The following is a 41,174-nucleotide window of genomic DNA, read 5'->3' on the forward strand; positions in this document are numbered from 1 at the left end:
GGCGGGGACGGGGACCGATGCGGGGTCGGGCATCCGGGGAGAGTAACCGACATATGCCCGTGATCGCCGTAATCTGCGCCGCACGACGCCTCGTGACCCCCGCACGCCCGAGGGCCTGTCCGGCGGATCATGCCGGGCTCGCGTGCCCTGGCACGCTCACTGATCCGGCCTGATCCACAAGAAACCCCATGCGGAAAACCATTCGACGCGGCCCGCCACGTGCAGCGATCATCGAGTCATGTTCCGGTACGCCTTCCTCGAAGCGCCGTCCGCAGTCGCGGACGCGCCGAAGGCTGCCGTCCTCGCCACGGCTCCTTTCGACGGCGCCCGAAGCTGACCCTTCCCGGAATGTCCGGCGGACCCCGCAGGGGGAGGGTCGGTAGGGCCCAGGGGTCCCCCTCCGCGAGGAGATCACTTTTCGAGTTCCGGGAAGGAACCCGTCAGCCATGCCCAAGACGGCATACGTGCGCACCAAGCCGCACCTCAACATCGGCACCATGGGCCACGTCGACCACGGCAAGACCACTCTGACCGCCGCCATCACCAAGGTCCTCAGCGAGCGCGGCACCGGCACGTTCGTTCCGTTCGACCGGATCGACCGGGCCCCCGAGGAGGCCGCCCGCGGGATCACCATCAACATCGCGCACGTCGAGTACGAGACCGGCACCCGCCACTACGCGCACGTCGACATGCCCGGCCACGCCGACTACGTCAAGAACATGGTCACTGGAGCGGCGCAACTCGACGGGGCGATCCTCGTCGTCTCCGCGCTCGACGGGATCATGCCGCAGACCGCCGAGCACGTCCTGCTCGCCCGTCAGGTCGGCGTCGACCACATCGTCGTCGCGCTCAACAAGGCCGACGCGGGCGACCCCGAGCTCACCGACCTGGTCGAGCTGGAGGTACGGGAACTGCTCACGGCGCACGGGTACGGCGGCGACTCCGTCCCCGTCGTACGGGTCTCCGGGCTCAAGGCCCTGGAGGGCGACCCGCGCTGGACAGCGGCCATCGAGGCGCTGCTCGACGCGGTCGACACGTATGTACCGATGCCGGTCCGCTACACGGACGCGCCGTTCCTGCTCCCGGTGGAGAACGTCCTCACCATCACCGGGCGCGGGACGGTCGTCACGGGCGCCGTCGAGCGCGGCACCGTACGCGTCGGCGACCAGGTGGAGGTCCTCGGTGCCGGCGTCTCGACCGTCGTCACCGGCCTGGAGACCTTCGGCAAGCCCATGGAGTCCGCCGAGGCCGGTGACAACGTCGCGCTGCTGCTGCGCGGCGTACCGCGCGACGCCGTCCGCCGCGGGCACGTCGCCGCCGCGCCGGGGAGCGTCGCGCCGAGCCGCCGTTTCACGGCGCAGGTGTACGTGCTCTCGGGCCGTGAGGGCGGCCGTACGACCCCGATCGGCACCGGATACCGGCCGCAGTTCTACATCCGCACCGCGGACGTGGTCGGGGACGTCGACCTGGGCGAGGCGGGGGTGGCGCGGCCCGGCGACACGGTCACCATGACCGTCGAGCTGGGGCGCGACGTGCCGCTGGAGCCCGGTCTCGGCTTCGCGATCCGTGAGGGGGGCCGTACGGTCGGCGCGGGCACGGTGACCGAACTGGTATGAGCCGAGGGTCCGCCTCCCGCTGCTCGCGGGGGGCGGACCCGTCCCGTACACGTCACACTGCTGCCATGGCGAACAAGAACCGGACAGCACTCGTACTCGGCGGTGGCGGGCTCGCCGGCATCGGCTGGGAGATCGGCATGCTGTACGGACTCGCCCGGGCGGGCGCCGACCCGACCGGCGCCGATCTGATCGTCGGCACCTCGGCCGGGTCGGTCGTGGGCGCCCAGCTCACGGCGGGCCCGCTCACCCTGCCGGAGCTGTACGGCCGTCAGCTCGCCGACCCGGACGGCGAGGTGCCCGCGGGCATGGGCGCGACCGTCCTCGCCCGCTACCTCTGGGGCGTACTGCGCTCGCGCGACGCGGAGGCGTACGGCGCGCGCATGGGCCGCCTCGCGCTGTCCACCCCCACCGAGCCGGAGGAGGTCCGGCGCGCCGTCTTCGCCGAGCGGCTGCTCGCGGACGACTGGCCGCGGGCGCGGCGCCTCGTGGTCACCGCGGTGGACGCGCTGACCGGCGAGTTCCGGGCGTTCGACCGGGAGAGCGGGGTCCCGCTGCTGGACGCCGTCGGGGCCAGCTGCGCCGTGCCCGGGGTGTGGCCGCCCGTCACCATCGGCGGCCGGCGTTTCATCGACGGCGGCGTCCGCTCGTCGACCAACGCCGACCTCGCGCTCGGCTACGACACCGTCGTCATCGTTGCCCCCATCGCCGTCGGCGGCGGCCCGGTCGCGTCGGCCCGCGCCCTGGCGCAGCGCCTCACCGCGTCCGGTGCCCGCGTCGCCCTGATCACCCCCGACCGCGCGGCCCGCAGGGCCTTCGGCCGCAACGTCCTCGACCCGTCCCGCCGCGCCCCCTCGGCCCGTGCAGGCCTGGCCCAGGCGACAGCCTGCGCGGACGCGGTGCGGGCGGTGTGGCCGGCCTGAGGTCTTTTTTGGGGCGGTCCCGGGGTCCCGGGGTCAGCCGGCATCGGCGTGACCGTTGCCGGCGGGTGTTCTTTCCGGTCGGCGGCCTACGTCTCATCCGCGCTCGCGGAGGTAGGCCTCCAGCTCGGCGGCCCCGGCCAGCATCGCCCGCCCACGGGCGGACAGCCGACCGTGCCAGTCGCACAGCGCGGCCTCCAGCGGCTCCAGCCCGCCGGCCGCCCGCACCTGGGCGATCAGCGGCGCGATCTGCTCCAGCAGGTAGCCGCCCCGCCTGAGCTGGTGGGCCAGCCGGGCGTCCCGTACGTCGGCCTCGTCGTAGACGCGGTACCCGGTCCGTGGGTCGCGCTGCGGGCGCACCAGCCCGGCGCGCTCCCATTTGCGCAGTGTCGCGGGCCGGATGCCGAGGTTCCCCGCCAGCGGCCCGATGAACGTGCCGCCGGGCCCGGACAGCGCCGCGTCGGGACCGGCCGCCGCCACGGGAGCCAGGTCACGCAGGGCCCCCTCCACGGCCCGCAGTGTCCGCCGGTCGTCGAGCAGCTGGGCGTGGCTCTCGTCGATGAGGTGGAACGCCTCGTCGACCGCGCCCAGGTTCACGGCCCGCATGATCGACGTCGCCGTCCGGTGGCCGTGGCCGGGCACCAGCGCCAGGAACGTGCCCAGCGCCCGCGCGTGCAACGCCGTATAGGTCCGGTAGCCGTGCGGTGTGCGGTCGGCGGCCGGAAGGACGCCGGCCTCCTCGTAGTTCCTGACGGCCTGCGTGGACAGACCGTGCCCGCGCGCCAGGTCGATCGGCCTGAGCCGATCACCCCTTTGAAGGTTTCGTCCCATCCTGCTGCCCATATCACGAAAAAGTTTCAACCGAAGGTTCAACGATACCGTTGAAGGCATGGCGACTGACATCAAGGACACCGCCCATGCCGTCGACGCTGCCGCCGTCATGAGGCTGCTCCCGGTCCGGCCCCGGCTGCTCGCCCTGGGCGAGCCCACCCACGGCGAGGACGCTCTGCTCGACCTGCGCAACGAGCTCTTCCGGCAGCTCGTCGAACAGGAGGGCTACCGGACGATCGCGATCGAGAGCGACTGCATGAGGGGCCTGGTCGTGGACGATTACGTCACCTCGGGGACGGGCACCCTCGACGAGGCCATGGAGCACGGATTCAGCCACGGCTGGGGCACCTCCGCGGCCAACCGCGAGCTCGTGCGCTGGATGCGCGCCCACAACGTCCGCGCCGACAACGAAGGCCGGCCCGCGTCCGAGCGGCTCCGCTTCGCCGGTTTCGACGGCCCGCTGGAGATCACCGACGCCGCGAGCCCCCGGCAGGCCCTCACCGCACTCCACGGCTACCTCGCGGCCCGGGTGGACGCGGACCCGCTCCCCTGCACCGCGCGGACACTCGACCGCCTGCTCGGCACCGACGACCGGTGGACCGATCCCGCCGCGATGACGGACCCGGCCCGGTCCGTGGGGCGGTCGGCCGAGGCCGGCCGGCTGCGGTTGCTCGCCGACGACCTGGTGGCGCTGCTCGACGAGCAGACGCCGCACCTGATCACGGCGACCTCGTGGGACGACTGGGACCGGGCATGCCTGTACGGGCGCACCGCGACCGGCCTGCTGCGCTACCACCACTGGATGGCCGACACCTCACCGGCCCGCATGACCCGGCTGGTGGGCGCCCGGGACCGGATGATGGCCCACAACCTCCTCGCCGTCGCCGCCAGGGGCCCGGCACTCGTGCATGCCAACAACTCCCATCTGCAGCGGGCGAAGAGCACGATGCGGATGTGGGAGGGGCCGGTGGAGTGGTGGAGCGCCGGTGCGCTGGTGAGTGCTCGGCTCGGAGCGGAGTACGCCTTCGTGGCCACGGCCCTCGGCACGATCCGGCACCAGGGAGTGAACACGCCGCCGCCGGACACCCTCGAAGGACTCCTGTACGCGCTGCCGGAGGACCGCTGCGTCATCGACGTCCCAGGACTGGCCACCGCCCTCGGCAACCCGCGGCCCGCGCCCCGCGTGTCCCCCTGGTTCGGCTACGCCCCGCTCGACCCGGCGCACCTGGCAGGCATCGACGGCATCGTATTCGTCAAGGACGTCCCGCGGAGCTAGGGCCTGTCCGGTGGATCAGGCTGGGCTCGCCTGATCCACCGGACAGGCCCTAGTGCCACCAGCCTGCCGGGGCGCCTCGGATGCGCGGGAGGCCTCCCGGCCCCCACCCTCGCCGCCCGCCCCCGCACAATGGTCGCGTGAACGACCCCATCCCCGTCACCCGCCGCGTCGACCACGGCACCGCCAAGCTCCTCCCCGACATCGACCGCGCACACGCCTGGCTGCTCACCGTGGACGGCGCGCCCCAGTCGTACGTCGATCTGGACGAGCCCACGCACCTCGAGTTCGAGTACGCGCGCCGGCTCGCCCACGCCGTCGACTGCGCGGCCGACGAGGGCGAGCCGCTCGACGTGCTGCATCTCGGTGGTGGCGCCCTGACCCTGCCGCGCTATGTCGCCGCGACCAGGCCGGGTTCACGGCAGGACGTCGTCGAGGCGGACCTCGGGCTGCTGGAGCTGGTCGCCGAGCGGCTTCCCGTACCGCCCGGCGCGGGGATCGCGGTGCACGGCGCGGACGCCCGCCGCTGGCTGGAGCAGGCACCGGAGGACTCGGCGGACATGGTGATCGCCGACGTGTTCGGCGGCTCGCGGGTGCCGGCGCACCTCACCTCACGGGAGTACGCCCGCGCCGCGCGGCGTGTCCTGCGTCCCGGCGGGATCTACGCGGCGAACCTCGCCGACGGCGCGCCCTTCGCCTTCCTCCGCTCCCAGCTGGCCACGTTCGCCGCGGAGTTCGAGGAGTTGGCGCTGATCGCCGAACCCGCCGTGCTGCGCGGCCGCCGCTTCGGCAACGCCGTGCTGCTCGCCTCGCACGAGGAGATCGACACGGCGGCGCTCGCCCGCCGCACCGCCTCCGACGCCTTCCCGGCGCGGGTCGAGCACGGCAAGGCCCTGCGGCGTCTCATCGGGGACGCGCGGCCGGTGCGGGACGAGGACGCCGTCGCATCACCCGAGCCGCCCGACGGGGCCTTCAGCATCGGCTGAGCTCGCGGCGACGGGCCCGCCCGCCACACCGTCCGTGCCTCCTGGGCCCGTCGAGCTGCCCGCGCCCGACGAACCGCCCGCGCCCGACGAACCGCCCGCGCCCGACGAACCGCCCGCGCCCGACGAACCGCCCGCGCCCGACGAACCGCCCGTGCCCGACGAACCGCCCGCGACCCCCGCGCCTCCCGTGCCCGCCGCGACCTCCCTCGTACGCCGCGTCAGATTCCGTACGTCCGGCACCAGCAGCACCAGTGCCGTCACCAGCACGATCAGTGCCGCGCCGCCCCACAGCGCCCCCTGCCGCCCGAACAGGCCCTCCGCGGGCCCCGCGAGCGCCGTGGACAGCGGCAGCATGGCTGTGGAGCCGAACCAGTCGTACGCCGAGACCCGGGACAGCTTCTCCTCCGGTATCTCCTGGTGCAGCGTGGTCATCCAGGCGACACCGAACACCTCGATCGCGACACCGCTGAGGAACATCACCACGGCCAGCGGACCGATCTCCAGCGGCACGGCGAGTGCCGCGGAAGGCAGCGCCAGCGGGAACACGCACAGGGTGCCCACGAGCAGCATCCGCCGCGGCTTCCACCGCATCATCAGCATCGCTCCACCGAGCGTGCCCACACCGAACGCAGCCAGGGCGAACCCCCACGGCCGCGCGCCGCCCAGCGACTCCTCGGCGACCAGCGGTCCGTACACCGAGTCCGCCGCCCCGATGACCGCGACGACGACCGAGAACTGCGCGACGATCGACCACAGCCAGGGATGGCCGATGAACTCCTTCCAGCCCTCGCGCAGATCGGCGAGCAGCCCGCCCCCGACCGCCCGCTCCGGTATGTGGCTGACGTCGAGGAACGCGCGCAACGCGCCCGCCACCGCGAACGCGGCCGCGTCGATGGCGAGAACCCAGCCGGGCCCCACCGCGGCGATCAGCGCGCCGCCGAGCGCGGCGCCGCCGATACCGGCCCCGTGCATCGCCATCCGGAACACCGCGAACGCCCGGCTCGCCTGTTCGCCGCTGACGCTGGACATCAGCATGCCCTCGGCGGCCGGGTTGAAGAACGCCTGACCGGTGCCGCAGAGCGCGGTCAGCAGCATCATCTGCCACAGCCGCGGCTCTCCCACGAGCACCAGCGCGGCGAAGGCCGCCTGGGAGGCGAAGTTGAGGGCATTGGCGGCGACCATCACCCGGTGCCGTGGCAGCCGGTCCGCGATCGCCCCGCCGATGAGGAGGAACAGCACCAGCGGCAGGAAACGCGCCGCCGCGACGAGCCCCACGTCGCCGCCGTCGCCGCCGGCCTCCAGCACCGCGAACGCCGCCGCGATCAGCGCACCATGGGTTCCCAGGTTGGTGACGATCGCGGCGGCGGTCAGCAGCGAGTAGTTGCGGCTGGCCCATTCGGGGCGGCGCGTCCGGCGGCGGGACGGATCGGCGGGCGCGGCGGCGGGATCGTTCACCTGCGAACTATCGCCGCGGCCCGCCCGTCGTGCCAAACCGATTTTCGGACCGGACCGGTTTTCGGACCGGACCGGTTTTCGGACCGGACCGGTTTTAGGGCCGGACCGGTTTTCGGACCCGTCAGGCCGCGGGCACGTCCGCCAGCCGTACGGTGGACAGGATCTGCTGGATGGTCGCCTCCGGGATCTCTTCCTTGACGCCCTTGTTGGCGTAGAGGACCCAGGTGGCGAAGTCACCCTTGGTGTTCTTGAAGGAGAAGGCGATCGACTTGCCGTCTGTGTCGCACGTGGACTTCTTCGTCACACCGACCGCGGTGGCCGTCGCGACGTGCCCGCTCAGACCGGACTTCGTGGTGTACGGCTTCGCCTTGGTGATCTTGACCAGGTCCTTCTTGTCCTGGGAGTAGGCAGCCCACACCCAGGTGCCCGCCTCCTGGTACGCCGCGTCCGCGGTGTCCTTGGCACCCTGGCCGCCCTTGGTGCCGGTGCCGCCCAGGCCGGAGTCCTCCATCCGGCCGTCCTTGTCGGAGTCGACGGAGCACCACTTGCTCTTGTAGAACGCGGGCGCGCTCATGGTGACCAGGGGAGAGCCGTCGCCCTTGGCGGCGTCCGCGAACCCGCTGCTCACGCCGGGCCCCTCGACCTCCCAGGTCGCCGGGACGTCGAACTGCGTTCCGCGCTGGGGGTTGGTGACGACCTTCCAGCCCGGGATGGTCGGCTTGGCGCCGTTGGATCCGTCGCGCGGATTCTCGACGGGGGAGGGCGGCGCTTCGGTCGGACTCGCGGACGCGGCGGGCTTCTTGCCGTTGGCCTTGGCCGGGTCCTCCTCGCCGTCGTCCTTCAGCACCACGACACCGGTGATCACGGAGGCGGCCACCACCGCGGTGGCCGCGACGATCGCGATGACGGTGGTCTTCTTCCTGTCCTCGTCCGGACCGGGCCCGGTGGGCTGCGGCGGGCCGGGAACGCTGTACTGCGGCACGGTCGGCTGCTGGTACTGCTGGTGCTGCGGGTAGCCGGGCTGCTGCTGTCCTGGCTGCGGCTGGTATCCCGGCTGGGCCGGCTGCATCGGTTGCGTCGGCTGTGTGTAGGGATTCGGCTGCTGGTACCCCGGCTGCGTGTACGGGTTCTGGTCCTGCGGGTTCTGCTCGCCACCGGGCGGCTGCTGTCCTGGCCACATGGCGAGTAACCATAGAGGTGCCCGGTGGCCGCTGGCACGTCCGCCCCTGTGGAGGGATGGCCAAGAAGTCTACCCGTGGGTAACATCCCGCTCCATGAGCGCAGATCAGATGTCCGTCGGCGAGATGCTCGCCGCCACGGTTCCGATGGCCAGGACCCTCAACCTGGAGTTCCTGGAGACCACCGCCGAGCGTGCGGTGGTCCGTATGCCGGACCAGCCCGATTACCACAACCACGTCGGCGGACCCCACGCCGGAGCGATGTTCACGCTCGCCGAGTCCGCCAGCGGCGCGATCGTGCTCGCCGCCTTCGGCGACCAGCTGTCGCGCGCCGTGCCGCTCGCCGTCAAGGCCGAGATCGGCTACAAGAAGCTCGCGATGGGCGTCGTCACGGCGACCGCCACGCTCGGCCGCCCCGCGACGGAGGTCGTCGCACAGCTCGACGCGGGGGAGCGCCCCGAGTTCCCGGTCCACATCGCGATCACGCGCGAGGACGGTGCCGTGACCGGTGAGATGACCGTCGTCTGGACCCTGCGTCCCAACGGCTGATCCGGGCGGACATGGGGGCCGTCGGCCGGCTCGGCGGCGCTGCGGCCACGCGGGTCGTCCCACGTCACCAGGTAGGCTGCCCGGCGTGCGCCACAGGGGGCGCCCGCCGGGCAGCCAGGCCCGACGACAACGGGAGGAACCGCGTTGCACGTCCAGGAGTGGCTCGAGACCGTCCCCGCGGTCAGCATTTACATCCTGGTGGGGGTGGTCATCGGACTCGAGAGCCTCGGCATTCCTCTGCCGGGCGAGATCGTCCTCGTCAGTTCGGCCCTCCTCGCTTCGCAACATGGGGACATCGACCCCTGGGTGCTCGGCACCTGTGCCACCGCCGGCGCGATCATCGGTGACTCCATCGGCTACGCCATCGGCCGCAAGGGCGGCCGCCCCCTGCTGGCCTGGTGCGGCGGGAAATTCCCGAAGCACTTCAGCGAGGCCAACATCGCGATGGCCGAGCGGTCCTTCGAGAAGTGGGGCATGTGGGCCGTCTTCTTCGGCCGTTTCGTGGCCCTGCTGCGGATCTTCGCCGGTCCGCTCGCCGGGGTCCTGCGCATGCCGTACTGGAAGTTCCTCATCGCCAACGTCTTCGGCGGAATCCTCTGGGCGGGCGGCACGACCGCCGTCATCTACTCGGTCGGTGTGGTCGCCGAGGCATGGCTCAAGCGCTTCTCCTGGCTGGGCCTGGTCCTCGCCGTGCTGATCGGGCTCACCTCGATGCTCGTCCTCAAGAACCGCGCCAAGAAGGCGGCGGAGCGTGCCGAGCTCGCGGCCGGCGCGGCCGCGACCGCCGACCCCGCGGGCGGGACGGCCGAGGCGTCACCTACGGTGCAGGTGGGCGCTGCACAGAAGTGATGATGAGGAGAAGGCGATGGCAGAGCGTGAGCGGGCACTGATCTCGGGCGTGGGCGGCAAGGAGCCGCGAATAGCTCCGGATGCCTTCACCGCCCCGACGTCCGTCGTGGTCGGCGACGTCACCATGGAGGCCGGCGCGAGCGTCTGGTACCACGCCGTGCTGCGCGCCGACTGCGGCCCGATCGTCCTCGGCGCCGACAGCAACATCCAGGACAACTGCACCGTCCACGTCGACCCCGGCTTCCCGGTGACCGTCGGTGAGCGCGTCTCGGTCGGCCACAACGCGGTGCTGCACGGCTGCACCGTCGAGGACGACGTCCTCGTCGGCATGGGGGCCACCGTCCTCAACGGCGCCCACATCGGCGCCGGTTCGCTCATCGCCGCGCAGGCGCTCGTCCCGCAGGGCATGCGGGTGCCGCCGGGCTCGCTGGTCGCGGGCGTCCCCGCCAAGGTCAAGCGCGAACTGACGGAGGAGGAGCGCGAGGGCATCAAGCTGAACGCCGCCATGTACCTGGGGCTGGTCAAGGACCACCGGGCCGCGCTCGACGGCTGAGTCAGGGCCCGGGTTCCGGCTTGCGTCCTCCGAAGGGCGCACGTCCTTTTGTCACCGTTTGCGGACGCTGAGTGATCGGCGCAATGTGGATACGCCAGTCCACCCCCCGCAGTGAAAGGACGAGCGACATGGCGAAGGCCAAGGCGAAGGCGAAGCAGGCCAAGGGCAAGATGAAGGAAACCGCCGGCAGGATGATGGACGACAAGTCCATGCAGGCGGAGGGCCGCGGCGAGCAGATGGCCGGAAAGGCCCAGGAGGCCGCGAGCAACGCCGCCGAACGGATCAAGAAGTCCGGCCGCTGAGCCGCCCGGCCAGCCGCACCACCCGAGACGGCCGCGCTCCGTGCCCAGCACGGTGCGGCCGTCTCGGCGCGTCCCTGGCGGGTCGGGATGGTGCGGCCCTCTCGGCGCGTCCGGGTCAGGTTGCGCGTCCCGGGCGGGTCGGGACGTAGCCGCGGAGTCCTCCGCCGATGACCGGGTTACTCCCCGGTCCGGCCGTCAGGCCGCCCCCGCGCCCCCGCGCCGGAAACTGCCCCGGACCCGTCGCTTCAGGTGGGACAGCCACTCCGAGCCGCGCCCCCGTGCCCGCGCGTGCCGGTCGAGTTCCTCCACCAGCCGTTCGCTCCGCTTCTCGACGTCGAGCTCGTCCAGGATCCGGTCCGCCTCCGCCAGCAGCGCCCCGTGGAGCTGCCACTGGGCAGGGTCGTCGTGTACGCCGTCGAGCAGCAGCCGGGCGACCCGGTCGCGGCACTCCCGGCCGGCGGCCAGCTGTTCGGCGAGACGCGACTCCGCCTCCTCGGCGTTGGCGCTGGCCTGCGTCGTGATCAGTACGGCGAAGCTGCCGATCGCCCCCGAGAGATGCCCGAACAGCTCCTGGAGCGCCGCAGCCACTGGCGGCGTGAACATCGGCCCGTCCGTGCGCGCCTTCGCGAGGTCGGTCAGCGTACGGCAGGAGACCCGCAGCACCACCGCGCTGATCTCCAGGGCGTCCAGCCCCGTCCGCAGGACCAGCCGGGAGAGCAGCCCCTCCTTGACCCGGGGGTTGAGTCGCAGACTGTCCTCCGCCTGCCGCAGGGCCGCGTCGACCTGGACGATGTCGTGGTCGAGCCGACGGGCTTCGTGGAGCCTGGCCGCCGCCCGCTCCACGGGAGTGTGCTCGCCCAGCTCCTCGGCGATGTGCGCGAGCAGCTTCCGCATCCTCGCGGCCAGGTCGGTGATCGCCGCACTCGCCGAGTCCACCCATACGGGCGGCACCAGCACCACGTTGAACAGGAGCCCCACCACGGCTCCGATCAGCGTCTCCAGCACCCGGTCCCACGCCGCCCCGGTCACCTGCGTCACGCCCAGCACGAGCATCGCGCTGATCGCCACCTCGGGCACGTACTCGCCGACCTTGACGAACCGGCCGATCACCAACGAGGCCAGGATCACCAGACCGAGGCTCCACCAGCTCAGCCCCACCAGGGCGCTGAAGCCGACGGCGATCAATACGCCCGCGACGACCGAGTTCACCCGGCGGATCCCGTTGGTGAGCGTCGAGTAGAGCGTGACCTGCACGACCAGCAGCGCGGTGAGCGGCGCCGTCAGCGGCAGGGGCTCGCTGCTCAGCTGAAGGGCGACGACGTACGAGACGACGGCGGCCGCGGTGGAGCGCACCGTCTGGACGACGGCCGGTTCGCGGTGGCGCCGTACGAGATCACGCAGTGGTTCGGTGGCTTCGGTCACCCTCTCCCCTTCGGACGCGGCGGCGAAGACCCTCACCCCCAGACTGCCGTGTACGCCGCCGACCGCAATTCCCGGCGAGGGGCGTCGGCGTGACGCGAAGGAGCGGGGTGACGGCGTGGGGTTCGGGCGTGGGGCGAACATCACAGCTCACTGCGCTGACCTGCCACGGCGTGGCCCACTACCGTGTGCGCGTGCCCAACAACAGAAACACGTTCTCGTCTCTGACCGCCTGGCGGCGCCGCGTCCTCTCGCGCGCGGTGCACCGCGGCTGGCGCTGGGTGCAGGAAGCGGGCGCGGTCACCGCGGAGGCCCCCGGGCCGCTGCGGTTCCGGACGCTGGGGGCCGGGACCCGGCTCGCGTTCCCGCAGGGGACCGTGTTCGGTGAGGCGTGGATCGAGCTGGGCGAGCACTGCATCATCGGCGAGCAGGTGACGCTGACCGCGGGCATGATGCCGGACCTGGACCTCGGGCCCGACCCGGTGCTGATCCTCGGCAACGGCGTGGTGCTCGGGCGCGGCAGTCATGTCATCGCCGACACGAAGGTGACCATCGGCTCGGACACGTTCTGCGGTCCGTACGTCTACATCACCTCGACCAACCACAGTTACGACGACCCGCACGAGCCGGTGGGCAGGCAGTGGCCCCGCGCCGAGCCGGTCGAGATCGGCCCCGGCTGCTGGCTCGGCACCGGCGCCGTGATCCTTCCCGGCGCGCGGCTCGGCCGCAATGTGGTGGTCGCGGCGGGCGCTGTCGTACGTGGCGAGGTGCCCGACCACGCGGTGGTGGCGGGGGCGCCCGCCAAGGTCGTACGCCGCTGGGACCCGCAGACCGGCTGGCAGCCGCCGCTGCGGACGCCCGCGCCGAAGCCGATTCCGGACGGCGTCACCCCCGAACAGCTGGCGGCTCTCGCGGAGCTCGACCTCGACCGCGGCTGATCGACTCGTAGTTGATCGGCCCGGAGCTGATCAGCCCGTCGCCAGCAGCACCGTGCCGACCAGCGCGAGCCCGGCCCCGGCCGCCTGGACGATGCGCAGCCGCTCCCTGAGCACGAGGAGCGCGGCGAGGACGGTCACCACGGGGTACAGGTTCGCGAGTACGGCCGCGATGGTGACGGGGCCCAGCTGCGCGGCGATGGAGTAGGTGCCGTTGGCGGCGACGTCGGCCAGGCCGACGAAGGCGAGAGCCGGGAGCGAGGCCCACAGGACGCGCAGCCCGCCGCCGTCCTGGGGCAGGGCACGCGCTCCGCGCTTCACGGAGGCGTACAGGGCCGCACCGCCGACCGCGACGTTGGTGACGCGCTGCACGAACAGCGCCAGGAACAGGCCGGTGAGCGTGGTCGACGCCTCGGCGATCAGAGCCAGCACCGCGCCGAAACCGAAGGCGGCGACGAGCGTCATCAGGATCGCCTGACGCTGCACGGGCGCGCCGCGCAGTTCGGGACCGCCCGCGAGGAGGATTCCCACCACGGCCACCGCGATGCCCGCGTACTGCAGCAGGCCGGGGCGCTCGCCGAGGAGCAGCCCGACGGCGATGGGCACGGCGACACCCAGTGAGCCGAGCGGGGAGACGACGCCCATCGGGCCGAGGGCGAGGGCCCGGTAGAAGCAGAGCATCGCGACCGGGCCGACCGCGCCCGCCGCGACCGCATACCAGAGCTGTGGTCCGGCCTCGCTCCAGCCGCCGGTCGCGATCACGATCGCACCGAGCACGACCACCGCGATCACCTGCGAGGCCACGACCACGGTCAGCGCGGGTATGCGCCGGGTGAGCAGTCCGCCGCCGAAGTCGGCCAGCCCGTAGAGCAGGGCCGTGGCCAGGGCGAACAGCGCAGTCATGGGGATCCTCGCAGTACAGTTCGGTGGACGGTCGGGTACACCCCACCGTAGTGCAGCCTATTGAACTTTAGCATCCAAAATATTGGACGGAATGTGTCGGACCTCGACCAGCTCACGCAGTCGCTCGCCCGGAACCTCAAGCGCTGGCGCGGCGAGCGGGGTTTCACGCTCGACGCCCTGGCGGCTCGTTCCGGGGTCAGCCGCGGCATGATCATCCAGATCGAGCAGGCCCGTACCAACCCGAGCGTGGGTACGACGGTGAAGCTCGCCGACGCGCTCGGCGTCAGCATCGCGACGCTCCTCGACTACGAGCAGGGCCCGCAGGTCCGCCTCGTACCGCCGGATCAGGCCGTACGCATGTGGTCCACGCCGGCCGGCAGCTCCACCACCCTGCTGGTCGGCACCGACGCCCGCGGCCCCCTCGAACTGTGGGCCTGGACGCTGCTGCCCGGCGAGGAGAGCGTCTCCGACCCGCACCCCGACGACACGGTCGAGCTCCTCCATGTCTCCGCGGGCGAGCTCACGCTGGTGGTCGACGGCAAGCCGCACGCCGTACCGGCCGGCACCTCGGCCACGTTCGAGGCCAATGTCCCGCACACCTATCGCAACGACGGCGCCGAAACGGTGGAGATGACCATGGCCGTCTCCGTCCCGCCCGCGCGCTGAGACGCCCGATCGGGGTCCGTACGACGGCTGTTAGCGTGAGACGCATGCGCGCACCCATCGGAAACTTCGACGACGCCCGGCCCGCCATCGACTGCCTCGACGAGCTCACCGAACCCGTCGCCGCCGCGGTGCGCGCCTGGAACGGTGACGGTGTCGCCGTGGAGCACTTGCTCTACGTCGACACCGACCCGGCGGTCGCCGACACCGCCGTCTTCGTCGAGCACTATGGCGCCGACCTCCTCGACACCTCCGCCAACTGCGTCGTGGTGGCGGGCAAGCGCGGCGGCGAGTCCACCCTCGCCGCCTGCGTCGTCCTGTCCCACTCCCGCGTCGACGTGAACGGTGTCGTACGCACGCAACTCGGCGCCCGCAAGGCCTCCTTCGCGGCCATGGACACCGCGACGGGTGAGACCGGCATGGAGTACGGCGGCATCACGCCCATCGGACTGCCGGCCGACTGGCCGCTGCTCGTCGACGCCGTCGTGGTCGACACGGAGTGGGTGCTGATCGGCAGCGGACGCCGCCGCGGCAAGCTGATCGTCCCCGGCAAGGCCTTCGCCGGTCTGCCCGGCGCCGTGGTGCTGGACGGTCTCGGCACCGGCATCGGCTGACAACCCACGGCCTCGTCGGCGAGAGCGGAGGGTGCCGTCAGCCGAGCCGCGGGATCTCGATGGCGGGGCAGCGGTCCATGACCATCTCCAGGCCCGCGGCGCGGGTGCGCTCGTACGCGGCCTCGTCGACGACGCCGAGCTGGAACCACACGGCCTTGGCGCCCGCGGTCACGGCCTCCTCGGCGACCGCGCCGGCCAGCTCGCTGTTCACGAAGACGTCGACGACATCGACGTCGAACGGGATGGCGTCGAGGGACGGATAGCCCTGTTCCCCGTGCACGGTCTCGGCCTTCGGGTGCACGGGCACGATCCGCTTGCCGTAGCGCTGCAGGACCTCCGCCACCCCATAGGCGGCGCGCCGCTCGTTCGAGGAGAGCCCGACGATCGCCCATGTGTCGCCGAGCTCGTTGAGGATCTTGCGGACGGTCTCCGACTCGCTGTGCACGCTGTGCCTCCCATGGCCTGCCTGGATGTCCGCCTGGGGAACGATCGTCGGCCGCGGGCCATTCCCGGTTGCGCATAGGGTGGCGGAATGCAGGAGCAGTACCGGACGATCGCCCGCGAGGGCGTGCACGAGACCGAGATCAACCGATCGCGCTTCATCTGCGCGCTCGCCCCCGCCGCGACCGAGCAGGAGGCGCAGGACTTCGTCGCACGCATCCGCAAGGAGCACCCCACCGCCAGCCACAACTGCTTCGCGTACGTCATCGGCGCCGACGCGGCCGTACAGAAGGCGAGCGACGACGGCGAGCCCGGCGGCACGGCGGGAGTGCCGATGCTCCAGATGCTGACGCGCCGCGAGGTCCGCTACGTGGTGGCCGTCGTCACCCGCTACTACGGCGGGGTCAAGCTCGGCGCGGGCGGACTCATCCGCGCCTACGGCGGTGCCGTCGGCGAGGCCCTCGACGCGCTGGGGACCGTCACCCGGCAGCGCTTCCGGCTGGCCACCGTCACCGTCGACCACCAGCGGGCGGGCAAGCTGGAGAACGATCTGCGCGCGACCGGGCGGGACGTGCGGGAGGTGCGGTACGGCGAGGCCGTCACGATCGGGATCGGGCTGCCGGACGCGGACGTCGAGGCGTTCCGGGCATGGCTCGCCGATACGACGGCGGGGACGGCGGAGCTCGAGCTCGGGGGAGAGGCGTACGGCTAGGGGGTGCCGTTCGGAGCAGGCCGGCAAGATCCGAAGGACAGGCCCCAGGTGTGAGGTCCGTGCCGGATCAGCTGCCGCCCGGCGTTAACGTGGTGGGTGTTGCTTGCGGGGGCGGAGAAGAGGAACACATGCAGGTCGGAACCGTGCGGGCCCGAGCAGTTTCAGGGCCCGGGGCCTTGTCATGGGCCGGGCCCCTGTCATGGGTCGAGGCCGCCTCATGAGACTCCTGCACACGTCGGACTGGCACCTGGGGCGGTCCTTCCACCGGGCGAGCCTGCTCGAAGCCCAGGCCGCGTTCCTCGACCATCTGATCGCGACCGTCCGCGAGCACGACGTGGACGCGGTGCTCGTCGCGGGAGACGTGTACGACCGGGCCGTGCCGCCGCTCGCCGCCGTCGAGCTCTTCGACGACGCGCTGCACCGGCTCGCCGACGCCGGGGTGCCGACGGTGATGATCTCCGGGAACCACGACTCGGCCCGCCGCCTCGGCGTGGGCGCCGGACTGATCGAGCGTGCCGGGATCCATCTCCGGACCGACCCGGCGGGCTGCGCCACCCCCGTCGTGCTCACCGACCCCCACGGCGACGTCGCGTTCTACGGACTGCCGTATCTGGAACCCGCCCTGGTGCGCGGCGAGTTCGGGGCGGCGAGAGCCAGCCACGAGGCCGTGCTCGGCGCCGCCATGGAGCGCGTACGGGCCGACCTGGCCGAGCGCGCCCCCGGCACCCGCTCCGTCGTCCTCGCCCACGCGTTCGTCACCGGCGGTGAGCCCAGCGACAGCGAGCGGGACATCACGGTCGGCGGGGTCGCCGCCGTCCCCGCCGGGATCTTCGACGGCGTCGACTACGCCGCCCTCGGGCACCTTCACGGCTGCCAGACCATCACCGAGCGGGTGCGCTACTCCGGCTCGCCGCTCGCCTACTCCTTCTCCGAGACGGACCACCGCAAGACCCTGTGGCTCATCGAGCTCGGACCGGCCGGCGAGATCGCGGCCGACCGGCTCGACTGCCCCGTCCCGCGCCCGCTCGCCCGCATCCACGGCCGGCTCGAAGAGCTGCTGGAGGACCCCGCGCTGGAGCGTCACGAACAGTCCTGGGTCGAGGCGACACTCACCGACCCCGTACGGCCCGCCGAACCCATGGCGCGGCTCGCGGAGCGCTTCCCGCACACCCTGAGCCTGGTCTTCGCCCCCGAACGGACCGACGACGACCCGCTCGGCTCCTACGCCGAACGGCTGCGCGACCGCGACGACCACCAGATCGCGGAGGACTTCGTGGCCCATGTACGGGGCGGGGCGGGCCCCGACGAGAGCGAGCGGGCGGTGCTGCGCGGCGCCTTCGACGACGTACGGGTGGAGGCGGCGGTGCGGGATGGCGAGTGAGCGGCGTGCCCCGGCGGGCGCGGTTCCCGGAGGAGAACCGGGCCCCGGCACGGGAGACATGACAGAACCGATCCTCGGCACGGGAGACACGGCAGAGGTGACCGGATGAGGCTGCACCGGCTCACCGTCACCGCCTTCGGGCCCTTCGGCGGACAGCAGGACGTCGACTTCGACGCGCTCTCCGCCGCCGGACTCTTCCTCCTGCACGGACCGACCGGCGCGGGCAAGACCTCCGTACTCGACGCCGTCTGCTACGCGCTGTACGGCGCGGTGCCGGGCGCCCGGCAGAGCCCCGGCACGTCACTGCGCAGCGATCACGCCCCCGCCGGGACGTACACCGAGGTGTGCCTCGAACTGACCGTCGGCGGGCGGCGGCTGGAGATCACCCGGCGCCCCGCGCAGCCACGGCCGAAGAAGAAGGGCACCGGCTTCACGACCGAGAAGGCGCAGAGCTGGCTGCGCGAGTACGACGCCGGGCGCGGCGAGTGGAAGGCGCTGAGCCGCTCCCACCAGGAGATCGGCGAGGAGATCAGCCAGCTCGTCGGGATGAGCCGGGAGCAGTTCTGCCAGGTCGTGCTGCTGCCGCAGGGGGACTTCGCGCGGTTCCTGCGCGCCGATGCCGAGGCGCGCGGCAAGCTGCTCGGCCGGCTCTTCGACACGCGGCGCTTCGCGGCGGTGGAGGAACGGCTCGCCGAGCTGCGCCGCGCCGCGGAGCAGCAGGTACGCGACGGCGACGAGCGGCTGCTGGCCGTCGCGCACCGGATGGCCCAGGCGGCCGGGACCGTCGCGGACGGCTGGCCCGCCCCCGAGGGACGCCCCGGCGAGCCCGGCCTCGCGGGCTCCGTCCTCGGGTGGGCGGCGGTGGCCCGCGCGGGTGCGTGGGAGTCGCTCGACGTCGCCGGGTGCGCGCTCTCGGCGGCCGAGGACCGGCAGGCGGCCGCCCGCACCGGGCTGGACACCGAGCGGGAACGTGCCGGGCTGCAGCAGCGGCACGCGCAGGCGTTGCGGCGCTCCGAGGAGCTCGCGGCCCGCCGCCCCGAGCACGAGCGCGACCGGGCCCGCCTGGAGCAGGCCCGCAAGGCCGAACTGGTGGGCCCGGCACTCCGGTTGCGCGAGGACGCGGAGCGGGCGCACCGCTCGGCGAGCACGTCCTGGGAGCGCACGCGGGCGATGCTGCCCGCGACGCTCGTGGAGGCGGGCGCCGAGCAGCTCTCCGCGCTGGAGGGGGACCTGCGCCGGGACCTCGGCGGCCTCGACGCCGCCCGCCGTGCCGAGCGGCGCCGCGCGGAGATCGCCCGCGAGCGCGCGGACCTGGAGCGCCAGTCCCGCGCCGACGAGGAACTCCGCCAGGACGCCGAGAGCTGGCTGTCCGACTGGGAGTCCGTACGCCGAGGCCTCCAGGACCGCGTCGAGGCCGCCCGGAACGCCGCCACCCGCGCCGAACACCTCGCGGGCCGTCTCGATCCGGCCCGCCGCCGCGTCACCGCCGCCCGCGAACGCGACCGCCTCGCGGCCCGCGCCACCGCCGTCGCCGACGACCTCCGGACCGCCCGCGACCGCGCGGGCGCCGCCCGCGAAACCTGGCTCGACCTCAAGGAACGCCGCCTCCGGGGCATCGCCGCCGAACTGGCCTCCGGCCTCGTCCCCGGCGAACCCTGCGCGGTCTGCGGCGCCGCCGACCACCCCCGCCCCGCCATGGCCGACGGCGCCCACGTCGACCGCGACCGCGAGGACGCGGCGTACGAGACCTACACCGACGCCGACACGGCCCGCGCCGACGCGGAACGCGAACTGGCCGTCATCCACGAGTCCTTCGCCGCGGCCCGCAGGGCGGCCCGTGAACCCTCCACCGACCCCGCGGCGGCCGAGATTGGGCATGGCGCTCCGGTACCGCGCCCGTTGGCGGGTGACGGCGGTGTCGCCTCCGGTGAGCGTGAGCGTGAGCGTGAGCGTGAGGGTGTGGTGCCGGAGTCGCTGGGCAGGGCGGTGTCGTCGACCGGTGCCGGTGGTACGCCGCAGGCTGCCGCTTCCGGCGCGCGTGGCGGTGTGGTGCCTGAGTCGTCGGCCGGTGTGGGTGATGAGCCGGCGCGTGGCGTGGGTTCGGCCGGGCCGGAGGCTGCCGCCCCCGCCGTGACCGCGACGGCTGGGGACGCAGGCCCGTCGGCCGGTCCCGGGGCGCCCGGCGCCCGTGGCGACGGTGCCTTGGTGAGGCCGACCGGCCAGGGCCGGCAGGGCGCCGGCGCGCAGCCGGCGATCGGGGACGACGCCGGGGCGTCGGGCGACAGCACGGTGCCCGCCACGGACTCGGCCCTGCGCGAGGTCGCGGTGCCCGGCCCGCGCCGGGAGCACGAGGGGACCCCCGAGGTGTCCGGCGGCCCCGACCCCGACGTACGGGAGTTGGAGGCGGTCGTCGCGCGGCTGGAGCGCGAGTACGCGGAGGCGCACGCGCTGGCCGCGGGCACGCATGCGGCGCGGGCGGCGTTGGAGCGGGCCGAGCGGGAGTACGAGGAGAGGCTCGCCGCGCGGCAGGACGCCGAACGGCGCGGGGCCGCGCGGACCTCGCGGCGCGAGGCGCTCGACCGCGAACAGGCCGCGCTGGACGCGGAGGTGGCGCACGTGATCGGCGACGCCGGGAGCGTCGCCGAGCGGGCCGCGCTCCTGGAGCGGCGTATCGCCCTCCTCGCCGACGCCGCCGACGCCGTACGCACCGCGGAGGACACGGCCCGGCGGCTCAAGGAGGCCGACGACCGGCTCGCCGACGCCGCGTTCCGGGCCGGGTACGACACACCCGCCGCCGCGGCGGCCGCCATGCTCGGCGCGGCCGAACAGCGCGAGCTCCAGCACCGGCTCGACGCCTGGCAGGCCGAGGCCGCCGCGGTCGCCGACCGGCTCGCGGAGCCGGAGACCGTGGCGGCGGCCGGGCAGCCGCCCGCCGATCCGTACGCCGCCCAGGAGACGTACGACGCCGCCGAACGGGCCCTGCGCGACGCCGCGTCCGCGCTCGCGGTCGCCCGCGACCGCTGCGCCGAGCTCGCCCGTCTCTCCCAGCAGGCCGTTGCCGAGGTACGCCGCCTCGGCCCGCTCCGCGAGGAGTACGACCGGATCGCGCGGCTCGCCGGGCTCACCGCGGGCACGTCCGCCGACAACGAGCGCCGGATGCGCCTGGAGTCGTACGTGCTCGCGGCCCGCCTCGAACAGGTCGCGGCGGCCGCCACCGTGCGCCTCCAGCGCATGTCCTCCGGCCGCTACACCCTCGTCCATTCCGACGCCCGCTCCGGCGGCAAGCGCGCCGGCCTCGGCCTGCACGTCGTCGACGCCTGGACCGGCCGCGAACGCGACACGGCGACGCTCTCCGGCGGAGAGACGTTCTTCGCCTCGCTCGCCCTCGCCCTCGGCCTCGCCGACGTCGTGACCGACGAGGCCGGCGGCGTACGCCTCGACACCCTCTTCATCGACGAGGGCTTCGGCAGCCTGGACGACCAGACCCTCGACGAGGTGCTCGACGTCCTCGACTCGCTCCGCGAGCGCGACCGCAGCGTCGGCATCGTCAGCCATGTCGCCGATCTGCGCCGCCGGATCCCCGCCCAGCTGGAGGTGGTCAAGGAGCGGCACGGTTCGGCGGTAGGGCTCCGGGCGCCGGCCGGATTCAGCGACTGATCGAGCGGCGCGGCAGCGGGGAGGAGTAGACGACGCTCGTCGTCACCGAGCCGAGGGCGCCGACCTTGCCGGAGATCTCCTCGAGATGGCTCATGGACCGGGCGGCGACCTTCAGGACGAAGCAGTCGTCGCCGGTCACATGGTGCGCTTCCAGGATCTCGGACGTCGCCGCGAGCAGGTCGTGGAACGGCTTGTAGTTGCCGTTCGGATAGCGCAGCCGTACGAAGGCGAGGATCGGCAGCCCGAGGCGCTCCTGGTCCACCACCGCGGTGTAGCCGGAGATCACCCCGGCCTCCTCCAGCCTGCGGACCCGCTCGGTCACCGCGCTCGGTGACATCGAAACGCTTCTGGCCAGCTCGGCGAAGCTGGCCCGGCCCTGGCTCTGCAGGGCATCGAGGATGCGCCAATCCGTGGCGTCCGGTGAATATCCGGTCATCCCCGAGAGATAACAGGGGATTCCCCGGCGGTTCAAGAGGTCTCCCGGGGAATCTCACTTCAGCGAAACGATCACCGATCGTAGATTATTGGCCATGACAACGACTCAGCTGAGCGGCACGGCCGCCGACGCCAGTGCCGCCACGACCGCCGCGAACCCGGTCCTGCGCGTTCCCCCCGCCTCGCCCGCCGCTGCCGCCGCCTACTTCTCCGCGAGCCTGGCCTTCCACGCCGACGTCTCCGATGTCGCCACGGCCCTCGCCGCCGGCGACCCGGGATTCGTCGTCATCGACTCCCGCTCCACCGCGTCCTGGGACCAGGGCCACGTCCCCGGCGCGGTGCACCTGCCCACCGCGCTCATCCCCGAGCAGGCGCAGCAGCTGCTCGACAAGTCGGTGCCGGTCGTCACCTACTGCTGGGGCCCCGGCTGCAACGGCGCCACCCGCGCGGCGCTCGCCCTCGCCGAACTGGGCTACCAGGTCAAGGAGATGCTCGGCGGTTTCGAGTACTGGGTGCGTGAGGGCTTCGCGTACGAGACCTGGGAGGGCGAGGAGCGCCGCGCCGCCGACCCGCTCACCGCGCCGGTCGACGCGGACGACTGCGGCTGCTGACGGACTGGCCGACCATGCCCAGGTTCCCCCATCCGACCCTCGCGAAACTCCGGAGGGATCCCCTGCCCCTGCGCGGCCGTACCGCCCTCGTCACCGGAGCGAGCCGGCGAGGAGGCATCGGTTACGCGATCGCCCGCCGGCTCGCCGCCCACGGTGCGAGCGTCTACCTCCACCACCATGTGCCGCACGACGCGACCCGGCCGTGGGGCGCGGACCCCGGCGGCCCGGACGCGGTCGCCGACGGCGTACGGGAGGCGCTGGCCGATCCGGGGGCGCGGGTGTTCCACGGGCCGGGCGATCTCTCCGATCCCCAGGCGCCCGCCGAGTTGATGGCGCAGGCTGCCGAAGCGCTGGGCGGGCGGGTCGACATCCTCGTCGCCAACCACGCGCTCAGCGGCTTCGACGGCACCCTCGACGCGATCGACCCGGCCATGCTCGACGCGCACTGGGCGATCGACACGCGGTCCGTGATCCTGCTCGTGCAGGCGTACGCCCGGCTGCGAGCCGGCCTGCCCGGCGCGGCGCCCGGCGGCCGGATCATGATGATGACATCGGGTCAGGACATCGCCGACGGCATGCCGCACGAGGTCGCGTACGCCCTCGCGAAGGGTGCGCTCGCCTCCGCGACCCGGACGCCGGCCACCGCGCTCGGGGACCTCGGCGTGACCGTCAACACGGTCAACCCCGGCCCCGTGGACACGGACTACCTCTCCGGCGCCGCGTACGACGCCATCGCCGCACGCTTCCCGGCGGGCCGCTGGGGCATGCCCGACGACCCGGCCCGCCTCATCGCCTGGCCGGCGACGGACGAGGCGCAGTGGGTGACGGGCCAAGTCATCGACTCGGAGGGCGGCTTCCGCCGGGCCTGAACCCGGACACACCCAGCCGTTCGGGGCAGGTCCCCACTCCCCAGCATCGTCGGCGTCCGAGGCGCGGGGTCTGGGGCTGAGCCCCAGTTTCGGGAAGGGGCGGGGTGGGGGAAGCCCGCCGCAGGCGCCCTGCCCGTCCGCCCGCCCGAGGCCCTGCCGAGCCGAGCCCACCGGCCGACCCGGCCCGGCGCCGCCACACTCGCCCCGGTCGGCCCCGGCCCGGTCGAGCCGGCGCCCCGGCCCGCCCCGGCCGGTCATGGCACCGTACGGCCCGGCGTCACAGCTTCGACAGCTCGTCCACCAGGTCGTCCAGCCCCAGCGGCCCCTGCGACAGCGCCGCCATGTGCCACGCCTTCGCGTCGAACGCCTCGCCATGCGCCGCCCGCGCGTTCTCCCGCCCCAGCAGCCACGCGCGCTCGCCCAGCTTGTAGCCGATGGCCTGCGCCGGCATGGACAGATAGCGGGTCAGCTCGCTCTCGACGAAGTCCGCGGGCCGGCCGCTGTGCCGGCCGAAGAACTCCTCCGCCAGGTCCGGCGTCCACCGCTCACCCGGGTGGAAGGGCGAGTCGGCCGGGATCTCGAGCTCCAGGTGCATGCCGATGTCCACGATCACCCGGCAGGACCGCATCATCTGGGCGTCCAGATAGCCGAGCCGGCGCTCCGCGTCGGTCAGGAAGCCCAGTTCGTCCATCAGCCGCTCCGCGTACAGCGCCCAGCCCTCGACGTTGGCGCTGACTCCGCCGACCGTCGCCTGGTAGCGGGAGAGCTGGTCGGCGACGTGCACCCACTGCGCGATCTGCAGATGGTGGCCGGGGACCCCTTCGTGGTACCAGGTGGACACCAGGTCATAGACCGGGAAGCGGGTCTCGCCCATGGTCGGCAGCCAGGTCTGGCCGGGCCGTGAGAAGTCCTCGGACGGGCCGGTGTAGTACGGGGCGGCCGCGCTCCCGGCCGGGGCGATCCGGGATTTCACCTTCCGTACCCGCTCGGCGAGTTCGAAGTGGGTGCCGTCGAGCGCCTCGATCGCCTCGTCCATCAGGCCCTGCAGCCAGACCTGGACCTCTTCGACGCCCTCGATGTGGGCTCCGTGCTCATCGAGGTGGGCGAGGGCCTCCCACGGGTCGGAGCCGGGGAGGATCTTGTCCGCCTCGGTCTTCATCTCACCGAGCAGCCGGTGGTATTCGGCCCAGCCGAACGCGTACGCCTCGTCGAGATCGAGGTCGGTGCCGTTGAAGTAACGCGACCAGCGGGCGTACCGCTCGCGACCGATCGTGTCCGGCGCGCTCTCCACCGCGGGGGCGTACACCTCGCGCATCCAGTCACGCAGGACGACCAGGGCATCGGTCGCCACCCGGGCGGCGCTGTCCAGTTCGGCGCGCAGGTCGTCAGGGCCCGCGGTGACGAACTCCTGGAACCACCCGCGCCCGTCCGCGGCCGTCGCTCCCGACCACTCGTCGAGCTGCCCGACGAAGGACGCGGTGGCCCGCGGACCGGCGGGCAGCTTCCGCTCGAGGCCGAGCGCGAGCGAGGACCGATAGCCCGCCAGCGCCTGGGGGACCGCACGCAGCCGCTCGGCGACCGCGGCCCAGTCGGCCTTCGACTCCGTCGGCATCACGGTGAACACGTTGCGGACGGCATGGGCGGGGGAGCGGAGGTTGCTGACGGTGCGCAGCCCCTCCTCGGCGTCGTGTACGGCCAGTTCGGCAGTGAGCCGCTCACGCAGCAGCCGGCCGCAGCGCCGCTCGGCGTCGGAACCGGCTCCGGGCAGCCGCTCCGCCAGGTCGAGGCGCCCGAGCGTCTCGCGCGCGAGTGCGGCCACGGCCTCCAGGCCGGCCGGGGAGAAGTCGGGAAGGCGGCCCGCGCTCTCCGGGACGCCGAGGTAGGTACCGGTGATCGGGTCGAGGTCGATGAGGGCGTCGACGTAGGCGTCGGCGACCTGGCGTGGCAGCAGGCTGCTCGGTGTCTCTGGCATGTGCTCATCCTGGTGCCCGCGAGGGACCGCCGTCACCTTCGCCCGGTCTCAGTCGGCTGACAAAGGATCCTGTGCCTGAGCGGGCCGGGAGGCCTCGGGAAGGGGTGGCAGCAGCGGCCCGCACTCCCATTGCTGGAAGATCAACCGGGTCTCCACACGGGCGACTTCGCGCCGCGAGGTGAACTCGTCGAGTACCAGCCGCTGGAGATCCGCCGGGTCAGCCACGGCCACATGGACCAGGTAGTCGTCGGGTCCGGTCAGATGGAACAGCGCACGTGACTCGGGCAGCGCCCGGATCCGCTCGACGAACGGGCCGATGAGCTCACGCCGGTGGGGGCGTACCTGAACGAGGAGGAGCGCTTCAAGGCCGCGGCCGAGTTTGGCCGGATCCAGTCGAAGCTGGTGGCCGAGGATGACTCCGCTGCGGCGCAGCCGGGCCACCCGGTCGAGGCAGGTCGACGGGGCGACGCCGACTTCCGCGGCGATCTCCCGGTAGGTGGTCCGGGCGTCGTTCTGCAGGACGCGCAGAATGCGCAGATCCACCGGGTCCAGTACGACACTTTCACCCATGGCCCGAACGTAACACGGAGTGATCGCCTTACTCGCCGGTAATTGTTCAGAGTGCGGCCCATGAACCCCACCAGGGCCCTCGCCACCGAAGCCGTGCACGCCGGACGCGACGATCTCGCGCAGCTCGGCCTGCACGCCGCACCGATCGATCTGTCCACCACCTACCCGTCCCACGACGTGGCGGCGGAGGCCGCGCGGATCGACGCGTTCGCCGAGACCGGAGCCCGGCCGGACGGCCCGCCGGTCTACGCCCGGCTCGACAATCCGACGACGTCCCGCTTCGAGACGGCGCTGGCCCGGCTGGAGGGGACCGACGACGCGGTGGCCTTCGCCAGTGGCATGGCAGCGCTGAGCGCGGTACTGCTGGCCCGGGCGGCGAAGGGGCTGCGCCATGTGGTCGCGGTCCGTCCGCTCTACGGCTGCAGTGACCATCTGCTGACCGCCGGGCTGCTCGGCACCGAGGTGACGTGGACCGACCCGGCGGGTGTCGCGGACGCGATCCGGCCGGACACCGGGCTGGTGATCGTGGAGACCCCCGCCAACCCGACGCTCGCCGAGATCGACATCAAGGCCCTCGCGCACTCCTGCGGCTCCGTGCCGCTGCTGGTCGACAACACCTTCGCCACGCCCGTGCTCCAGCGGCCAGTGGAGCACGGCGCGCGGATCGTCCTGCACAGCGCGACCAAGTACCTCGGCGGCCACGGCGATGTCCTCGGCGGGGTCGTGGCCTGCGACGAGGAGCTCGCCGGGGCGCTGCGGCAGGTGCGCTTCGCGACCGGCGGCGTGCTCCATCCGATGGCCGGCTATCTGCTGCTGCGGGGCCTGTCGACGCTGCCCGTACGGATACGGGCGGCATCGGCGTCCGCCGCCGAGCTGGTCCGCAGGCTCGCCGCTGACCCGCACGTCGCCCGGGTGCACTATCCGCGGGTGGGCGGCGCCATGATCGCCTTCGAGGTGTACGGCGATCCGCGCGACGTGATCGCCGGCGTCCGGCTGATCACGCCCGCGGTGAGCCTCGGCAGCGTCGACACACTGATCCAGCACCCGGCCTCCATCAGCCACCGGATCGTGGCCGAGGGCGACCGGCGGGCAGCGGGCGTCAGTGACCGGCTGCTGCGGATGTCGGTCGGGCTGGAGGACGTCGAGGACCTCTGGGCGGATCTGTGCGAGGCCCTCAGCCCTCGGCGCGCCGCTCCCGCGCCGGCTCCGGCTCTCGCTGCGGCTTCGGCTCCCGCGCCGGACGGGACGCCGGAGGCTGGGGAAGGGCCTGCGGCCGATGGCGGGCCAGATCACGAGTCAGGTCGTGGGTCAGATCATGGGTCAGGTCGTGGGCCGGATCGTACGGAAGCCGTGGGCGTACGGGCGTAGCGGCCAGCCGGGCGGTGATCACCAGGGTGCCCTCCTCTATCTGGTAGTCGAGGGGGAGGCCGAGTCCGCGCATGGCCGCCACCATCCCGGTGTTGGAGGCCTGCGTCACGGCGTACACGCTGTCGCAGCCCGCCTCGACGGCCATCGCGACCAGCCGGCCCAGCAGCTCGGAGCCGATGCCGCGGCGCTGCCAGTCGTCCTCGACGAGCAGCGCGACCTCGGTCTCGTCGCCGTCCCACAGGAGGTGGCCGAGGGCGACGAGCCTGCCGGAGGCCGTCTGCACCGCGAGCGTGCGGCCGAACCGGGGGCTGAGCAGATGGTTCAGATAGCGGTCGGCGTCACCCACCGGACCGTGATACCGCAGGCCCAGGGTGCGAGTGGAGCAGCGGTCGTGCATCGCCCGGGCGGCCGCGAGGTCGCTCGGGCCGGCGCGGCGCACGGTGATCTCGTTGCCCTCGGGCAGGGTCAGCACATCCTGGCTGCGCGGGATGCGCGGGCCGAGCCGGGCGTCGAGCTCGACCAGGGCGCGGGCGCGGGCGAACTCGGTCGGGGTGAACGGGAGATAGGGCCGCTCGACCGTGATGGTGCCGCCGTTCGGATCGCGCAGCCGCATCACCGTCCCCTCCAGCACGCCCTCGACGGGCGCGGGCTCACCGGCCGGCCGGCCGCTGAGTGTGACGGCGGGCAGCGAGTGGATGGTGCAGCGGCCGAGCAACTGGCGCAGCGCGAGCGGAAGTTCCGCCGCGTCCAGCGCGGTCCGGGTGGCGAGGCCGAGCAGCCGGGTGGGCGTGTCCACCAGGTCATGGGCGTCGGCCCGCTCGATCCACGTGCTGGAGCCGCCCGCCGCGGCCACCGCGTGGGTGAGCTGACGCGCCTGGAGCGCCGCGGGCGCCCGCAGCAGGAACTCGTCGACCGTCCCGTCCGCCAGCGGGTGCGTCTGGAGGGTGAGGATGTCCACCCGGTGCCCGGCCAGCGCCGTGCACAGCGCGGCGAGAGCGCCGGGCTCGTCGCGTACGGTCGTACGCATCCGCCACAGAGACGTCTCCGCCACCCCGCCGGGCTCCTGGCGCTGGTGGGGAGCGGCGGCGGCGCCGGCTGTGGCCCCGGCGCCGCCGTGGGTATCGCTCGTCCCGCCGGGATCGACGGCGGGGGGTGCGTGCCCGTGGCGGCGTGCCCACCATGTGTGGAACGCGGCCGTGGCGATCAGGGCGACGGCGGAGGCGACGAGCAGGAACGGGCCGTCAGGGCCGTGGGCGATCATGTTCGCCACGGCGTCGGCGACGGCGACGGCGGTGAACAGGGCGGCGAGCTCGACGAGATCCCGCCGCCAGTGGTGGTGACGGCGGGTGCGCTTCGCGGAATTCACTTCAGTCATGGCATCACTGTGACTGAGCGGTGTTGCGTGATCACGAACGCTTTGTGACTGATGGGTTAAGGCCGGATCCGGCATGTTATCGACCACTTTCAGTGTTTTCTGTTCGGTTCCGATCGCCGCTGCGGCGCAACGCGGCCAACAGCCGTCCGGCCTGCGTGACCAGCTGGGATGTGCCGCCACGCGCGGCCCGCTCCGCGAGCCCGGCGGGCACCACGAGCAGGTCCGGCTCCACGGCCGCCCCGCAGCGCTCCACGCAGTCAGCGGCCACGGACAGTATCTCCCCCGTCCCGCGCGGCGGAGTCCCGGCCTCCAACAGCCCCGGCAGTACGGTGCTCAATACGGTCCACGTGGTCGCGTACGCTCCCGTCGCCGCGGCCGTACGGACCGAGTCCGCCAGCCGGTTCGGTTTGACCGAACCGAGCCGGAGCAGCTCGGCCACATCACGCCCCAGCCTCTCTCCGTCCAGATCACCGAGCGCCGCGAGCGTGAGCAGGGCGTCCACCGCGGCGAGCCGGTCCTCCGGGTGCCGCGCACCCAGCCCGTAGGCCACCATCAGGTGGACTCCCTGGCCGGCCGGCCCGCCGGCCTCGGCGAGTCGCGGCAGCAGCGCCGCTCCGCCGCGCTCGTCCGCGGTCGCGCAGGCGGTCACATCGGGCAGCAGCCAGGCGGCCAGCGTCTCGCGGTCCTCGGGCAGGACGGCGGGCCAGTGCGGCTCGCGGCCCCGCCAGTGGTAGCAGTAGTGGGCTGGTGCCTGCGCGCGGCCGAGGCGGTGGAACACGGGAGGGAAGTCCTGCCGGTCCACCAGCTGTTCGCCGCTTTCCAGCACGATGCGGGTCACGGACGTCCGGGCCCGCTGCCACCAGCGAACCTCGTCCGGCGGCGTGGGTTCCACGACGCGGCGGACCAGGGGAGCCGCCTCTGAGTCTGCGGCCAGCACGGCGGCGAGCCGCTCACCCTCCTTGGAGCCGAGCGCGGCGGCGGCCGGGGCGAGCGTGCTGTCGCGGCGCACCCGCAGGAGCGCCTGGCCGAAGTCGACGGGACCGGGCTCGGCGCACATCCGCTCGTACGCACCCAGCCGCTCGATCAGCTCCTCCGCCGCCAGCGATCCGCCCTCCCAGGACGGCGTCGCGAGCAGGAAGGGCACCGGGCGGGTCAGGATCTGCTGGGCGGCCTCCCACAGGCGGGCGTTCAGGACGCCATCGAGCGCGCAATGGACGCAGTCCGTCGTCACCGCCCGGTGGCCGTCGCCGCTCAGGGGACCCGCCGTCCCCCGGTCCAGCACGGCGGCCGCCACGATCTCCATCCCGTACAGGTGGTCGGCGTGGGCCAGGGCCTCCCCGTCCGCGACCCACCAGCGGTCGGCCAGCGCGGGCCGGAGCGCCTCGGCCAGCGCCGCCCGGTCGCGGTGGGCGTGGCGCACCAGGCCGTCGAGCGCCCGCTCGAACTCCGGCACCGAGGTGGAGGACGACTTGAGCAGGGCCGACACGAGCTCGACGGTCTCGCCGACGGAGTCGGGTGCCGGCGCCAGCCGTGCGGCGACCGGCACCGGCGGAAGGATCTCCTCGTACGGCGTGCCGTCGGTCCCCTCCAGGTGCTCACCGAACACCTCGGCGGCGCGCGCCCGGTGCATCGGGCTCAGCAGGGCGGCGCATCCCGCCAGGTCCGCGCGCAAGGAGCCGTCGCCGTCCGGCAGATGGCGGGCCACCAGCTTGAGCGCCCGCTCCTGGACGGAGACGTCCTCGTGCCCGAACGCCTCGCCGAGCACCGGCAGCAGGGTGTCCGCGGAGCCGGCCTCACGCCGCAGTACCTTGCCGAGCAGCACCAACTGGGCCCGGACCAGCTTCTTCTCCGGCCGGAAGAGCACCGCGCCGGACATCTCGGCCAGCTGTCCCGCCGTCAGCTCACCGGACTCGGCCAGCCCGGCGAGAACCTCCTGGGCGTACCCGGCCACCACCGAAGGGCCGTCCGCCGCCATCGCGATCCAGTCGGCCGTACGCTCCCGCTGTTCGGCCGGGGTCGGGGAGAGCCGCTGGAGCAGGATCAGGAAGAACCGCAGGTCTCCCATCCTCCCCCCGCGCAACAGCCTGGCCACGCAGCCGTCGACGAGCACGGACCTGTCGATCACTCCCTGCTCCGCCAGCAGCGTCAGTGCCGAGGGCCACTGGTTCGGCGCCTGCGGATCCTGGTACCAGGAAAGGGAACCGGCCGGCTCCACGGTCTCGAACAGGCGCGGTACCAGTTCCCGCACGTAAGGGTCGTTGCGCAGGGCGACAGGGAGCGTGGAATGGGAGGTCTCCCAGGGGCGCGCCGCACCGATCAGCGCATCCGCCCAGCCGTGCACGAACGCGTCCGTCGTCGGCACGGGGCACCCCGCCAGCCGCACCAGCTCCACGATCAGGGGAGCGTCCTCGGCAGCGGTGGAGGCGCGGCCCGCGAGCCGGTGCGCGAGATCGCCGAGCCACTCCCGCTCCCTGGCGGCGACGACGTCCACGATGGCCCAGGTCGGCAGCGAACCCCACTCGCGCAGGTCCCGGGCGCCGATCCAGGCGGCGGCGGCCGCCGCACCCGTGTGACAGCCGGCGCCCGCGAGGAGCAGGGCCCGCTGAGCGCCCCTGCGTTCCTGTCGGCGCTGCCAGTCCCAGCCGCGTACCTCACGCCGCAGGTCCTTCAACCCGGCTGTGGCCGCTCGCCGTTCGGCCGTCGTCATCGGCCTCAGCAGGCCCGGCACGTCGTCCGGCCGCCCGGCCCGGACGGCTTCGAGGAGCTCGTCCACGGAAGTCGCAGAAGTCGCAGAAGTCATGGAGGTCGTGGAGGTCGTGGAGCTCATCGCGCACCCCCGGCGGTCAGCGCGGCGCGCTGGGTCATCCGGACGGCCAGCGCGTGTTTGCACGGTCCACGACGTCCTCGGTAGTCGGCCCACCACTGGCAGGTACAGCTGAACGCCCCGCCCGAGTCGCGCACGTGATACTGCCGATCGCCCGAGACGACGGTCGTGACCGCGCCGCCGGTCACCCGTACCGCGCCCTCCGCGACAAGGGCGCGGGCGGCGACGAGGCGTGGATTGTGCCGCTCCGCCCGGTCCGCGTCGTACGGCAGCTCCCGGTGGAAGTACGCCGCGTCGGCGATGTCGTACCCCACCCGCCCCGCGGTGCCGAGCCGGGCCAGCGCCGCCCGCACCCGGGCGACGGGGAGCCCCGACTCCTCGGCGAGGTCGGCCGGATCGATCCGCGGCTCCCACGCCAGCAGCACCGAGATCAGCTCCGCGTCCCCGGCGGCCTCGTCCGTGGCCAGCGCCTCCAGGACCCCGCCCTCGCCCGAGAACCCCCGGGCCGCCTCGGGCGACAGCGTCAGCGTGAGCCGCATACCGGGCAGCGTGACCTCCCAGGCGCTCGCGGTGGCGGCGCCGTCCGGCGTCGGCCCGTAGACCCGCAGACCCGTCGCCTGGCGTAGCACCCGCTGCAACGCGACCAGCCGCTCCGGCCCCGGCAGGCACACGGCACCGGGCACCGGCCTGGTCGTCGGCCGCAGCGTCCGCCCCGCCGGGACCACCCACATCGCGCCGCGCGAGGCGCCCGCAGAGGAACGCGGCAGCGAGCGGAGGAAGCGCACAGCCTCGGCGGCGGTCAGCTCGGCCCGCAGGTCGAAACCCGCCGAGACGACCTGCGCCTCGGCGAAGCCGCGCAGCCAGCGATCCGGCAGCGGGACCTTCTTCTCCACCACGGGTCCGTCCATGGTGGTCACGGCCAGCTCGTCGGGACCGACCCGCAGATGCAGCGGATCGTCCCCCGTCAGTCGCGAGAGCGCCTCACGCAGGGGGTTGTTGACGTCGACATTCGTGGTGCCGTGGCCGGTCTCGGCGCCGTCGAGACCCTCTTGGAGCACATCGAGGCGTGCGTACACCCCACAACATCCGGAGAACGACTCGAACCGCAGCCGGTCCCCGTTGCCCGTCACGACCGGGTCGAGCGAGGCGGGCAGCGTGCGCTGGTAGTAGCGCGCGGCCGCCACGTCCGCGACCGCGAGCAGGGCACGGGCAGCGGTCTGGGGCGAGGTCAGAAAGCCCGAGAAGAAGCGGGGATGGGCCTCGGTGCCGGCGGGGGTCAGACCGCCGGCGGTCTCGAGTCCCAGGGTGCTGCCGGCCCCGGTCGACTCCAGTGCGGACATGCGGGAATAGGCGAATGCCTGTACGGATCGCGTCATGTGAAAGACCGTAGAGGCCACCACTGACAACGCCGCCCGGCGATCCACACGCCTCAGGAATCACACCTCGGCGGCCCGGCGGAATCAGCCGATGTCCTGCCCCACCCGCCCCGGCGACAGGACCTTGCTGAACAGAACCGTTCCGCCCTCCGCCCGCAGCCGTACGGTCAACTCCCCGCTCCCGCCGTCGATGTCGACCTCGCCGAAGTACTGCGGCGACTCCATCGGCGACACGTTCGCCCGCTCCGGAGCCCGTACGAAGACCCGCTCCGGCCCGAACGTCCCGTCCAGCGCGTTCGCCGGGAACCCGCCCGCCGCCAGCGGTCCCGAGACGAACTCCCAGAACGGCGCGAAGTCCCTGAAGGCGGCCCGCTCCGGCGCGTAGTGCTGGGCCGAGGTGTAGTGCACGTCCGCCGTCAGCCACAGCGTGCCCGTGATCCGGCGGTGCTTGATGTACCGCAAGAGCTCCGCTATCTGCAGCTCGCGCCCGAGCGGCGCACCGGGATCGCCCTGCGCGACCGCCTCGTAGTTCGTGGCGCCGTCGGGGACGACGAGCCCGAGCGGCATGTCCGAGGCGATCACCTTCCACACCGCACGGGAGCGCGACAACTCGCGCTTGAGCCAGGCCAGCTGCTCCGCGCCCAGAATGCCGATGGTGTCGTCGGCCGCCCGGCCAGGCGAGTTGGCGTTGCGGTAGGTGCGCATGTCGAGGACGAACACATCGAGCAGCGGGCCATAGCGCACCACCCGGTGCACCCGCCCCTCCCGTCCGCGCGCCGGGAGCGTGGAGAGGGGGAAGTACTCCGCGAAGGCCCGCATCGAGCGCGCGGCCAGCACGTCGACGTCCTTCTCCGTGTAGCGCGCGTCGTCGAGGATCTGTCCCGGGTACCAGTTGTTGCGCACCTCGTGGTCGTCCCACTGGACCACCGTCGGCACCTGCGCGTTGAACCGGCGGACGTTCGCGTCGAGCAGGTTGTAGCGGAAGTTCCCCCGGTACTCGTCGAGCGTCTCCGCGACCTTCGACTTCTCCTCGGTGGTGATGTTGCGCCACACCCGCCCGTCGGGCAGCGTCACGCTCGGGGCGAGGGGCGCGTCCGCGTACACGGTGTCCCCGCTGCACAGGAAGAAGTCCGGGTCGAGGCGCCGCATCTCCTCGTACGCGCGAAAGCCGCCGATGTCCGGGTTGATGCCCCAGCCCTGGCCCGCGATGTCCCCGGACCACAGAAAACGCACACCGGACCGCCCGCGCCTGGCCGTTGGAGCGGTACGGAACGTGCCGTACACGGGCTCACCGGTGCGGCGCGGGTCGTCGGGGTCGGCGAGCGTCACCCGGTAGTGGATCTGCTCGCCCGCCGGCAGGCCGCGCAGCGCCGTCGTCCCGGTGAAGTCCGTTCCGGGCCCGAGCAGCGGGCCGTGCCATCGGTGCGCCCGCCGGAACGATTCGGTCGCGGAGGTCTCCACGATCATCCGGGCCGGCCGGTCGGAGCGCACCCACACCAGACCGGACGACGACGTGACGTCCCCGGTCTGGACGCCCCAGGCCGCACCCGGCCGCCCGCGCAGCGCCTGGGCGGGGGCGGCGGCCTGGGCGGGGGCGGCCGCGCCGAGTGTGAGGGCCGTGGACGCGGCGAGTGAACCGCGCAGGACGGTACGGCGGTTGTACGACATCGGGGCGCCTCCAGAGGGAGTCGACGGTGGAGAAGTTTGCCGTGCCCATGCCTAGTACGCGACGGCGGCGGGCACACGAACCCCACGTGAACAGGAGCGGCCCGCCCGCACCCGGTCGATCTCGGGTACGTAGAGTGCCCGGGACGAAAGGGGAACCCATATGCCGATCGGTGGCCGTTCACACATCCGCATCGCCCGCCCGTCGCGCGACCTCGCGGCGGCGGAACGTTTCTGGATCAACGGGCTCGGACTGAGCGTCATCTGGCGTCACGACGGATCCGACGCTCCGGGCGAGCACGCCCTGCTGATGGTCGGATGGCCGGACGCCGACTGGCACCTGGAGCTGGTCCACGACGCCCACGAGCCGGTCGAGCCGCGCCCGACGGAGGAGGACCTCCTCGTCGTCTATCTGGAAGAGCAGGTGCCAGAGGACCTCGTCGCCCGGCTCGAGGAGCACGGTGGGAAGCGCGTGACGTCCCCGAACCCGTACTGGAACGAGTGGGGCGTCACCGTCGAGGACCCGGACGGCTACCGGCTGGTGCTCTGCGCGCGCGGCTGGTCGAACTCGTAGTCCTGAACGGCGCCCGCCGGCAGCCGCACCCCGCGCGCGCATGCGGCGGATCGGCGCCGAGCGGGCGGCCCTCTTCTCCGGTCCGGCCCCGGTGTCGACCGCACCACTCGTCGGCACCGACGCCCACGGTGCGGCGCAGGCGGCGGACCGTGGGCGGGTCGCAGCCGGGGTCGCCCTCGGCCGGGGAGTGCTGTCAGGACGTGCGTTCCGAACGTCAGCGGCTGCCGTCGAGGATGACGCGCGCGACCAGCGCGGGGTCGTCGTTCATCGGCACGTGCCCGCAGCCGGGCAGCCGCACCAGCCGGGCGCCGGGGATCGCGTGCTTGGCCCGGACGCCCTGGCGGCGCAGCAGCAGCCGGTCGCGGGTGCCCCAGCCGACGGTGACCGGAAGGCCGGGCACATCGTGGGTGAACACGACGTCGCGGCCGGCCACCAGCGTCTGGTGGAAACCGGCGGCCTCGCGGAGCGCGAGCGTCTCGGCCACGACCGCCTCGGGTGAACGCCGCCCCGGCCGGGCGTAGATGGTGCTGGTCAGGGCCGCGCGCCCGGCCGCCGTACGGGACAGCCGGTCGATCATCGGCAGTGTCATCATCCGGGCTCCGCGGCGCATCGCGAGCAGCGTCCCGAAGGCGTAGCGGCGTTCGCTCTCCGTCCAGAACCCGGCGGGCGCCAGCGCGGTGACGGAGCGTGCGAGCCCGGCCCGGCCGAGTTCGAGGGCGAGCAGCCCGCCGAGGGAGTTGCCCGCGACATGCGGCTGTTCGACGCCGAGCGCCTCGCAGAGCGCGCCCAGGGCCGGCACCACCGTCGTGAGGTCGTACGACACGCCGTCCGGCAGGCCCGGGGACATGCCGAAGCCGGGCAGATCGACGGCGATCACGTCGCGCTCGGCGGCGAGCACCGGCAGGACCGGCTCCCACGCCTGCCAGTGATGCCCGATGCCGTGGAGCAGCAGGAGCGGCTCCCCGGCGCCGAGGCGTTCGTACACCACGGACAGCGTGTGGCTTCCGCCGCGGGAACCGGGGGAATCGATCGTGAACGAGACCTTCGAAGCCATGCCGTCGCTCCTTGTAGACGTCCTGTCAGCAACAATTACCGTTCAGTAGCTTCAAGTTCAAGAGGACCGGCCGACGCTGCCCATTCTGCGTTCCCGACAGGGGCCGATGTGCTCAGCGACGCACACGAATCGCCTGGACAACGCGGGTGGCGTCGGCTGGGATGGAGGGGTGCCAACCGATACCGCGACCGATGTCTTCGAGGCCCACCGCTCCGTGCTCACCGCAGTGGCCTACCGCATGCTCGGCCGGTTCGCCGACGCCGAGGACGTGGTCCAGGACGCCTGGCTGCGCTGGTCCGCCGAAGAGCGCCACGACGTCCGCGATCCGCGCGGCTACCTCGTACGCATCACCACCCGCCTCGCCATCGACCGGCTGCGCCAGGTCCAGTCGCGCCGCGAGGCGTACGTCGGCCCCTGGCTGCCCGAGCCCATCGCCACCGACTTCGACCGCACGGCCCCCGACACCGCCGAGCGCGCCGTGCTCACGGAATCCGTGTCGCTGGCGGTGCTCGTCGTCCTCGAATCGCTCTCCCCGCTGGAGCGCGCGGTGTTCGTCCTGCGGGAGGCCTTCGGATTCCCGTACGGCGAGATCGCTGTCACCCTCGACCGCGGTGAAGCGGCCGTACGCCAGCTCGCCGGCCGGGCCCGCCGCCACGTCGACGAACGCAAGCCGCGCTACGACGTCGACCCGGCCGAACGCCGCGATCTGACCGAGCGGTTCCTCGCCGCGGCGGGCGGCGGCGACCTCGACGCCCTGCTGAGCCTGCTCGCCCCCGACGCCCGACTGGTCGGCGACAGCGGCGGCAAGGCCAAGGCGCCGCTGCGGATCGTGGAGACCGCGGACAAGGTCGGCCGCTTCATGGTCGCCGTGGCCCAGAAGCCCGTCGCCGAGGCCGAGTTCCGGGTCACGGAGATCAATGGTGCGCCCGCGCTCGTCGTCCTCTCGGGCGGCAAGCCCGACTCGGTCTTCCAGGTCGAGGTGAGGGACGGCAGGATCCAGTGCGTCTACATCATGCGCAATCCGGACAAGCTCAGCGCCCTGACGGTGTAGCCCCGCCGCCTCGCCGCAGCCCGTGGCCCCGGATCCGCCCCGGATCCGGGGCCCTCGCTTTTCGCCACCGGACGAACGTTGTGTGAACGATCCGGCGCGGACGGTGATTCCATGGCGCGAGGCCCGAGGATTGGTCTTGACCAACCCTGTGGGCCGCCCTATGGTCGCAGAGTTAGTGCAGGAACCTTTAATAAACAAGGGCACGGAAACCCGCCGGGCAACGGTGAGTGCGGAGGACAGGGTGGGGACCACGCAGCTGGAATCGGTGCCGGAGCCGAAGTACTGGCACCTGAAGACCGTCATCGGCGAAGCGCTCGACTCCGACTTCACGGTCGGTGAGATCCTGCCCAACGAGCGCGCGCTGGCCGCCCGCTTCGGCGTCGCCCGTGCCACGCTCCGCCAGGCGCTCGAACAGCTGGAGCTGGAGGGCCGGTTGCAGCGCCGCCGCGGCGTCGGCACCACCGTCGCCCCGCCCCGCATGGGCGTCGACGTCTCCACCTCTACGCACAGCTGGCCCGGCGCCCCCGGTGACGCCTGGCAGCCCGTCGACTGCCGCGCCGCCGCCGCACCCGCCGCCGTGGTCCGCGCGCTGGACGTGGACGGCGACGAAGACGTCCACACCGTGCGCCGGATCCTGGTCACGCACGGCCAGCCGGTCGCCGCCGAGCTGCTCTACATCCCGTCCGGCTCGGTGCCCGAGCTCTCCGCCATCGACGCCCCGTCCGGCGTGGCCCGCGCCCGCTCCGTGCTGCGCGAACTCCAGCACCGCCTCCTCGACGGCCAGGACCGCGCCGTGGAGCTCGGCTCCGCCCGCGCCGACGACGCCAAGGAGCTCGACCGGCTGCCCGGCGCACCGGTCCTCGTCGTCACCACGCGGTACTACACCGAGGGCCGCGCCGCCGCGGTCTCCGTGGCGACCTACCGGGCGGACACCTGCCGGCTGACCTTCGGCGCCTCGGGCGACGTGGAGATCCGCCACGACGCGCAGGCACGCCGCGCTTCCTGAAGCCCCGACGTCGTACGGCCCGTCGCGCTCAGCGGCGGGCCGTCACCGTACCCTCGACGGCGAACAGCTGCGCCTCCACATGGTCCAGCGCCAGCCGCAGCGCCCCCGTCGCCACCGCCGCCTCACCGAGGATCGACAGCGCCACCCGGGGCGGCCGCAGACAGTAGCGCGCCAGCTCGTCGCGCAGCGGATCGAGTACGCCGTCCAGACCGGCGGCCCAGCCGCCGACGACCACCAGCTCCGGGTCGAGCGCCAGCACCAGCGCCGCCACATCGTGCACCAGCCGCTGGATGAACCGGTCGACCGCCTCCCGAGCCCGCTCGTCGCCCTGCCGGGCATGCGCGAAGACCTCCGCCACCGCCTGTTCGTCCAGCGGGTGCAGCGGCTCGTCCGTCGTCGACAGCAGCTTCTCCGGAGTGGCCTCGCGGCCCAGCAGGTGCAACGCCCCGATCTCACCGGCCGCCCCGCCGTAGCCCCGGTGCAGCCGCCCGCCGATCAGCGAGCCCGCGCCGGGGCTCAGCCCCGCCAGGACGAACACGATGTCGTCCGAGTCCGTCGCCGCACCCTTCCAGTGCTCGGCGACCGCCGCGGCGTTGGCGTCGTTCTCCACCAGCACCGGACAGCGGAACGACCGCCGCAGCCGCTCCCCGAGCGCCAGTCCCGTCCAGCCGGGCAGCGCCGTGCCCAGCCGCACGGTCCCGTCCGCCTCCACGATCCCCGGCGTACCGACCCCGACGGCCCGCAGCGAGCTGCGGGCCACTCCGGTCCTGCGCAGCACATCGGCGACGACGGCACGGACCCGCTCCAGGCGCTCGTCCGCGGACGCGGTCTCCGCCACCTCCCGGGAGCCGGCGCCGATGATCCGCCCGTCGAGCCCCGACAGCAGCGCCGCGATCCGGTGCGGCCCTATCTCCACACCCAGCAGATGCCCGGCCTCCGCCCGGAACCGGAACCGCCGCGCCGGCCGCCCCTGCCGCCGGGCCTCACCCTCGTCGGGCGCGGCCTCCACGACCAGCCCGGCCGCGACCAGCCCCTCGAGGACCCCCTCGACGGTCGGCCGGGACAGTCCCGTGACCCGCGTCAGATCGGTGAGCGTGGAGGAGCCGGCGCCCCGCAGCGCATGGAGTACCACCGCGGAGTTGATCCGCCGCAGCAGCGACGGGTCCCCGCCGGTCAGCTGCCCCACTGTGTGTCCCTCCAGCTCGAGCGCGTGTCTGCCGGATCGTACTCAATGCCGCCGGGCCCGGCGAGCGGTCCTCCCGGTCATGCGGGGGACACGAAACCGGACTCGTACGCGGTGATGACCGCCTGCGTCCGGTCCCGGGCGCCCAACTTGGCGAGCACCGCGCTGACATGGGACTTCACCGTTTCCGTACCGACGACGAGATCGGCGGCGATCTCCGCGTTGGACAGCCCCCGGGCCATCAGACGCAGCACCGCGGTCTCCCGCTCGGTCAGCGCGGCCCGCTCCATCGCGGCCCGAGCGGGGTTGGCGTTCGCCCGGCCGGCGACCAGTGAGCGCAGCGCGGCCGGGAAGAGCAGTGACTCACCCTCCGCCACCAGCCGTACCGCGTGCACGATCTCGGCGGGCCGGGCGCGCTTCAGCAGGAACCCGTCGGCACCGGCCCGCAGCGCCTCGTACACGTACTCGTCGTTCTCGAAGGTCGTCACGACCAGGACCTTCGGCGGGTCCGTGACCGTGCGCAGCAGGGCACGGGTCGCCTCGATGCCGTCGAGCAGCGGCATCCGTACGTCCATCGCGACGACGTCCGGCCGCAGCCGGCGCACCAGCGGGACGACCGAGGCACCGTCGGCGGCCTCACCGACGACCTCGATGTCGGGCTGTGCTTCCAGCACGGCACGCAGACCCATGCGGACGAGCGGCTCGTCATCGACCAGCAGGACGGAGATCGTCACCGGCTCAGCCCACCCCGCCCAGCGGCAGGCTCACCGACACCCGCCACTCGCCCTCGAACGGGCCGGTGCGCGCCGTGCCGCCGAGCAGCGCTGCCCGCTCCCGTATGCCACGCAGGCCGCTCCCGCTCCTCCCGCCATCGGCCCGGTCCGGCCCGCCCGGCGGCAGCGGATTGGTCACCTCGAGGTCGAGCCGGCCGGCGCAGACGGATATGCGGACGCGGATGGCCACGGGGCCGCAGTGACGGAGCACATTGGTCAGCGACTCCTGCAGAATGCGGTAGCCCTCCCGGGAGACCGGACCGGACACCCGGCCGAGCGGCCCGGTCACCTCCGCGCGCACCCGCGCACCGGAGGCGCGCGCCGATTCGAGCAGCCGGTCCGACTGGTCGAGGGACGGCCGCCCGTCGGCGGCCGGCTCCGGGTCCCGCAGCACACGCAGCACCTCTTCGAGCTCCTCCAGCGCCGCCCGCCCGGTGTCCTCGATCGCCGTCAGCGCCCGGTCGGTGAACGCGGGATCCTTCGCGGTGCGCGCCGCCCCCGCCTGGACGACCGCGACCGTCAGCGCGTGCCCGATCGAGTCGTGCAGCTCGCGGGCGATGCGCGTGCCCTCAAGCAACCGCTCGGTGCGCTGCTCCAGGGCGGCCAGCCGCTCGGCCGCCGAGGGGCCGAGCAGCCGCCGGGCGCAGAAGGTGATCAGCTCGCCCAGGCCCACGACGCTCACGAGCATGACGACCAGGGGGACGACCGCGAGCGGCGCGTACGCCCAGTGCGGCTCGGAGACCCGCACCAGCCCCAGGTCGAGCGGCGCACCGCCCGCGGCAGCCACCAGCAGGTCTATCGAGAGCAGCGGCAGCTGCACGCTCACGAGCACCGTCACGGCCGAGACGACCAGGCGCACCTCCAGCCAGAGCACCGTCCGCCAGCGCTGCGCCCAGGTCACGGACGCCGCCGCGGCGATCGACGCGTCGGACCTGCCCCGCTCGGCCGGCGTCAGCATCAGCTGCGCCTGCACGCCCTCGCCCAGCCGCACGGCGGGAACCAGCCCCAGCGGCACCGCCAGCAGGAGCGGAACCCAGGGCGTGGAGACGCTGATGAACAGCCACACGCTGACGAACACCATGGGAATCGACAGGTGGAGCCAGCGTGAGTAGGTGACCGGGCGGGCCGGCGCGCGAAGAAGCTTCCCAATGCTGATGTCAAGCCGCTGCCGTGACCGGTGGTGTGGCTTGGTAGCACGCACCGTCACGGATCATCGCCCACAGGACGTTGAGGC

Annotated in this window: 37 protein-coding genes and 1 pseudogene (1 of these 38 only partly in view); 20 read left to right on the forward strand and 18 right to left on the reverse strand. The window is 73.1% G+C overall.

Annotated features, from left to right (window positions below; translation table 11 throughout):
* Positions 1-33, reverse strand: the beginning of a protein-coding gene (locus ABT342_RS25200) for a TVP38/TMEM64 family protein (protein WP_351578064.1). The gene continues 834 nt to the left of window position 1, outside the view; 33 of the gene's 867 nt are visible here — the first part of the coding sequence; it begins with the start codon at positions 31-33; its stop codon lies beyond the left edge, outside the window.
* 413 nt (positions 34-446) lie between these two features.
* Here ABT342_RS25200 and tuf point away from each other — a divergent pair, with 413 nt between their 5' ends.
* Positions 447-1,616, forward strand: coding sequence for an elongation factor Tu (gene tuf / locus ABT342_RS25205; protein WP_351578067.1), 1,170 nt, complete (start codon positions 447-449; stop codon positions 1,614-1,616).
* A gap of 65 nt (positions 1,617-1,681) precedes the next feature.
* Positions 1,682-2,536 (forward strand): patatin-like phospholipase family protein, encoded by an 855-nt coding sequence (locus ABT342_RS25210; protein WP_351578070.1) that lies wholly within the window; start codon positions 1,682-1,684, stop codon positions 2,534-2,536.
* 93 nt (positions 2,537-2,629) lie between these two features.
* Here the strand turns inward: ABT342_RS25210 and ABT342_RS25215 are convergent, their stop codons facing one another.
* Positions 2,630-3,364, reverse strand: coding sequence for a TioE family transcriptional regulator (locus tag ABT342_RS25215; RefSeq protein ID WP_351578073.1), 735 nt, complete (start codon positions 3,362-3,364; stop codon positions 2,630-2,632).
* Between the two features lie 58 nt (positions 3,365-3,422).
* Here ABT342_RS25215 and ABT342_RS25220 point away from each other — a divergent pair, with 58 nt between their 5' ends.
* Together ABT342_RS25220 and ABT342_RS25225 are read left to right on the forward strand one after the other, a co-directional pair.
* Complete coding sequence (locus ABT342_RS25220) at positions 3,423-4,640, forward strand: erythromycin esterase family protein (protein WP_351578076.1); 1,218 nt, start codon at positions 3,423-3,425, stop codon at positions 4,638-4,640.
* Between the two features lie 137 nt (positions 4,641-4,777).
* Positions 4,778-5,623, forward strand: a complete 846-nt coding sequence (locus ABT342_RS25225) for a spermidine synthase (RefSeq protein WP_351578079.1) — start codon at positions 4,778-4,780, stop codon at positions 5,621-5,623.
* Here ABT342_RS25225 and ABT342_RS25230 read toward each other — a convergent pair.
* Together ABT342_RS25230 and ABT342_RS25235 are read right to left on the reverse strand one after the other, a co-directional pair.
* Positions 5,585-7,078, reverse strand: a complete 1,494-nt coding sequence (locus tag ABT342_RS25230) for an MFS transporter (protein WP_502965610.1) — start codon at positions 7,076-7,078, stop codon at positions 5,585-5,587. The two genes, ABT342_RS25225 and ABT342_RS25230, sit on opposite strands and share 39 nt — an antisense overlap.
* Before the next feature lie 121 nt (positions 7,079-7,199).
* Entirely contained in the window at positions 7,200-8,258 is a 1,059-nt protein-coding gene (locus ABT342_RS25235) for a DUF8017 domain-containing protein (protein ID WP_351578082.1), read from the reverse strand.
* Positions 8,259-8,367: 109 nt separating this feature from the next.
* On the opposite strand from ABT342_RS25235, the gene ABT342_RS25240 reads away from it, so the two are divergent.
* The 4 genes from ABT342_RS25240 (at position 8,368) to ABT342_RS25255 (ending at position 10,509) form a co-directional block, all read left to right on the forward strand.
* Complete coding sequence (locus ABT342_RS25240; RefSeq protein ID WP_351578177.1) at positions 8,368-8,805, forward strand: DUF4442 domain-containing protein; 438 nt, start codon at positions 8,368-8,370, stop codon at positions 8,803-8,805.
* 144 nt (positions 8,806-8,949) lie between these two features.
* Complete coding sequence (locus ABT342_RS25245; protein ID WP_351578085.1) at positions 8,950-9,654, forward strand: DedA family protein; 705 nt, start codon at positions 8,950-8,952, stop codon at positions 9,652-9,654.
* A 16-nt stretch (positions 9,655-9,670) separates the two neighbouring features.
* Positions 9,671-10,207, forward strand: a complete 537-nt coding sequence (locus ABT342_RS25250; protein WP_351578088.1) for a gamma carbonic anhydrase family protein — start codon at positions 9,671-9,673, stop codon at positions 10,205-10,207.
* Positions 10,208-10,335: 128 nt separating this feature from the next.
* Entirely contained in the window at positions 10,336-10,509 is a 174-nt protein-coding gene (locus tag ABT342_RS25255; RefSeq protein WP_351578091.1) for a CsbD family protein, read from the forward strand.
* A gap of 195 nt (positions 10,510-10,704) precedes the next feature.
* Here the strand turns inward: ABT342_RS25255 and ABT342_RS25260 are convergent, their stop codons facing one another.
* On the reverse strand, positions 10,705-11,931 hold the full coding sequence (locus tag ABT342_RS25260; protein WP_351578094.1) for an FUSC family protein: 1,227 nt from the start codon (positions 11,929-11,931) through the stop codon (positions 10,705-10,707).
* Between the two features lie 191 nt (positions 11,932-12,122).
* On the opposite strand from ABT342_RS25260, the gene ABT342_RS25265 reads away from it, so the two are divergent.
* Positions 12,123-12,866 (forward strand): acyltransferase, encoded by a 744-nt coding sequence (locus tag ABT342_RS25265; protein WP_351578097.1) that lies wholly within the window; start codon positions 12,123-12,125, stop codon positions 12,864-12,866.
* 30 nt (positions 12,867-12,896) lie between these two features.
* Here ABT342_RS25265 and ABT342_RS25270 read toward each other — a convergent pair whose 3' ends face one another.
* The gene (locus tag ABT342_RS25270) at positions 12,897-13,766 is read right to left on the reverse strand and encodes an EamA family transporter (RefSeq protein ID WP_351578100.1); all 870 of its coding nucleotides are present in this window, start codon (positions 13,764-13,766) and stop codon (positions 12,897-12,899) included.
* Between the two features lie 93 nt (positions 13,767-13,859).
* Here ABT342_RS25270 and ABT342_RS25275 point away from each other — a divergent pair, with 93 nt between their 5' ends.
* Positions 13,860-14,432 carry a helix-turn-helix domain-containing protein gene (locus ABT342_RS25275; protein ID WP_351578103.1) on the forward strand — a complete coding sequence of 191 codons (573 nt, stop codon included), beginning with the start codon at positions 13,860-13,862 and terminating at the stop codon, positions 14,430-14,432.
* Positions 14,433-14,476: 44 nt separating this feature from the next.
* Positions 14,477-15,043, forward strand: a complete 567-nt coding sequence (locus ABT342_RS25280; RefSeq protein WP_351578106.1) for a YbaK/EbsC family protein — start codon at positions 14,477-14,479, stop codon at positions 15,041-15,043.
* 37 nt (positions 15,044-15,080) lie between these two features.
* Here ABT342_RS25280 and ABT342_RS25285 read toward each other — a convergent pair whose 3' ends face one another.
* The gene (locus ABT342_RS25285) at positions 15,081-15,488 is read right to left on the reverse strand and encodes a CoA-binding protein (RefSeq protein ID WP_351578108.1); all 408 of its coding nucleotides are present in this window, start codon (positions 15,486-15,488) and stop codon (positions 15,081-15,083) included.
* 87 nt (positions 15,489-15,575) lie between these two features.
* Here ABT342_RS25285 and ABT342_RS25290 point away from each other — a divergent pair, with 87 nt between their 5' ends.
* From ABT342_RS25290 to ABT342_RS25300, 3 genes are all read left to right on the forward strand, one after another.
* The gene (locus ABT342_RS25290) at positions 15,576-16,196 is read left to right on the forward strand and encodes a YigZ family protein (RefSeq protein WP_351578111.1); all 621 of its coding nucleotides are present in this window, start codon (positions 15,576-15,578) and stop codon (positions 16,194-16,196) included.
* A 217-nt stretch (positions 16,197-16,413) separates the two neighbouring features.
* A complete protein-coding gene (locus ABT342_RS25295) occupies positions 16,414-17,577 on the forward strand; it encodes an exonuclease SbcCD subunit D (protein ID WP_351578114.1) in 1,164 nt (387 codons plus the stop codon).
* 105 nt (positions 17,578-17,682) lie between these two features.
* Positions 17,683-21,234, forward strand: coding sequence for an AAA family ATPase (locus ABT342_RS25300; RefSeq protein ID WP_351578117.1), 3,552 nt, complete (start codon positions 17,683-17,685; stop codon positions 21,232-21,234).
* Here ABT342_RS25300 and ABT342_RS25305 read toward each other — a convergent pair.
* On the reverse strand, positions 21,224-21,670 hold the full coding sequence (locus tag ABT342_RS25305; protein ID WP_351578120.1) for an Lrp/AsnC family transcriptional regulator: 447 nt from the start codon (positions 21,668-21,670) through the stop codon (positions 21,224-21,226). The two genes, ABT342_RS25300 and ABT342_RS25305, sit on opposite strands and share 11 nt — an antisense overlap.
* A 94-nt stretch (positions 21,671-21,764) precedes the next feature.
* Here ABT342_RS25305 and ABT342_RS25310 point away from each other — a divergent pair, with 94 nt between their 5' ends.
* Both ABT342_RS25310 and ABT342_RS25315 read left to right on the forward strand, forming a co-directional pair.
* Positions 21,765-22,280 carry a rhodanese-like domain-containing protein gene (locus ABT342_RS25310; RefSeq protein WP_351578123.1) on the forward strand — a complete coding sequence of 172 codons (516 nt, stop codon included), beginning with the start codon at positions 21,765-21,767 and terminating at the stop codon, positions 22,278-22,280.
* A 14-nt stretch (positions 22,281-22,294) separates the two neighbouring features.
* Positions 22,295-23,149, forward strand: coding sequence for an SDR family oxidoreductase (locus ABT342_RS25315; protein WP_351578126.1), 855 nt, complete (start codon positions 22,295-22,297; stop codon positions 23,147-23,149).
* Positions 23,150-23,426: 277 nt separating this feature from the next.
* On the opposite strand, the gene ABT342_RS25320 is transcribed toward ABT342_RS25315, so the two are convergent.
* Both ABT342_RS25320 and ABT342_RS25325 read right to left on the reverse strand, forming a co-directional pair.
* Positions 23,427-25,121, reverse strand: a complete 1,695-nt coding sequence (locus tag ABT342_RS25320) for a DUF885 domain-containing protein (protein WP_351578129.1) — start codon at positions 25,119-25,121, stop codon at positions 23,427-23,429.
* A gap of 48 nt (positions 25,122-25,169) precedes the next feature.
* Positions 25,170-25,691: an Lrp/AsnC family transcriptional regulator gene (locus ABT342_RS25325; protein WP_351578132.1), complete on the reverse strand. Its 522-nt coding sequence runs from the start codon at positions 25,689-25,691 to the stop codon at positions 25,170-25,172.
* Between the two features lie 60 nt (positions 25,692-25,751).
* Here ABT342_RS25325 and ABT342_RS25330 point away from each other — a divergent pair, with 60 nt between their 5' ends.
* Positions 25,752-27,059, forward strand: coding sequence for a trans-sulfuration enzyme family protein (locus ABT342_RS25330; protein ID WP_351578135.1), 1,308 nt, complete (start codon positions 25,752-25,754; stop codon positions 27,057-27,059).
* On the opposite strand, the pseudogene ABT342_RS25335 reads toward ABT342_RS25330, so the two are convergent.
* The 4 genes and pseudogenes from ABT342_RS25335 to ABT342_RS25350 all read right to left on the reverse strand — a co-directional run.
* Positions 27,048-28,434: pseudogene (locus ABT342_RS25335) on the reverse strand (GNAT family N-acetyltransferase); the annotation flags it as partial. The gene ABT342_RS25330 and the pseudogene ABT342_RS25335 sit on opposite strands and share 12 nt — an antisense overlap.
* 76 nt (positions 28,435-28,510) lie before the next feature.
* Entirely contained in the window at positions 28,511-31,234 is a 2,724-nt protein-coding gene (locus ABT342_RS25340) for a DUF6493 family protein (RefSeq protein WP_351578138.1), read from the reverse strand.
* Between the two features lie 23 nt (positions 31,235-31,257).
* Positions 31,258-32,634, reverse strand: a complete 1,377-nt coding sequence (locus ABT342_RS25345) for an SWIM zinc finger family protein (protein WP_351578141.1) — start codon at positions 32,632-32,634, stop codon at positions 31,258-31,260.
* Positions 32,635-32,718: 84 nt separating this feature from the next.
* Positions 32,719-34,302 carry an alkaline phosphatase D family protein gene (locus ABT342_RS25350; RefSeq protein ID WP_351578144.1) on the reverse strand — a complete coding sequence of 528 codons (1,584 nt, stop codon included), beginning with the start codon at positions 34,300-34,302 and terminating at the stop codon, positions 32,719-32,721.
* Positions 34,303-34,462: 160 nt separating this feature from the next.
* On the opposite strand from ABT342_RS25350, the gene ABT342_RS25355 reads away from it, so the two are divergent.
* A complete protein-coding gene (locus ABT342_RS25355) occupies positions 34,463-34,873 on the forward strand; it encodes a VOC family protein (protein ID WP_351578147.1) in 411 nt (136 codons plus the stop codon).
* A gap of 214 nt (positions 34,874-35,087) precedes the next feature.
* On the opposite strand, the gene ABT342_RS25360 is transcribed toward ABT342_RS25355, so the two are convergent.
* Positions 35,088-35,927, reverse strand: coding sequence for an alpha/beta fold hydrolase (locus ABT342_RS25360; protein ID WP_351578150.1), 840 nt, complete (start codon positions 35,925-35,927; stop codon positions 35,088-35,090).
* Positions 35,928-36,096: 169 nt separating this feature from the next.
* On the opposite strand from ABT342_RS25360, the gene ABT342_RS25365 reads away from it, so the two are divergent.
* Both ABT342_RS25365 and ABT342_RS25370 read left to right on the forward strand, forming a co-directional pair.
* Positions 36,097-36,978 carry an RNA polymerase sigma-70 factor gene (locus tag ABT342_RS25365; protein WP_351578153.1) on the forward strand — a complete coding sequence of 294 codons (882 nt, stop codon included), beginning with the start codon at positions 36,097-36,099 and terminating at the stop codon, positions 36,976-36,978.
* A 241-nt stretch (positions 36,979-37,219) separates the two neighbouring features.
* Complete coding sequence (locus ABT342_RS25370) at positions 37,220-37,984, forward strand: GntR family transcriptional regulator (protein WP_351578156.1); 765 nt, start codon at positions 37,220-37,222, stop codon at positions 37,982-37,984.
* Between the two features lie 28 nt (positions 37,985-38,012).
* Here ABT342_RS25370 and ABT342_RS25375 read toward each other — a convergent pair whose 3' ends face one another.
* The 3 genes from ABT342_RS25375 to ABT342_RS25385 all read right to left on the reverse strand — a co-directional run bounded on the left by ABT342_RS25375 (position 38,013) and on the right by ABT342_RS25385 (position 41,090).
* Positions 38,013-39,170, reverse strand: a complete 1,158-nt coding sequence (locus ABT342_RS25375; RefSeq protein WP_351578159.1) for an ROK family transcriptional regulator — start codon at positions 39,168-39,170, stop codon at positions 38,013-38,015.
* A 77-nt stretch (positions 39,171-39,247) separates the two neighbouring features.
* Positions 39,248-39,901 carry a response regulator transcription factor gene (locus ABT342_RS25380; protein ID WP_351578162.1) on the reverse strand — a complete coding sequence of 218 codons (654 nt, stop codon included), beginning with the start codon at positions 39,899-39,901 and terminating at the stop codon, positions 39,248-39,250.
* 4 nt (positions 39,902-39,905) lie between these two features.
* A complete protein-coding gene (locus ABT342_RS25385; protein WP_351578179.1) occupies positions 39,906-41,090 on the reverse strand; it encodes a sensor histidine kinase in 1,185 nt (394 codons plus the stop codon).
* Positions 41,091-41,174 lie beyond the last annotated feature (84 nt).

It is taken from the genome of Streptomyces sp. NPDC000410, from assembly GCF_040300305.1.
In the GTDB taxonomy this organism is placed as follows: Bacteria; Actinomycetota; Actinomycetes; order Streptomycetales; family Streptomycetaceae; genus Streptomyces.

Coding starts and splice junctions, on each gene's coding strand:
- ABT342_RS25330 (WP_351578135.1), top strand. CDS start 25,752: ATGAACCCCACCAGGGCCCTCGCCACCGAAGCCGTGCACGCCGGACGC.
- ABT342_RS25210 (WP_351578070.1), top strand. CDS start 1,682: ATGGCGAACAAGAACCGGACAGCACTCGTACTCGGCGGTGGCGGGCTC.
- ABT342_RS25310 (WP_351578123.1), top strand. CDS start 21,765: ATGACAACGACTCAGCTGAGCGGCACGGCCGCCGACGCCAGTGCCGCC.
- ABT342_RS25355 (WP_351578147.1), top strand. CDS start 34,463: ATGCCGATCGGTGGCCGTTCACACATCCGCATCGCCCGCCCGTCGCGC.
- ABT342_RS25295 (WP_351578114.1), top strand. CDS start 16,414: ATGAGACTCCTGCACACGTCGGACTGGCACCTGGGGCGGTCCTTCCAC.
- ABT342_RS25300 (WP_351578117.1), top strand. CDS start 17,683: ATGAGGCTGCACCGGCTCACCGTCACCGCCTTCGGGCCCTTCGGCGGA.
- ABT342_RS25250 (WP_351578088.1), top strand. CDS start 9,671: ATGGCAGAGCGTGAGCGGGCACTGATCTCGGGCGTGGGCGGCAAGGAG.
- ABT342_RS25340 (WP_351578138.1), bottom strand. CDS start 31,234: ATGACTTCTGCGACTTCTGCGACTTCCGTGGACGAGCTCCTCGAAGCC.
- ABT342_RS25270 (WP_351578100.1), bottom strand. CDS start 13,766: ATGACTGCGCTGTTCGCCCTGGCCACGGCCCTGCTCTACGGGCTGGCC.
- ABT342_RS25305 (WP_351578120.1), bottom strand. CDS start 21,670: ATGACCGGATATTCACCGGACGCCACGGATTGGCGCATCCTCGATGCC.
- ABT342_RS25280 (WP_351578106.1), top strand. CDS start 14,477: ATGCGCGCACCCATCGGAAACTTCGACGACGCCCGGCCCGCCATCGAC.
- ABT342_RS25325 (WP_351578132.1), bottom strand. CDS start 25,691: ATGGGTGAAAGTGTCGTACTGGACCCGGTGGATCTGCGCATTCTGCGC.
- ABT342_RS25220 (WP_351578076.1), top strand. CDS start 3,423: ATGGCGACTGACATCAAGGACACCGCCCATGCCGTCGACGCTGCCGCC.
- ABT342_RS25360 (WP_351578150.1), bottom strand. CDS start 35,927: ATGGCTTCGAAGGTCTCGTTCACGATCGATTCCCCCGGTTCCCGCGGC.
- ABT342_RS25235 (WP_351578082.1), bottom strand. CDS start 8,258: ATGTGGCCAGGACAGCAGCCGCCCGGTGGCGAGCAGAACCCGCAGGAC.
- ABT342_RS25315 (WP_351578126.1), top strand. CDS start 22,295: ATGCCCAGGTTCCCCCATCCGACCCTCGCGAAACTCCGGAGGGATCCC.
- tuf (WP_351578067.1), top strand. CDS start 447: ATGCCCAAGACGGCATACGTGCGCACCAAGCCGCACCTCAACATCGGC.
- ABT342_RS25215 (WP_351578073.1), bottom strand. CDS start 3,364: ATGGGACGAAACCTTCAAAGGGGTGATCGGCTCAGGCCGATCGACCTG.
- ABT342_RS25290 (WP_351578111.1), top strand. CDS start 15,576: ATGCAGGAGCAGTACCGGACGATCGCCCGCGAGGGCGTGCACGAGACC.
- ABT342_RS25255 (WP_351578091.1), top strand. CDS start 10,336: ATGGCGAAGGCCAAGGCGAAGGCGAAGCAGGCCAAGGGCAAGATGAAG.
- ABT342_RS25350 (WP_351578144.1), bottom strand. CDS start 34,302: ATGTCGTACAACCGCCGTACCGTCCTGCGCGGTTCACTCGCCGCGTCC.
- ABT342_RS25345 (WP_351578141.1), bottom strand. CDS start 32,634: ATGACGCGATCCGTACAGGCATTCGCCTATTCCCGCATGTCCGCACTG.
- ABT342_RS25240 (WP_351578177.1), top strand. CDS start 8,368: ATGTCCGTCGGCGAGATGCTCGCCGCCACGGTTCCGATGGCCAGGACC.
- ABT342_RS25320 (WP_351578129.1), bottom strand. CDS start 25,121: ATGCCAGAGACACCGAGCAGCCTGCTGCCACGCCAGGTCGCCGACGCC.